Source organism: Furfurilactobacillus milii (assembly GCF_009864005.1).
In the GTDB taxonomy this organism is placed as follows: Bacteria; Bacillota; Bacilli; order Lactobacillales; family Lactobacillaceae; genus Furfurilactobacillus; species Furfurilactobacillus rossiae_B.
Window position 1 is genome coordinate 173,014 of record NZ_WEZQ01000001.1, and the last position, 57,671, is coordinate 230,684.

Annotated in this window: 56 protein-coding genes (2 of these 56 only partly in view); 30 read left to right on the top strand and 26 right to left on the bottom strand. The window is 41.8% G+C overall.

Going from position 1 to position 57,671, the window contains the following annotated elements; genetic code table 11:
- From tcpF to GB993_RS00750, 6 genes are all read right to left on the bottom strand, one after another.
- Positions 1-357, bottom strand: the start of a protein-coding gene (tcpF, locus tag GB993_RS00725) for a conjugal transfer ATPase TcpF (RefSeq protein WP_161002671.1). It extends 2,097 nt beyond the left edge of the window; 357 of the gene's 2,454 nt are visible here — the first part of the coding sequence; the start codon lies at positions 355-357; its stop codon lies off the left edge, out of view.
- Positions 341-733 (bottom strand): conjugal transfer protein, encoded by a 393-nt coding sequence (locus GB993_RS00730; RefSeq protein WP_161002672.1) that lies wholly within the window; start codon positions 731-733, stop codon positions 341-343. The genes tcpF and GB993_RS00730 overlap by 17 nt, the downstream gene beginning before the upstream one ends.
- Before the next feature lie 65 nt (positions 734-798).
- Entirely contained in the window at positions 799-1,293 is a 495-nt protein-coding gene (locus GB993_RS00735) for an antirestriction protein ArdA (RefSeq protein ID WP_161002673.1), read from the bottom strand.
- Between the two features lie 3 nt (positions 1,294-1,296).
- A complete protein-coding gene (locus GB993_RS00740; RefSeq protein ID WP_161002674.1) occupies positions 1,297-1,518 on the bottom strand; it encodes a hypothetical protein in 222 nt (73 codons plus the stop codon).
- Positions 1,519-1,809: 291 nt separating this feature from the next.
- A complete protein-coding gene (locus tag GB993_RS00745; protein WP_161002675.1) occupies positions 1,810-2,139 on the bottom strand; it encodes a hypothetical protein in 330 nt (109 codons plus the stop codon).
- Positions 2,126-3,301, bottom strand: a complete 1,176-nt coding sequence (locus tag GB993_RS00750; protein ID WP_161002676.1) for an XRE family transcriptional regulator — start codon at positions 3,299-3,301, stop codon at positions 2,126-2,128. Before GB993_RS00750 ends, GB993_RS00745 begins: the two co-directional genes overlap by 14 nt.
- 259 nt (positions 3,302-3,560) lie before the next feature.
- Between GB993_RS00750 and GB993_RS00755 the strand changes: the two genes are divergently transcribed.
- Both GB993_RS00755 and GB993_RS00760 read left to right on the top strand, forming a co-directional pair.
- On the top strand, positions 3,561-4,766 hold the full coding sequence (locus tag GB993_RS00755) for a toll/interleukin-1 receptor domain-containing protein (protein ID WP_161002677.1): 1,206 nt from the start codon (positions 3,561-3,563) through the stop codon (positions 4,764-4,766).
- A gap of 308 nt (positions 4,767-5,074) precedes the next feature.
- Complete coding sequence (locus GB993_RS00760; protein WP_161002678.1) at positions 5,075-6,016, top strand: hypothetical protein; 942 nt, start codon at positions 5,075-5,077, stop codon at positions 6,014-6,016.
- Here the strand turns inward: GB993_RS00760 and GB993_RS00765 are convergent.
- From GB993_RS00765 to GB993_RS00810, 10 genes are all read right to left on the bottom strand, one after another.
- A complete protein-coding gene (locus GB993_RS00765; protein WP_161002679.1) occupies positions 5,991-7,346 on the bottom strand; it encodes an FtsK/SpoIIIE domain-containing protein in 1,356 nt (451 codons plus the stop codon). The genes GB993_RS00760 and GB993_RS00765 overlap by 26 nt on opposite strands.
- Positions 7,339-7,599, bottom strand: coding sequence for a hypothetical protein (locus tag GB993_RS00770; protein WP_161002680.1), 261 nt, complete (start codon positions 7,597-7,599; stop codon positions 7,339-7,341). Before GB993_RS00770 ends, GB993_RS00765 begins: the two co-directional genes overlap by 8 nt.
- Positions 7,600-7,630: 31 nt before the next feature.
- Positions 7,631-7,891 (bottom strand): hypothetical protein, encoded by a 261-nt coding sequence (locus GB993_RS00775; protein ID WP_161002681.1) that lies wholly within the window; start codon positions 7,889-7,891, stop codon positions 7,631-7,633.
- A gap of 34 nt (positions 7,892-7,925) precedes the next feature.
- On the bottom strand, positions 7,926-8,186 hold the full coding sequence (locus tag GB993_RS00780) for a hypothetical protein (RefSeq protein WP_161002682.1): 261 nt from the start codon (positions 8,184-8,186) through the stop codon (positions 7,926-7,928).
- A gap of 71 nt (positions 8,187-8,257) precedes the next feature.
- The gene (locus tag GB993_RS00785; protein WP_161002683.1) at positions 8,258-8,626 is read right to left on the bottom strand and encodes a YdcP family protein; all 369 of its coding nucleotides are present in this window, start codon (positions 8,624-8,626) and stop codon (positions 8,258-8,260) included.
- A gap of 12 nt (positions 8,627-8,638) precedes the next feature.
- Positions 8,639-8,956: a DUF961 family protein gene (locus tag GB993_RS00790; protein WP_161002684.1), complete on the bottom strand. Its 318-nt coding sequence runs from the start codon at positions 8,954-8,956 to the stop codon at positions 8,639-8,641.
- 103 nt (positions 8,957-9,059) lie between these two features.
- Entirely contained in the window at positions 9,060-13,052 is a 3,993-nt protein-coding gene (locus GB993_RS00795) for a SpaA isopeptide-forming pilin-related protein (protein WP_161002685.1), read from the bottom strand.
- Between the two features lie 193 nt (positions 13,053-13,245).
- Positions 13,246-17,316 carry an InlB B-repeat-containing protein gene (locus tag GB993_RS00800; RefSeq protein ID WP_284142822.1) on the bottom strand — a complete coding sequence of 1,357 codons (4,071 nt, stop codon included), beginning with the start codon at positions 17,314-17,316 and terminating at the stop codon, positions 13,246-13,248.
- Positions 17,317-17,653: 337 nt separating this feature from the next.
- Entirely contained in the window at positions 17,654-18,928 is a 1,275-nt protein-coding gene (locus tag GB993_RS00805) for a dicarboxylate/amino acid:cation symporter (RefSeq protein ID WP_161002687.1), read from the bottom strand.
- Positions 18,929-19,216: 288 nt separating this feature from the next.
- A complete protein-coding gene (locus GB993_RS00810; protein WP_161002688.1) occupies positions 19,217-20,989 on the bottom strand; it encodes an oleate hydratase in 1,773 nt (590 codons plus the stop codon).
- Between the two features lie 122 nt (positions 20,990-21,111).
- Here GB993_RS00810 and GB993_RS00815 point away from each other — a divergent pair, with 122 nt between their 5' ends.
- Complete coding sequence (locus GB993_RS00815; RefSeq protein ID WP_161002689.1) at positions 21,112-21,636, top strand: TetR/AcrR family transcriptional regulator; 525 nt, start codon at positions 21,112-21,114, stop codon at positions 21,634-21,636.
- 201 nt (positions 21,637-21,837) lie between these two features.
- Here the strand turns inward: GB993_RS00815 and GB993_RS00820 are convergent, their stop codons facing one another.
- From GB993_RS00820 to GB993_RS00830, 3 genes are read right to left on the bottom strand one after another with little or no spacing between them, the layout of a single operon-like run.
- Positions 21,838-22,935, bottom strand: a complete 1,098-nt coding sequence (locus GB993_RS00820) for a PTS sugar transporter subunit IIC (RefSeq protein ID WP_238331556.1) — start codon at positions 22,933-22,935, stop codon at positions 21,838-21,840.
- Positions 22,936-22,966: 31 nt separating this feature from the next.
- Positions 22,967-23,962, bottom strand: coding sequence for an NAD(P)-dependent oxidoreductase (locus tag GB993_RS00825; protein ID WP_161002690.1), 996 nt, complete (start codon positions 23,960-23,962; stop codon positions 22,967-22,969).
- Between the two features lie 29 nt (positions 23,963-23,991).
- Positions 23,992-25,179 (bottom strand): aminotransferase class I/II-fold pyridoxal phosphate-dependent enzyme, encoded by a 1,188-nt coding sequence (locus GB993_RS00830; protein WP_161002691.1) that lies wholly within the window; start codon positions 25,177-25,179, stop codon positions 23,992-23,994.
- Between the two features lie 558 nt (positions 25,180-25,737).
- On the opposite strand from GB993_RS00830, the gene GB993_RS00835 reads away from it, so the two are divergent.
- The 8 genes from GB993_RS00835 (at position 25,738) to GB993_RS00870 (ending at position 35,084) form a co-directional block, all read left to right on the top strand.
- Entirely contained in the window at positions 25,738-26,565 is an 828-nt protein-coding gene (locus GB993_RS00835) for an ABC transporter permease subunit (RefSeq protein WP_161002692.1), read from the top strand.
- Positions 26,562-27,374 (top strand): ABC transporter permease, encoded by an 813-nt coding sequence (locus GB993_RS00840; RefSeq protein ID WP_161002693.1) that lies wholly within the window; start codon positions 26,562-26,564, stop codon positions 27,372-27,374. Before GB993_RS00835 ends, GB993_RS00840 begins: the two co-directional genes overlap by 4 nt.
- 3 nt (positions 27,375-27,377) lie before the next feature.
- Entirely contained in the window at positions 27,378-28,421 is a 1,044-nt protein-coding gene (locus GB993_RS00845) for an ABC transporter ATP-binding protein (RefSeq protein ID WP_161002694.1), read from the top strand.
- Between the two features lie 9 nt (positions 28,422-28,430).
- The gene (locus GB993_RS00850) at positions 28,431-29,489 is read left to right on the top strand and encodes an ABC transporter substrate-binding protein (protein ID WP_161002695.1); all 1,059 of its coding nucleotides are present in this window, start codon (positions 28,431-28,433) and stop codon (positions 29,487-29,489) included.
- 14 nt (positions 29,490-29,503) lie between these two features.
- The gene (locus GB993_RS00855; RefSeq protein WP_161002696.1) at positions 29,504-31,204 is read left to right on the top strand and encodes an adenine deaminase C-terminal domain-containing protein; all 1,701 of its coding nucleotides are present in this window, start codon (positions 29,504-29,506) and stop codon (positions 31,202-31,204) included.
- Between the two features lie 528 nt (positions 31,205-31,732).
- The gene (locus GB993_RS00860; protein WP_161002697.1) at positions 31,733-32,965 is read left to right on the top strand and encodes an FAD-dependent oxidoreductase; all 1,233 of its coding nucleotides are present in this window, start codon (positions 31,733-31,735) and stop codon (positions 32,963-32,965) included.
- Positions 32,965-34,242 carry an NAD-dependent dihydropyrimidine dehydrogenase subunit PreA gene (preA, locus tag GB993_RS00865; RefSeq protein WP_017262461.1) on the top strand — a complete coding sequence of 426 codons (1,278 nt, stop codon included), beginning with the start codon at positions 32,965-32,967 and terminating at the stop codon, positions 34,240-34,242. Before GB993_RS00860 ends, preA begins: the two co-directional genes overlap by 1 nt.
- A gap of 278 nt (positions 34,243-34,520) precedes the next feature.
- Positions 34,521-35,084 (top strand): DUF1097 domain-containing protein, encoded by a 564-nt coding sequence (locus GB993_RS00870; RefSeq protein ID WP_161002698.1) that lies wholly within the window; start codon positions 34,521-34,523, stop codon positions 35,082-35,084.
- 108 nt (positions 35,085-35,192) lie between these two features.
- Here GB993_RS00870 and GB993_RS00875 read toward each other — a convergent pair whose 3' ends face one another.
- Genes GB993_RS00875 through GB993_RS00885 form a run of 3 tightly spaced genes read right to left on the bottom strand, consistent with a single transcriptional unit; the run spans position 35,193 to position 37,607 of the window.
- Complete coding sequence (locus GB993_RS00875; protein ID WP_161002699.1) at positions 35,193-35,357, bottom strand: FeoB-associated Cys-rich membrane protein; 165 nt, start codon at positions 35,355-35,357, stop codon at positions 35,193-35,195.
- A gap of 35 nt (positions 35,358-35,392) precedes the next feature.
- Positions 35,393-37,384, bottom strand: coding sequence for a ferrous iron transport protein B (gene feoB, locus GB993_RS00880; RefSeq protein WP_161002700.1), 1,992 nt, complete (start codon positions 37,382-37,384; stop codon positions 35,393-35,395).
- Between the two features lie 4 nt (positions 37,385-37,388).
- The gene (locus tag GB993_RS00885) at positions 37,389-37,607 is read right to left on the bottom strand and encodes a FeoA family protein (RefSeq protein WP_161002701.1); all 219 of its coding nucleotides are present in this window, start codon (positions 37,605-37,607) and stop codon (positions 37,389-37,391) included.
- A 172-nt stretch (positions 37,608-37,779) separates the two neighbouring features.
- Here GB993_RS00885 and sufC point away from each other — a divergent pair, with 172 nt between their 5' ends.
- From sufC to GB993_RS00930, 9 genes are all read left to right on the top strand, one after another.
- The gene (sufC, locus tag GB993_RS00890; RefSeq protein WP_161002702.1) at positions 37,780-38,574 is read left to right on the top strand and encodes a Fe-S cluster assembly ATPase SufC; all 795 of its coding nucleotides are present in this window, start codon (positions 37,780-37,782) and stop codon (positions 38,572-38,574) included.
- A 12-nt stretch (positions 38,575-38,586) separates the two neighbouring features.
- Positions 38,587-39,885 carry a Fe-S cluster assembly protein SufD gene (gene sufD / locus GB993_RS00895; protein ID WP_161002703.1) on the top strand — a complete coding sequence of 433 codons (1,299 nt, stop codon included), beginning with the start codon at positions 38,587-38,589 and terminating at the stop codon, positions 39,883-39,885.
- Positions 39,875-41,122: a cysteine desulfurase gene (locus GB993_RS00900; protein WP_161002704.1), complete on the top strand. Its 1,248-nt coding sequence runs from the start codon at positions 39,875-39,877 to the stop codon at positions 41,120-41,122. The genes sufD and GB993_RS00900 overlap by 11 nt, the downstream gene beginning before the upstream one ends.
- Positions 41,100-41,567, top strand: coding sequence for a Fe-S cluster assembly sulfur transfer protein SufU (gene sufU / locus GB993_RS00905; RefSeq protein ID WP_161002705.1), 468 nt, complete (start codon positions 41,100-41,102; stop codon positions 41,565-41,567). Before GB993_RS00900 ends, sufU begins: the two co-directional genes overlap by 23 nt.
- Positions 41,567-42,973 (top strand): Fe-S cluster assembly protein SufB, encoded by a 1,407-nt coding sequence (gene sufB / locus GB993_RS00910; RefSeq protein WP_161002706.1) that lies wholly within the window; start codon positions 41,567-41,569, stop codon positions 42,971-42,973. The genes sufU and sufB overlap by 1 nt, the downstream gene beginning before the upstream one ends.
- Positions 42,974-43,018: 45 nt before the next feature.
- A complete protein-coding gene (locus GB993_RS00915; protein ID WP_161002053.1) occupies positions 43,019-43,345 on the top strand; it encodes a metal-sulfur cluster assembly factor in 327 nt (108 codons plus the stop codon).
- A 61-nt stretch (positions 43,346-43,406) separates the two neighbouring features.
- Positions 43,407-44,288, top strand: coding sequence for a helix-turn-helix domain-containing protein (locus GB993_RS00920; RefSeq protein ID WP_161002707.1), 882 nt, complete (start codon positions 43,407-43,409; stop codon positions 44,286-44,288).
- A 404-nt stretch (positions 44,289-44,692) separates the two neighbouring features.
- Complete coding sequence (locus tag GB993_RS00925) at positions 44,693-45,745, top strand: ATP-binding protein (RefSeq protein WP_161002708.1); 1,053 nt, start codon at positions 44,693-44,695, stop codon at positions 45,743-45,745.
- A complete protein-coding gene (locus tag GB993_RS00930; RefSeq protein ID WP_161002709.1) occupies positions 45,738-46,391 on the top strand; it encodes a response regulator in 654 nt (217 codons plus the stop codon). Before GB993_RS00925 ends, GB993_RS00930 begins: the two co-directional genes overlap by 8 nt.
- Before the next feature lie 135 nt (positions 46,392-46,526).
- On the opposite strand, the gene GB993_RS00935 is transcribed toward GB993_RS00930, so the two are convergent.
- Genes GB993_RS00935 through GB993_RS13165 form a run of 3 tightly spaced genes read right to left on the bottom strand, consistent with a single transcriptional unit; the run spans position 46,527 to position 48,026 of the window.
- Positions 46,527-47,087, bottom strand: a complete 561-nt coding sequence (locus tag GB993_RS00935) for a hypothetical protein (protein WP_161002710.1) — start codon at positions 47,085-47,087, stop codon at positions 46,527-46,529.
- Between the two features lie 52 nt (positions 47,088-47,139).
- Positions 47,140-47,586 (bottom strand): DUF3021 domain-containing protein, encoded by a 447-nt coding sequence (locus GB993_RS00940; RefSeq protein WP_161002711.1) that lies wholly within the window; start codon positions 47,584-47,586, stop codon positions 47,140-47,142.
- Entirely contained in the window at positions 47,583-48,026 is a 444-nt protein-coding gene (locus tag GB993_RS13165; RefSeq protein ID WP_161002712.1) for a LytTR family transcriptional regulator DNA-binding domain-containing protein, read from the bottom strand. The genes GB993_RS00940 and GB993_RS13165 overlap by 4 nt, the downstream gene beginning before the upstream one ends.
- Before the next feature lie 190 nt (positions 48,027-48,216).
- Here GB993_RS13165 and GB993_RS00950 point away from each other — a divergent pair, with 190 nt between their 5' ends.
- Positions 48,217-48,507 carry a hypothetical protein gene (locus GB993_RS00950; protein WP_161002713.1) on the top strand — a complete coding sequence of 97 codons (291 nt, stop codon included), beginning with the start codon at positions 48,217-48,219 and terminating at the stop codon, positions 48,505-48,507.
- Positions 48,508-49,101: 594 nt separating this feature from the next.
- Positions 49,102-49,383 (top strand): hypothetical protein, encoded by a 282-nt coding sequence (locus GB993_RS00955; RefSeq protein WP_238331557.1) that lies wholly within the window; start codon positions 49,102-49,104, stop codon positions 49,381-49,383.
- Between the two features lie 217 nt (positions 49,384-49,600).
- Here GB993_RS00955 and GB993_RS00960 read toward each other — a convergent pair whose 3' ends face one another.
- Positions 49,601-50,356, bottom strand: coding sequence for a DeoR/GlpR family DNA-binding transcription regulator (locus GB993_RS00960; protein ID WP_161002714.1), 756 nt, complete (start codon positions 50,354-50,356; stop codon positions 49,601-49,603).
- Positions 50,357-50,585: 229 nt separating this feature from the next.
- On the opposite strand from GB993_RS00960, the gene ulaG reads away from it, so the two are divergent.
- From ulaG to GB993_RS01000, 8 genes are all read left to right on the top strand, one after another.
- On the top strand, positions 50,586-51,659 hold the full coding sequence (gene ulaG / locus GB993_RS00965; RefSeq protein ID WP_161002715.1) for an L-ascorbate 6-phosphate lactonase: 1,074 nt from the start codon (positions 50,586-50,588) through the stop codon (positions 51,657-51,659).
- 47 nt (positions 51,660-51,706) lie between these two features.
- Positions 51,707-52,165: a PTS sugar transporter subunit IIA gene (locus GB993_RS00970; protein ID WP_161002716.1), complete on the top strand. Its 459-nt coding sequence runs from the start codon at positions 51,707-51,709 to the stop codon at positions 52,163-52,165.
- A 32-nt stretch (positions 52,166-52,197) separates the two neighbouring features.
- A complete protein-coding gene (ulaA, locus tag GB993_RS00975) occupies positions 52,198-53,688 on the top strand; it encodes a PTS ascorbate transporter subunit IIC (protein ID WP_161002717.1) in 1,491 nt (496 codons plus the stop codon).
- A 43-nt stretch (positions 53,689-53,731) separates the two neighbouring features.
- Positions 53,732-54,034 carry a PTS sugar transporter subunit IIB gene (locus GB993_RS00980; RefSeq protein WP_161002718.1) on the top strand — a complete coding sequence of 101 codons (303 nt, stop codon included), beginning with the start codon at positions 53,732-53,734 and terminating at the stop codon, positions 54,032-54,034.
- A 28-nt stretch (positions 54,035-54,062) separates the two neighbouring features.
- Positions 54,063-54,701, top strand: a complete 639-nt coding sequence (locus tag GB993_RS00985) for a 3-dehydro-L-gulonate-6-phosphate decarboxylase (RefSeq protein ID WP_161002719.1) — start codon at positions 54,063-54,065, stop codon at positions 54,699-54,701.
- Positions 54,702-54,903: 202 nt separating this feature from the next.
- Positions 54,904-55,776, top strand: coding sequence for an L-ribulose-5-phosphate 3-epimerase (locus tag GB993_RS00990; protein ID WP_161002720.1), 873 nt, complete (start codon positions 54,904-54,906; stop codon positions 55,774-55,776).
- A gap of 44 nt (positions 55,777-55,820) precedes the next feature.
- Positions 55,821-56,558 carry an L-ribulose-5-phosphate 4-epimerase gene (locus GB993_RS00995; RefSeq protein WP_161002721.1) on the top strand — a complete coding sequence of 246 codons (738 nt, stop codon included), beginning with the start codon at positions 55,821-55,823 and terminating at the stop codon, positions 56,556-56,558.
- Positions 56,559-56,953: 395 nt separating this feature from the next.
- Positions 56,954-57,671, top strand: the 5' portion of a protein-coding gene (locus GB993_RS01000; RefSeq protein WP_161002722.1) for a zinc ribbon domain-containing protein. 119 nt of this gene lie beyond the right edge of the window; 718 of the gene's 837 nt are visible here — the first part of the coding sequence; the start codon lies at positions 56,954-56,956; its stop codon lies off the right edge, out of view.

The window sequence follows — 57,671 nt, forward strand, 5'->3', positions numbered from 1 at the left end:
CAGCAGTTTGAAACCCACAAAGAAGCGATAATCAACTTGGTTCTCACCAATCAGTTCAGTTAACGCTTCGACTTGTCCGTCAATGTGTTGGACGGCCGTTTCTTTTAAGCTGCCTTTGACCAATTGTTTTGACCGCTCCATCGTTTCTTTGATGCTGGCCTCGGTAGCCAGTTGCAGAAAATGCAGCTTGCCGTCGCGGTTTTGCGCCACTAGTTGACGAAAGTTTTCGTGCACCTGTTGTTTTTGATCCGGTGACAAAAACGAGTAATTGTATGGAACGAGTTCATAGTAGGCGAAACATTCGTTGTCTTGATTAAAGACAAGGTTGTTTTCGATATATTTAATTGGAAATTTCATTTTTAACACTCCAAACGTAAGTAACTTTTACAGGGGATAGTTCTTGGGTTAACTTCACATGTCGATTGGCAAACGTTGTTTTTGCGGCAATTACGTATTGAATTACTGATCGACAGAAGCCAATTGGTTTCTTGCCATCAAATGTTTTTTGACTCATAAACCACGTGATTGCTGCGGGGATACCTAAAAACTTCAGGAATACACCATCGATCAAGCTGAGTGGCGGAATGTTGGCAAAAATCATGACGAAAAATAGTGACAAGATAAACCATGTCATTTGGGTAAAGGTCACAGGAAACGGCAGGTTTAAATCATTGATGGCGTAGAGCACCTTTTCAACAGACCAGATTGACGTATAACTACGAACTTTTTTCATGGGTTGTACCTCCTTTCATTTGGGTAAAGAAAAGCCAGCCCTTTGACAGACTGACTCTCATGAATCTAACCGGAATATTCAACTAAACCGGCAGTGGTTTCGAGATAGTTGCCATCGATTAACATGACTTCGCCAAGTCGTTGAAAATCGATATAAAACTTCAAATTGTCACTTACATCGCCAAAAACACCTTCGTCTACAATACGACGGGCCAAGTCAGTAACATCACCTTGATACATGTGTAGTTCATCCAGATTTTCAGCAAGATCTTCAATACTAGTAAACCAGGCTTCTACCAGATCATTAATGATCGGATAAAATGGTGTTTCTGAAATGGTCGTCGCCGCATGGTAAATCCGATTCAAGCGTTCTAAACTTTCATATTCCGAGATCTTGATTGGCAATTCGTAATCGTGAATGGCGTATTCTTCGTGAGTTGCATCCAACTTTAGTGTTTCACGCACTTGGTCATAATCTAGCGGCAGCGTGAACCACGCTCCGGTAGGTTCATTTTCGTTGTATCGCCCCAAGTTGACGAGATAGACTTTGAGTTCATCCATCAGTTAGGCTCCGACTACTCGGTTGAATAAGCTGAGTAAGACATCCTTAACGCCGCCGGTGTTAAAGACTAGTCCAACCGCAACTGCTGCGATAATTAAGAAACCAATCAACTTTGAAAACTCCCGTTTGAAACCTAAATAAATCCCGATAACAGCAATTGCCATTAACACCAAACTCTGGGCGTTACTCGTAAACCAAGTAAATAAATTTTGTCCGAAATTCATAAATGATCACTCCTTTAGTGGTGGCGAGGAAAAGAAAAAGCATCTAAGTAATCGCAATAATGACCAACTCGGTTGACCAATTGCGACATCGTTAGATGCTCGGCATAAACAACGTATTTAGTTGTGTGGTGCGGTAAAAAGGTAGCCTTATAAAACTGATATTCATAGTAACTGTGGCTAATGATCACCCCCTCAATGTAGAGTGTGGTTCGAGGACCTAAATCACGGTAATAACAAAGACGCTCAATACCGCAGTTGAAATACTTCGTGGCTAAATAGCTAGTCAAACGGCTACTCATTTTGGTTACCAAATAGTCGACTAGTCAGTAGTGGCAAGCCACGTTCATGCGCCGCTTGTGAGATGAGGGATTGCAAAGGATCACGCCGTGGCGCTGGGCGAGCGTTAACGTTCCATAAATTTGCCGTCCAGTATTTTTGAATCCACTCATCAATAATTTCAGTCGGGGTGCCAAATCGCTGCATATGTGCGAGATAGTTGTACTGTGGATCTTCAATCACACCGACTACATAAATGCCGTGAACGCGATAGACATTGCAGACATAATCACTTTCAAAAACGAGACAATTGGTTAAGGGTTCGAAGTTATCAACGATCGCCATATTTTTCTCTCCCAACGGTATACTGTTCAATCAATTGTTCATGGCGTTCTTCTAACTCAATGTTGTTAATCATGTTGAGCGTGTCGGAATTATGATGAAACGCATCAATCTCAAACAACACTTTCAACATTGGCGCGACTTGTTTGCGAATCCAGTTACGTGTCAGGTTTAAGTCGAAGGGCTCAGGCGCTATCGTTAGTCGTAATGGCAGCCGATTTTGTCCACAAAAATAGGCCCATCTTGGATTGATAGGCCAGTCTTCACGTTCCATATTTGGTTTTTGATCAACAAAGCGGACATAGCGGGTAATAATGCCAAACGCCGTTTGTTCAACATTCCTAAAACTCAGCAAGTCTTCGACAGCTTTTTCTGCCCGCGCATTCTTCAAACGAATTTCAAACCGGTTCTTAACTGGGACATCTTCAACCGCAATGCCTTTCTTTTGGGCCTGTTCATACGCTTTTTCGTAAACACAAAAGTAAATTTCACTTCGCATTGAACCAAGGTACAGGGTAGCGCCATGAGAACCTTGAACTTCTTCACGAACCCCGCCGGAACGAATGCCCTGGTAGTTACGAAGTACGGAGATACATTCATTTCGTTCACACTTTTTAATCAGTTCAGGAATGGAAAGCAAACCCACAGTGTCATTAATTGCTAAGTCTAGACGCTTAAACGTGACATTATAAGCTAAACATTGCTGGAAAAAGTCATACCAGGTTCGATCTTGCTTTAGCAGCAAGCCTTCCATTTCACGGCAGCCTTGACCCTTTAGTTCGACTAACGTGCCAAGATTTTCATGCGGTAGGGACACCATGACGACGATATTGCTGAAAACATATTGGGCAGAGTAACCGTTAAACGCCCAATCTTCAAAGGCCATGAACTCGCGTTGAATACCTAAGACTTCATCAATGACGAGTTGGTAATCAGCAGTTGGAAAACGCAATCGTACATAGTCGAACTGTAAAAACAGTTCATTTTCACTCGACCAATTATCAAGTGTCTCGTCAATCAGTTCTTGCAGGGCTGGACTCGCATTGCGAGTCCCACGTTCAATCCGGCTTAGATGCTCACGCGTAATGCTAAGCCGAACGGCTAAATCTTTTTGTGTAACTTGTTTTGCCAAGCGGCGTTGGCTGATGGTTTCAAACCAGCGCATTTTCTACCTCCAAAATAAAAGGTCACGGCCAAATTTGCTTGGTCACGACCAGTTGATAGCTGCTCAAGCCTTGGTATTTCTACGTTACTCGAGCAGTCAGTGTTCTATTTGTACCCCCCTGTTAGTATACGGGGGTTAAAGGTCGGCTAACGCCGACCACACGCTACGCTTACGCCTTTCGCTCCGCACGGCGCCACGTAGCGTGTTGTTCAATAGTGAACTATAATTTAGTTAAATAATTTAGAAGGAACTGATAAGTATGACAAAACCTAACGACCTTCCTGAAAACAGTGTTTTTATTTCTTATAGCAGTGACCCCGTTGAAGATGCTACTAAAGTTGCCGCAATAGTTAAAAAATTAACCAATGCAGGATTCTTTTGTATTTTTGATCAAAAGGATTTGCATATTGGCAATTATTTAGACTTTTTTATGCATCAAGGCCTGAGGACAGGTAAAAAAGTACTAGTTTTTACTAATAATACCTACGTGCAAAAAGCTAATCAAATGAAAGGCGGTGTATCAAAAGAAACGCGTATTATAGCCGATTTTATAGCAGATAACCCTGACCAAACGCGCGTGCTATTTTATTCTTTCGGACACGAACCTAATACTAAAAAACCATTATTACCTGATTATGCAAAAGGAATTTTTGCAAGAGATATTGGTAATCTTTCTTCTGATGATGCTGCAGAACTTATAATTAAAGACTTGTTACCAACCAGAGAAATAAAGAGTGTTATTAAAAAATCAGCACCGCAAATTGACATTGAAAGACAGTTAGCTAGGGATCTTTGGAAAGAAGTTAAAGATAGGCTATTTGATTTACACGATGCAAATAGTGTTTTTACAAATGAATTTTTACATCAAATACTAAATAACTCCTCCCTAAAATTTCTCATTAACCGAATGATCATCGACAAAAAGAGCACCACCACACAAGATTGGGCTATGGCTCTCAAACTGGAAGAAACCGATAGTCATAAATCAACTTTTAGTTTTAGTGTAGATAACTATAATTTAGCGTTAATAACAATTTCCTTGTGTCAATTCATTAATGCGCATCTAGATTCAGTAACTCCACAAATTAAAATTGACGATCCCTCTGTGTTGTCTTCATGGCTATCGACAACATTTAGTAATCCTTTTGTACTTCGGAAAAAGTGGCTATTACAATATTCAAATACATCTTCAGCAGAATATACATTACAAGTTTTCACACCAAACCAAGATGGTGTCGACGACTGGGCGTCTGATAAATATACCGTTACTATTCCTGTTAAGGCTTTCGCACCAATAGAGGTCGGACTGTTCAGATTTAGTTACGACTATCGTCTACTCATTCCCAATATGTCATATAAAGGTTTGTGGGCAGTATTAGAAAATGATTTTGGCGTCCAAATGGACTTTAACGGCCAAATTTTAGGTGATCCCAATTTTAAAGGCCATGTGGTTTGGCAAGCGTAGTTGGTCACGAATTCCATCACATGGGCATTTTGCATCGGTACCTTTTCACGCAAATATCAATAGAAGAATATGAATGATAAAGAGATAAATCTACTAAAATAAGTAACTCAAGCAAAAGGCTATGATATTTTAGAAACAAATTAGTCAATTCCGTGATTTAACTCATTCTGCTTAATTAAGATATCAACGATTTTTGATTTTCTTTTTTTGTGAGACCATTTATCCATAGTTAGGAATTTACATTTCATAACTAAATTGTGAAAAGCACAATGGTTATTCGATCAAATACAAATATGGAGATGATATTTATGGAAACTAATTATGCAGTTTTGTCGATTGGTAAAAGAAAGGGCGATACAGTTTCTATTAAAGACGCCGTGGACATTGTTCTACAAGGCTATGATGCACATAATTTTGTTTGTGGACGAGATCGGCAAGATAGAACTGGAAAATGTCAGCTAGCACTAACGCTATGTGCAGTGGGTAGCACTCATTGTCATGCATATTTTCGACAGTCTCACGCAAATGATGAGCATACTTGTAATATTAAATCAGACTCACATAGTGACGAAACTACTGATAAAAATGCTGCTATACAATATGAATCGGGACAGGCTGTCCTTGATTTTCCCGTCGATGGTCACGATAACGACATAAAGGTACAGAAAAAAACAAACAGTACAGAGAAAAAATCTACACCAAGAACCAAGACATCAGGTGCTTCTGGGAAACGTCGGACAGTAATAACTCATACGCCTATCAGTGTTCTTGAAAGTATTGTAGCTAACAGATACACTCGTCAACCACTTAAAAATAGTGATAAACAAATTTATTTAGACGAATTATTCTATCCAATTGAAAAAATTAAGTCTGATGTTCATATTAAATATCCATTTTTGAAAGTCGTCTGGTTTGGTACTGCTGTTCTTAATGCTTATGATGAGAGAGATGAGGCTAATAATCCTTACGTTTTATATAGAATAGTTTTCCCTTATCAAAGTATTGATGGGAAGCCAATTTCAATTTTTTTCAACGAAATTCAAATTGAAACTTTGCTACCCGATTATAAAAACTTGATTTCCAAATTTGTTAAGAATGGACATTCGATTACACATCTTTTACGTGTCTACACCACGGAAGAGACAACTACTAGCAATGATGGTCATTACGAAAATATCATAGTTGATCCACAACAAGAATGGAAAACTTTGAAAGAACACATTCTCATTCTAGATTATCTTCACCATTAATTTCTGAAAGAAAATCAAAGCTTTTCGGTACCAATGGTGTGTAAAATTCACTAATGACACTGCCACCAGTATCAACGTAACCACGGCCTTTGATGGGTTTGTTGAAGTAATCCTTGTTCTGTTCACCAAACATCATTGCGTAGCCCATTTCAGACATGCGGCCTAAAGCTACTCGGAACATGAATTGGTCACGAATTCCATCACCAAGATACTTTGCGTCTGGACGTTGACACGCCAATATCAAGAAGAAACCAGATTGTCGTCCTAACATGACAATCTGTTTTAGTTTATTCATCACCTGAATGGCATCGCGTCCCAGCATGTCCATAAAAGCGACGTATTCATCGAAGATTAAAAAGTGGGCTGGTAGGCCCAGATAAGCATAGTTTTCACCAGTTTTATAACCATCCATCTGCTTCATTTGGTCATTTCGCGCCATCATTTCCGCATAGAAGGCATCTAGCGCTGCTAGCATGTCTTCTTTTTTTGAATGGACATCTGGTAAAACCGTGGCTAAATCCGCTAAGTCAGCGTTCTTAGGGTCAAGAATTGTAAGCTTGGCGTTGGTTTTAACTAAGGCGTTAATCAACGTCAAAATGAAGTACGTTTTACCGCCACCAGTCCCACCCGCAATCAACATATGTGGCAGTGAATCGTACTTCCAATACACATCGTCCATGAGGCGCATAGCGCCATTTTCACACGTCACCTGATCAATCGTAATCCGGTTGGCTAAAGTGTCGTACAGCAGCACGTATTCAACAAACGAGTCATGCAACATCTTATCAACGAGTTCACAGTACAGGCCGCTTTCTAACTTGCTTTCAAGCGTTAGTAACTGATCCTGATAACTCGACATAACCACTTCGACATTGATGTGAATGAGCCCGTGACTTCTCCGATAATACACACGGGGAAAATAGCGGACTTTTTCCTTAGTCTTGCCCTTGGATAAATCCTTGAAGAAGCCGCCACTCTCAACTTTTTGTGTTTCGTACCAGTTGTTATCGAAAAACATGCGGGCAATCTTTTGAATGTGTTGTAACTGTTTATATGAATCCGCAAACCAATACGTCCAGGCCACAAAACCAGCAGTCATGACTATGATAGTTGTTATAATGCTGACAATAATCGGCGTCAATGTCCATGGCAGACTTTGAATAAACGGCCAAGAGGCCGTCTGGTAGTTAATCCGAGATAAATTAGGCCAATACCCAATCACCAACATGGTTAAAAACAGGATTAATGCTATGGCCGTCATAGTTCGAAAAATAATATACCGGTCATTGAGTCTGATCCGACGACCACGATAAATGAATAGACTACGCATTGCCAACACCACAGTAGTAAATCTCGAGCCCATACTCGGTTTGAAATCCAGTAAACGCAAATCGCTTATTCATACCATCGTAAATGTCTTTACCCTGAACGATGATTTCATGGTGCTTGTTTTTGCTTTCTAGAAGAGACTGAACAATGCCTTCTAGCAGTGCGTAACAATCTTGCCAAGAATCCGGCCTAACGTGTTTCAAATAATCGTCGATAAATGTTTCCTGCTTGTTGATGCGTGCTGTAAAGTTCATTAGCCACCTCTGTGTTGTTAAATTTATTTGCTTATTCGTCGTTTACACTGATGTATCGAATATCTAAACCATCTTCCCAGTGATAATCCACAAAGATAAAAATTTTCCCGATACCGTCCTTGCAACATTCACCTTTAACTATGATTTCGTGGTAATTATCAGGATTGTTTTTAAAGAAGCTAATAACTTCTTCGAGGATCTCATAACTATCCCGTTGGAAAGTTAGCAGGACATTGTTCAAATAGTCATCAATAAAACCAACGTAGTTATCGACAGTAGCGCCAATTTCCATAAGTTACCTTCGTATGATTACTCTTTTTCGATTTTTATTCATCAGTCATGCCAATATAGAAAACTTGAATGCCTTCATCGCCCTGATAGCCGACAAATGTAAAGAATTTAGCGATTCCGTCAACCGTGCAGTCATTCAAAATCCGAATTTGTTGGAAACTATCAGGATTTTCTAAAATATAAGCACCAAGTTCAGATATAAGTTCCTCAGTGTTGTGCTGATATTGTGCTTTTACATTCTTGACGTAGTCTTCAACAAAATCTTCGTAGTGAACTACGTTTAACGCAATATCCATATAGTCAGCTCCTTGTTTAGTTTTCTGATTTGTGGTGAACCGTGTCTGGTCCACGAATAGGGGAGTAGGCATTAGGCTTTATCATTTAACGGTTTGCCTTTCTGAGCACTTGATGCGCTCTTTGCAACTAAATCGTCAGCTTTCATATACCAGGTCGCGGTGGCGGTCCGATATTCAATGTTGGCGACCGTATCTAAGACTGGGTTCACCAACTCAACAACTTGGTTGTAATCAAAGTTCTTTTCACCGGCACTGGCCGGAATTGAAACCTGCACCATCATGCCTTGACCGAGGCTCTTTAAATCAAAAGTCCGTTCTTTAATGTCGGTCGTTAATGCACCATCTTCGTCAACATTGAAGCGTTCACGACGCATCGCTGAAAATTTCAAGGTGCCAAAAGTGGCTTCTGGATCAATCTGAATGCCTTCTGGTAATCTCATTTGTAGTTCCTCCTAGAGTTTGACAACGTCGTCCGCATAGCAGTTGTAACGGGTAAAGGCTTGTTCGCCAATTCGATACCCAATCGCAACAACCCGTGGGTTTACAAGTTTCACTCGATCTTCAATTTTCAACGTTTGTTTCTTATCACCTGCGGTCGCTGGAATCGTGACTTCAATTTCATCAGCACGTTGTTTGTCAGAAAAGAGATTGTAGGTACGACTCACGACTTTAGTGTTAGTACCACGTTCATGTTCCACTGACTTCTCGCTAGCAAATTCTAAGTTGCCAAAAGTTTCGCGAACCTTGGGTACGACATATTTTAAATCCATAATTTTTCCTCACTTTTTGACGTAAAAAAGCCGTTAATGAGAAATTGAGACCCACTAACGGCTTTGACGTACGTATTTAATTTTATTTTTAACGCGCAATTTGTTATTTCTTTTTCTTACCAGCGAAGTATAGGTAAAGTGAACTACCGGCAACTAGCACGACCATCCCAATGATTGCTAAAACAACTGAACTAGCTTCACCAGTCTGTGGTAAGGATTGAATCATCTTCTGCACCGGCTTTGGTAATGCTTTTACGATTGGTGACGTTACCTTTGGTTGTTCTGGTTTTGGTGCTTGTGGTTGTTGTGGCTTAGGTGCTGCCGGGACTTTTGGTTGTTCTGGTGTCTTTGGTGTTTCTGGCTGCTTTGGAGCAGGTTTAGTTGGGGTTGGTTTCTTATGGTCAACCATTTTTGCCTTAACGATTTCACCGTCAGTCTTAATTTCGAACTTCACAGGTTCTGGGTTAATCTCATAACCTTTCGGAGCGTCGTATTCAATAAATTCATATTGACCGACTGGTAAATCGCCAAATTTAACCACACCGTGAGCGTCAGTTTTACCTTCAAAGACCACTTCGTGCTTGTCGTTGATCAGTTTTACCTTGGTGTCTGGCAATAATTCACCCGTTGAAACGTCACTCTTGGTTAATTCAACTGAACCTTTAGCCAAGTAGTTCTTGAGTTCAAAGAGTGGCAATGAACCATCCTTGCCAGCCTGATCATTTAGCTTTTGACCGTCAGCATCGAAAACTGTCACACCGTTTTTCGTTGAAACTAACTTAACAAGTTTCGTTGATAACACGTGGTGACTGTCAGCCGTATGAGTTTCTTTCAGATAGAAGGTCCCAACTGGTAACTGCTTGATGCTGCCAAGCGAATCTTCATTGATGGTAATTGAACGAAGCACCTTTTGCTTGTCATCTAACAGGTCAAAGGTAGCACCCTTGGCGTTATCGTCCATGCTGTATTGATAACCTTTTTTCTCAATTAACTTAGCCGCTTCATTCAATTTACGGAACGTAATTTGGTTAAAATGCAACTTGTTAAGGATTGGGGCTCCCGTTTTACTGTTAATTTCAAAACTCTTCGTGTCGTTGTTGTCACTAGCCTTGAAATCGAAAGCGTAAGTTTCGTTATCGTTATCAAATAGTGCCCCAGCATCAAGTTCTTTAACGTAATAACTGCCTTCTGGTAATTGCATGTCAGCAAAAGCGGCCTTGCCATCTTTAACCGTCGCGGTTGCTAAGAGAGCGTTAGCTGGAACATCCATGTTCTTGTCATTGAAGGCATCTTTAGTAAATAAACCGAAGACTTGACCGTTGGCTGCAACTGTGCGTAGTGCAGGTGCGTTATGTTCCCAACGTTCAACCTGTTCTTCTTGTTTATGGATATTCACATTGATCTTTTGGAACTCGTTGTTAACTTCTAAACTCGTTGAAGTCACTTGTACCAGTTGACCAGCGTACTTCAATTCAAAGTTCAATGGATCTTTATTCACAATAAAACCATTTGGTGCAATTTTTTCAATGGCACTGTACTTACCAAGATAAAGTTCAGGCGTTTTAATATGCCCGTTCTTATCAGTGGTTGCGGAGGCAACGACGCTGCCTTTCTTCGCACGAAGTGTGCCATCATGAGTCTTGATATCTTCACGAGCCACAAAGTTAAATTTAGCACCAGCTAAAGGCTGTTTGTCGTACTTAAATTGGTATTGTGGACCAAACTTAGTATTGTGTTTCTCAACGCCAACTGGCTTTTGACCAGTCTTATCCAACATCACAATCCCTTTTTGCGACTTATCAACAAACTTAATGTCGATTGTCTTATCAACGTGCTTACCATCAACGGTAAACGGCATTTTTTCTTTAGATAGAACGTAACCCTCGGGTGCCTGAACTTCTTCTAGTTCATATTTACCGTATGGTAAAGCCTCCGTTGTTAACAAGTAGCCATTATGATTTGTATAGAACGTATCCGTATAGCCATCATGATTTGGCTTAGGCATTGTGACATAACGTTTTGTCTGCAATGACTTAATCTTAAAAGCAGCGTCAGCACGTGGAATTGTATGCCCAGTTTCAACATCAGCTTTGACCACGCGTAACTTTTCTTCTAAGACCTTGTTTTCAACCGTGTAATGGTGGCTTTCGTTTTGTTCGTGAACCGTCACTTGGAAGGACTTGCTTCCTTGATAGCCTTCAGGAGTACCAGTTTCATCAACTGTATAAGTGTCATAAGGTAGGTCGTTAAAGCGTAAATAACCTTCATCGTTAGTAACGCCACTCGCCACGATCTTGTGAGTTGTGTTGCTAGTCACTTTGAATTCGACCCCTTTGAGCACTTTCATTTCATTGGACTTACCAGTCAACTTGTTTGATAAAGCGGTATGCCAATCATAGTTACCGAACTTAATCAGATCAAAACCACCCGTAATGACGTGTTCTTTGACATTCATGACGTTCATAGTTGAATGTTCAGTTTGATTAGGAATCTTAATCTGGAAATGATGTTTTTCAGTGTCTTTTAAATAGCCAACTGGTGCCTTTGTTTCAATCCAGTAGTAGTCATCCAGTGGCAATTCTGCCATGATCGTACCGCCATTTTTAACAACTTTGGTGTCCATTAATTTATCGTCAGAAGTCCGGCGAATTTCGTAAACAGCACCATTCACGGTGGCAGCACCACGGCCTTGAGAACCATCTTGACTGTCGGCTTTGTTTAAAAAGACCATTCCATTTTGTTCATCGTCGACAGCTTTAATCGCCGCGCTGGTAACTTCGACATTTTGATCATCAGTGTTCAAGGTAAAGTTAAGATGTGTCTTGCTAAGTTCATAACCAGCAGGCGCTTTTTCTTCTTGTGCATAGTAAGAACCAAGTGGTAAGTTCTTGAATTCAGCATGACCACCAGCATCAGTCGTCATCGTACCCATTTTCTTACCATCAGCAGAGAAGACACCATAGATCGCACCGTTTAATGAGTAATATTTGTTATACATATTGGTGCCATATTCACGACCAATTTTAGATAGTGTCACGTTACCTAGCTGACGTTTATCGCCAAATTCGGCGGTGATTGTCTTGCCAGATTCAACCGTGACCGTCTTCTTTTCGTGACGGTTGTGATAACCGTGTGGTGCTTGAACTTCTTCAATCGTCACTGGCGTACCGGCTTTATATTCACCAAGGTCAGCATCACCATTACCATCAGTTTTTACCGTTTGTTTGTTGTGTTCTGGTGTCGTGACATCAAAACTAACACCGGGTAATGGTTGTTTAGTCTGTTCATCAATCTTATGAATACGGACACGACCCAGTGGGTGAACGCGGACATGCACGTTGAATTCACCACCATTTGATAGTTTGAAATCAACCAACTTTTGTTGGGCGCCTTTGGTGTACATAAATGATTCACCAATGTCATTACCATGGGCGATGGCGTATTTCAAATTGCCATCTTGCTTAGAATCTTTAGTTGCGGTCAATGTCAGGCTATTACCGTTCTTTTGAACTTGTAAGCCAGTTGAATCTTCAACTAATGAACCATACTTACTAAGCACGCCGTTGGCGTCATTCAAGACCAATTTGTCGCCGACATTTAAGTCGATGGTTTGACCATTAAAAGATGGCTTACGGTCATGATCATTAACCTTTTGCATGACGGCCGCTTTGAATGAATAGAAGTCGGTATTGGTTTTGACTAATTCGTCACCCAAGGCTTCCCAAATCATCATTTGAGTTAGCGCATAGTTGTGCTTAGTGGGATTAACGCGATAGCCGTAATAGGCAATCTTCGTCAGCAATTCTTTCTTTTCAGATGAATAAGCCTGTGGTTGATAACCAGAACCGGCCATATCCAACGGAATCCCATGTTCAATACAGAAAGCAATACGATTACCATCAATTTGTTTCTGGTAAATCCCGTATTCAGTATCAAGGGACATGCCAAGCAAGTGAAATTTCCAAGTGTTTTGTAATGGATAATGGTTCACGTTTTCCATTGAGGCAGCCAGCGCAGTCATGGGAGCCATAAACAGGGAAATTATGACGGTCAACAGCGTAAAAATAGCTGCTGACCGTTGATGATTAATTTTCAATGTTGTTTCCTCCGATTTTTAAGCAAAAAAGTAGCCGATCTAAGTTAATAGACCGGCTACTTTCAGCAGTTGAAGTTGGTGGATAATGCGCCATATAGTGGCACAGTTTTGGCACACCTGACACAGATTTTATGAACTTTTGACAAATTACGTGTATTGGGAATGCTGGTATAACAGCATTCGTGTTAATAAATTAATTATGCGTTGTTTCACGTGAAACGGTGTAACTTAATTGATCATTGTTTACAAGACCAGATACCGGGTTGCCGCCAATTGCACTCCCTGTTGCTGAAAATGTTGGATCATCATTTCCATATACTTTCGTGGTGTTGTTTGCTGTGATCAGAATTGGTCGTGGTGTAATCGTAAATGTCGCAGAATCACCAGGCACCAAGATGTAATTTGGATTAGGATTTTCTGCAGCAGATACAGATATTGTGTAAGTGCCAACGCTATCTTTGCCATCGGCGCTTGAGGTTCGTTTGACCTGATAAATATTGTCATCACCAATTACGATGCCAATGTTAGGGTCACCGTTCAGTGCCTCAGGTGTATTAACGTTGAAGATATCACTAGGGTCAGGTTGACCATAAACTTTTGAACCCGGTTTCGGTGTAACGCGCACCTTTTTAGGCATAATAGTGAAAATGCCAGTTGGAAGTTCACTCAGATTAACATTACTAAAGTCGTACGTTGGGTTTGCTTGTCTGAGGGCATCCAAGCCTAACTGATTTAGTGACAACACATAAGTCCCAACATCTTTACCTGCTGTGCGGGTGAAGTCTGCTGATGTTAAGGAACCACTATTCATCAGTGTGGTTGTAGTACCACTGACGTCGTTTAAAGTCACAGTATATTGAGTATCAAGTTGATTATCATCGGTCGTTTTACCGTCGTAGACTTTCGAACCACTGAGGGTAACTTTGAGCCAATGTCCATATAATGTGACGTTATTAGCGCCAGTGGCAATGTCATTAAGGCTTGGCGTAGTCGTCGCAGTTGTTGTTTCAGAAGTGCTCCAGCCGAGTAATGGCAAGTTGAAAACATTGAGTGAACTTTGTGTTAAGGCACGAACGGTGCTGTTCTTTTCGGCCGAAATAACTTGGTTAGGAATACTTTGATTGTCTGGATCGTTTGGTACAAAGGTGACGCTGATGGTTGATTCTTTGGTTGCGTACCGTTCGGTGAAGGTTAACGTTTGATCGGCAGAGGCAGCACTGACATTAACTAAGTTATGGTCGATTTTGACGAAGTCGCCAGGTAGGTAGTTGTGCTTTTTGCCATCTTGATCCGTGTATGACCATCCGAGAAAGACCTCGTCAGAGTTTGCAGACCAATTAGCTGGTTCATCTGCCAAACGGATGGTAGTCCCTAAGCCATATTTACTGTTGTCAGAAACTGGAGATTTATGGTCGCTACCGACTTGATAAGCAATATTGAAATGCACAGCGTCATAGGACCCGAAAACGTTGTAATCACGGGTAATTAAAAGTCCATTTTTAAGAGCAACAGCAGAGCTACCAACCATGTAGTTCCAGTTTAAAAAGCGACCACGGTCAGGATCAATTGTGCTTGCGTTATAGGTTGCTGGCGTCTTTGCTTCGTCATTTTGGGCGTAAGCTTGTGCCAAACCAGTTAGCTCTTTACCATTAACCATGTCATTGTAATCGGCGTAGTAGTGGATGTGATAAGTTGACTCAGTCCATTTGGCGAATAACGTGACATTACGAGCGGGCATTGTTGAAAATTCTGGTTGCCCATTTTGGGTAAACGGTTGTGTCCCATTGGCATCAACATACCAGCCATCGAAGACATAGCCAGCGCGTGAAGGTGTTGGGAAGTTGGCAGAGGAGATGTTGGAGCCAAATACGTAATCTCTTGAAGTAGGCGATGCAATAGGTGTCTGCTCATCAAAAGAAAGTGTGTAGCGTTGACGATCATAGTACATATTGAAAACTTCGATGCCCTTACTGTTACGAATGCCATCAACAGATACTTCTTCAGCAACAACTCCCGGAATCTGTTTGTAGCTAAGCGTAGATTTAGTTCCATTTGTCGGCTTAGAAATAATAAAATTATCTTCATAATCTGATAGCAGATTGTAGAATTTATTATTAAGAAAAACGTTAGTTGACGTTTGATGCTGAACGAGTGACTCTAAATAATAATGCGTTTCAGATTGATTGTAGCTGCCTGTGGTTAAAAAATTAGGAGTCATGGTAACGATGGCACCATCTCCGGACGTTGCTTTAGTCAGCATGTCTTGAGTTAATGCAACACGCTTAGTTACCCATAATACATTGTCAGCTCCCCCGCTCCAGCCGGAAAAACGGGTATTGTAATAATGATTGTCATCAATAAAATATTTTCCAGATCCGGTTATGATGGGCCAAATTGAGGAGAGATTTTGTCCATACTTTATGGCAATCGAGTACGTTCCATCGGAATTTTTATCGGCTTGCTGAACTGATAAATTATCGGTGTATATATAATAGTCAGGCCGATATGAATTATTCAAAGTGTAATAATCATCGCCAAAATCAAAGTTAAACGTATAAGAGTTCAAGGCATAGTAAACATTGATATTGGTTTGACCGTTACCAAGGATCTGAACGTTTTGGTCAATATGGGCAAACTTATTGGCCGAGCTAACTGGGTAAAAAGTTGCAAAATTAATGGCGGCCGTTGGATCACTCTTTGCTTTTAATTGATTGAAATGTTCGTTTCGTTCGTAGTCAGTTAAGGTGACCTTTGAGTCCGTCAGTGCCGTAGCATCAGCTTGTACTTTGCCAATGACATCGTACGTTGTTTTGTCGTCAGGGGTGGCATATGGCTGCCCATTTTGGTCGAGCTTTTCAATCCAGTACACAATGTTGTAATGAACTTCTTGCGGATCCCAGACGCCGTATAAGTCGGTATCGTTATTGATGATCGTTGAAAAGTCGAAGGCATTGCCAGCTTGAGTGTAGTTTGAACTGTTAACCCCGGTGCTCTTAGTTGTCCAACCGATGAATTTGTAGCCGGGACGGCTGACAGTTGGTTGCTTAGCTAAATATCCGGTTGGGACTAACTGTGGATCAACGGGTGCACCATCTGTATGAAAAGTTACGGTGTGAACATCAGCGAAATAACCATTCAATTCAAAATCATGGGTAACTTTGTCGACACCGAACACATATGCGTCCGGTGCTTCTTTTTTCGCAAGATGGATTTTATTTGCATCAGTATTTGCATCGTACCAGTAGACAAAACGTTGTCCGTTGCTGGCAACTGGGACTTTTGTTGGTGCTGAAATAGTCGTGTTTTCCGCTGCTGTTTCGGTTGCATCAGTGCCTTCAGTATCCGTTCCGTTATTTCTTGGATAGTTGAATTTGACATTAAATAATCGCGTAAACTTGGGGACAATCGTGGCATTGTTAAATACGGGTTGCGAAAAGTCGAATTTAGTTCCACTGATGCCATCAGAAGTTTTGTAGAACCAGCCGTCAAACTGTTCAGTACCGCCACGACCATCATTTGGAACATTCATGATGGGGTCCGCCATATCGTCAGCGGTGCCACCTTTAGTGATGGTGTCCTGTTTCGTTGAGCCGTCTACATTTTGAAAAGTGACAGTGACATTGTTAGCAGTTTCGTCCGAGGATTTGGGATCTTCACTGACAAACTCCAAGTTCATTGCTCGGCTAGTTGTTTGTGAAGCGTTCGCAGCCGACGATGGCTGTTGTGTTGGGGCTGAAGAGGGCATACTTTCAGCACTGGGCGTGTCAACTGCAGATTCGCTTGTTGCCTTGGCCGTGGTGACATCCGCAGAAGTACTGTGAGCCACCGCTGAGCTATTTGCTTGAGTGCCTGCAGAAGCGGCCTGACTATTAAGCGTGATTTCATTAACTGCTTGAGTCTTACTTAACTGATTATTTTCAGTACTGGTGTTTGCGAGTGAATGATTAGCTACGTTTAAGTCGTTTGATTGTGAACTAATAGACGCCGCACTATTTTGTGAATTTTCACTCGTAGACGACGTTGCTTGTGAGGCGATATCTGAAGAGGATGTCGCACTTTTTCTAGTGTTTGAAACGACTTCAGTAATTTGCTGATTATTATTTGGTGCTGATGTGGTGTCTGCACTGGCTTGACTCATGCCGGTAAGGTTAGCAGTAGCAAACGATAGCATCGTCACACCGGCAACTAACCAGCCATGTTTTGATTTGAACATTTTGAAATGAACTTTATGAGTTACTTGAGGATTAAAGTTGTGACGATGCATAGAAATCTGTACCTGTACCTTTCTAACGCATAATTAAGAAAAAATGCGTATAAACGACATGATGTTGCTAGTTTCGAAACTAATAACAGGTATTATACACGATAAATTTAGTCAAGAAACAATTTAGTACGTAAGTATTAACACGAAAAATTATTTTTAGATAGTAAAACGTTCTCAACTTGAACTTTAACCGCTTACATCGCTACTTTAAAGGGAATGTCACCAATCTTATGAAGCATTAAAAATGGTTAAAAAAACACAACAAAAAACGTTAGATTATGCGCTTTTAGTCAGCACGTAACCTAACGTTTTTAACATCTATAATGCATTTTCAGCGTTAATTCGAAATTTTAGCCATATAGTCGATATGCTTTTCGCTGTCGAATTCCTTTTCAGACTTACTAATTACAACAGTTGCCAAAGAATTTCCGACCACGTTTACGGCTGTACGACCCATGTCGACAATTCGGTCAATTCCTGCAATGAATGTTAGCCCAGCCACGGGGACACCAATGGTTGAGATTGTCGCCAGTAGCACGACGAATGAAGCTCCAGGCACACCCGCCATTCCCTTGCTAGTTATCATTAGAACCACTAACAGGGTGATTTGTTGGCCAATCGACAAGTTGATATGGTAGGCCTGAGCGAGAAATAATGCCGCTAAGGATTGGTAGATGGCAGAACCGTCTAAGTTAAAGGTATAACCGGTTGGGACAACAAAAGCGACAATGCCCTTGCTGACACCATAGTGTTCGAGCTTGTCCATTGTCTTCGGAAGGGCCGATTCGGAACTAGCCGTGGTGAAGGCAAGGATAATCTCGTTTTTAATCACTTTGAGCAACTCGAACAAGTTGATCCCGAATCCCTTAGCAACTAGCCCCATCACAACAATGACAAAGAATATCATGGTCAGATAAGTGACTAAGATGAACAATCCGAGCGGAGCCAACGCAGTTAATCCCATTTGTGCGACGGTGGCACCAATTAGGGCACAAACGCCGATTGGTGCGAGATGCATAATCCAGTTTGTAACTTTAAACATAACGGCGGCCACGGCATTGAGAAAATCGACGATGATCTTGCCAGGTTCGCCGATTGCAGCCGTGCCTAATCCAAAAAATACGGAGAAGAAAATTACCGGCATCATGTTGCCTTCACTTAAAGCCGCAAAGAAATTAGTGGGGATAATGTTAAGTACAGTCGCCCAAATACCGCCTTCAGAAGCGTGTTTTGCGGTTTTGACGTACTGGGAGATATCCGTTTTAGGTAGGTCATGAATGTTGATAAGACTGCCAGTTCGAGTAATGTTACCAATAATTAGACCTAAAATGATTGCTAAAGTTGTCATGCTGGCGAAGTAAAGTAATGTCTTACCACCAATACGACCAAGTTTGCGAATATCACCCATATTGGCGATGCCGACTGTAAGACAGGAAATCACAATTGGCAGAACAATCATTTGAATTAGACCAATAAACATTGCTCCAATATTAGTAAATGCGGTAATGGCTGGTTTTGAATGATAAAAAAGTGCGCCAAGGACAATTCCTAGAACTAACCCAATGCCAATTTGCCAACCTAAACTAATTCGGAATGTGCGGTGTTGCTGCATAAGAAAACCTCCGATTATAAATGTGAAAAAGAAAACTAATCTTTATACATACTATCACGAATAATCGGCGGGATTCAGGCTTGAAAAGTTCGGAAATATATGTATTGTATTTCGATTCTGTGAAACCCGAACTTTCATCATCGAGCAGTGAGATCATCTTTAAAAATACGAACATTCATTGTGGAATTTAGCATTTATACACTAATAAACGAAAAAGGTAGATTAAAAAAGATGACTCGTTTCACGTGAAACGAGTCATCTGGTTAAAATTTTGTTATTGATAAGAGCTTACAGTAATTTAGCATCTTTCATTAATTCTTCAATATAGGTGCCCTTAACCTTTTTGACAGCTTCCTTGGCGATTACCTTTTGACTCCATGGCAAGTCCATTTCTGCTAATGCTTTCTTGTCGTTTAGATAATACAAAGCATTCATGAGTACACGGGCATCGAATGCAGAGCCAAATACCTCTGGAACACCACGATCGACATTTAGCAATGTGTAAACGGCCTCCATGGCGGTTCTTACGGAATATTCAGTAGTAAAGACAGTGTCACGAGGCGTTTCAGCATAATTGCCGATAAAGGCAAGGTTTTTGGAATGCTTATGCACAACAAGTGGACGGTCACCCAGTGCACGTGGCATGAAGTAAGTGGTGATGTAAGGCATGTGTGTTGGCACGGTATTGCAAGAGTTTGTGGCGATGTCCACGATTTGGTCATCAGGAACACCCATGTGGTAAAGCCATTCCTCACACAGCTCGATCCCGTTACAGTCTTCCATGTTCTTGTCGACGTAGTTTCCCGGTTTGCCTGAAATCAAACCGTAGATCCAAACGATTAATTCGTTGTCCTTTTGTTTTTTAAAGTGTGGTTGACGACTGATTGAATACCCCAGAATCCAGTTGGAATCTTTGATGGTGACTGGTCCGCTTGTCACAATGGAACCACTGTGAGGATCCTTTTGGCTAACATGTTCAATAAACGGAACGATTTTATCATCTTTAAAGGTTAGCGTAGCAGACATTGTCCAGTTTGCCGCGGGAATGTTTTCACAGAACTTTTCTGGATGACCGAAATCAGGATCTTGGGCAGCCAAGTTTTTCCATAATTGCCAGCTAGCACCGAGCTCATGTTCCTTTGGCGCAGGGTGCGTGTTATCACCATAGGTTGTGCTCTCAGTGATGGATCCGTTGGTTACAAAAACAAGGTCATTTTCAGTCAATTGCTGATTTTGTGGTTTGCCATCAACTGTCATTTCAATCTTTGTCGCAACCTTATCGTTGCCGACGCGGTTAACTAAAATGTTGTTCACAACGGTATTGTATTGGAAGTGAACGCCATGATTTGTTAAATAGCTAACTAGTGGCAAAATCAGTGATTCGTATTGGTTGTACTTCGTGAATCGCAATGAGGAAAGTGTGGATAAGGAGTCGACATGATGAACGAAGCGGAGTACATACCGACGCATTTCTAGCGCACTGGCCCACTTTTCAAACGCAAACATCGTTGACCAATAGAGCCAGAAGTTGGAATTAAAGAAGTCATCACTAAAGACTTCATCAATTCGTTTATCCTGCAGTTTTTCTTCAGGAGTGAGCGCAAGGTCAATCAATTCTTTAATTGCTTTTTGAGAAAGGGTGAGTTGACCGTCATTTGCTAAACGGTGTCCACGGTTCTCGATGACACGAGCCTTTGAGTAACTGGGATCTTCTTTATTTAGCCAGTAAAATTCATCAAGTACCGAAGCGTCTTTAGTCTCTAAAGAAGGAATAGAACGGAATAAGTCCCACAATGTTTCAAAGTGAGGCTCCATTTCACGGCCACCACGAATGATGTAGCCACGTTGTTCATTCCAAATACCATCCATACTGCCACCAGGGAGGGCCAACTCCTCTAATACGTGAATATGGTCGCCAGGCATTTGACCATCACGAACTAAGAACGATGCTGCTGCCAGTGCGGCTAGTCCGGAACCAACGATATAAGCCGATTTTTGGTCAACGTTGGCAGGCTTCTTTGGACGTGCAAATGCTTCGTAATTTCCGTTTGAATAGTACATAAATGCCACCCTTTCTTAAAATGAAATAATCAGTTATCGATATAATAATCGTTACATTTGTAACTATCTTTAGTATAATGACAGCGGTTACATTTTTCAATATAGAAAGTTAAGTGGTGTTAATGAATAAAAAAAGTTTACGTACACAACAACAGGTAGAAACCGCATTATTTGAACTGATGAGTCAGCACCAGTATAACGATTTATCGATCACCCAGATTACTGATGCGGCGGGCGTTTCACGGGCAGCGTTCTATCGTAACTACACGAGTAAAGATATGATTTTAGATAGTTTTATTCAACGAGAATATGCGCAATTTATGCAGGATGTCACGGATCATAAACATGAAAATTTGGCGGATTTATTGACTGTTTATTTAACTTACTTTGTCCAGCATCCAATGATCATGAAGAATTTGTTGCATGCTGGATTAGATGGCCCAATTTTAAACAAACAGACGGCCTATTTTACCAAGTTTGTCCATGATTATTACGGTGAAAATTATCTAAAGGACTACGAGCTTGCTTATTATTCAGGCGGAACATTTATGGTGTTACATTGGTGGGTCAAACATAACTACGCAATGCCAGTCACAAAGGTTGTTAAAATTTTAACGGATCGTTTCATGGTCAAAGAGATGCATTAGGGTAGTGAATAGGCGAAATCATATTATGAAGAGGTTGTGACATAAGTTTATTGGGGACGAATAATATGAGCAATATCGCACCCCAAAGTCCTGAGAATTCCGCTTAACGTAAAGCTGATCCATTCCCAAAGTTCTGTAATAGGTCAGCTTTACGTTAATACTCGTTCTCAAATCGGTCTTGTGTCACAGTTCAAGTCATTATCAGAGTGGTAATTTCAGGTAATCCGGTTTGACCAAATGCAATCGATTTACGAAGATCACTTTTAAGACTAAGGCCAAGATAGTTGGCAGAATAATGAATGCCAGTAGCACGCGAAGGCCGACATTTGTGCCAGCGGTAGTTTGCAATGCAGTCAAGGATCCAATTAATCCGGAGAGCCCAAAGCCAGCGGAAAACGCAGTTCCACCGACGCCCAGTATAGCCGCAAAGGCCCCCATGATACCAGAACCCAGCAGGATTGGAATGAACATCACCGGATGCGCTAGCATATTAGCCATCTGAATTTTTGGTGAACCCACAAAATGAGCAATTGTGCCACCAAACGAATTTACGGACGCCCCCATGGCTGCTAAAGCGAAGCTGGTTACGATAATGCCAGCGTTAGCTGCCCCAGAACCGATGCCGGTCAAACTAATGGCCGTTGCAATGCCAACGGACGATAGAGGAGACACAATGAGAAGTGCAAAAATCATGCCCAACATGGCACCCATCATTATTGGCGTCAGTGTTGTGGCCGTGGCAACCACCTGCCCGATGGCTGTTTGAATGCCAATCATAGCAGGCAAGGTGAGCAGGCCAATTGAGCCACAGATAAGGACGACTAAAGTTGGTTCCAGGATTAAGCGTAGTTGCCCCAAACGTTTATGAATGACAAAAATAAAACTTGCTGTAACGGTTAGTACAAGCAAAACGTTAAGAATAGCACCAGTACCAGCTATTGCCAGGCCAGTTTTTGTGGGCTTAAGGACGCCGGCAGATACAAATGTGGCAAAGCCAAGTGCAGCAGTATCAAGAACATCAAATTTAAAGGCGTGGCCAACAGCGAGGGCTGCAATGATGGGCAACAGGCTTTGAATGACAGTGACCATCATTAACAGGTTACGGGTCAGGCCGTTTGTTCCAAACAATGGGATGATTTGGGAGGTTAATGCTGCCGGAATAAGGGCAATGATGATTCCCAGACTAGTGCCGTTTAAAATGGCGAGAATAAATGGTTTGAATTGGGCCACTTCACGTTTGATGGTGGTCATTAGTCCGGTTGCTGATAGTGCAGGGGATGTTTCTTCAGGTATTTTCATCGGCAGGCTCCTTAGTTAATGGTTGGGTTGATTATTCGACGCTGTGTTCCGTTGGTCGACCAGCAAGAATGTCCTGAACATCGTTCAATGAGATATCAACCATGTTTTGGACTGCAATATTAGTGAAAAAGGCGATGTGCGGCGTGATGATCACGTTATTCATGGCGTGCAGCTTGGCAATGTTAGGTTGTGAGCCGAGCCCATCTTGTCGATGATCGGCATTAAAGATCTTTTCCTCACCGGTTACTGTATCGAGCATGGCAAACGCAAGTTGGTGGTTTTCAAGAGGGGTTATTAAGTCATTCGTATTGATGACTGGACCGCGACTAGCATTTACAATGCCTGCTGTTGGTTTCATAAGGGAAAAATCGTTTGCGGCGATCAATCCTTCCGAAGTTGGATTCAGGTCGACGTGCAAACTGACGACATCGGATTTTGCCAATAGGGTTTGTTTATCAACGTAGGTCACGAGCGGCTTTAACGCTTCACGTTCAACCACATCATAAGCTAAAATAGTTGCACCAAGAGCGTGCAGTAGTTTAGCTAAAGTACCGCCAATTCGTCCAGCGCCAATAATGCCGATGGTAGCTGAGTGAATTTCTTTAGCCTGTAAATTAGCCCAAGAGTAGTTATTTTCGCGGACCTGAGCATCAACCAATGGCGCTTTCCGTAATACACGGAAAATTTGCATGAGGGCGTGTTCGGCAACACTGCGTGGTGAGTAAGCAGGAACGTTGGTAACGAGTAATCCGGCCTTATGGGCCGCTGCCACGTTAATCATGTCAACACCGGCTGTTCGGGACGTCAGTTGTTTAAGCCCCATGTCAGCTAATTGTTGGTAGACGCGATCATCGTCAATGCGATTGCGTTGTTGGATAACAATCCCGTCAAAACCGTTAGCCTGGTCAACAGTTGACGCAGATAAGGCATCCGTCGTTGTGAGAATTTCGAGGTGTTCACGTTTCGCGTGATCCTTGATAGCTGCCATTTCATCTGGTCGGACTGAATACATAATGATTTTTGTCATGTGAGTGACCTCCGTTTAATCCTTAGGGTTTAGTGAGTTTTCATGTAAGTTGTGAGGCGGGCCATAGCCGTTTTTAGGTTTGCCATTGAGGCAGCGTAACTAAGGCGTAGGTAGCCTTCGCCGCCGGGTCCAAACGCTGCTCCTGGAATGACAGCCACTTGACTGGTTTGAGCTAACGAAAGGCAAAAATCATAATCAGTCATGTGCAAACGTTCGGGAATTTTCGCGAAGATATAGAATGCGCCTGCCGGTTTAGGGATAATGAAGCCGAGTTTTGTCATGGTGTTATAGACGAAATCACGGCGCTGTTTGTATTCCGCCTTCATGTTCTCGGTGTCATGACGGCCCTGTTCTGTTCCCAATGCTTCAGCAGCTGCTGCCATAGCCGGATTAGAGGCTGACGTTACCGTAAAGGCATGCATTAAATTGATTCTGCTAATTAAAGCTGCCGGGCCTGCGAGAATACCAACACGGTATCCTGTCATGGCATGTGATTTTGACACACCGTTTAAGACTAATGTTTGTTCCGGCAGGTAGTGTGCAAATGAAACGTGAGGTTGACCATATGTCAATTCAGAATAAATTTCATCGGAAATCACAATGATGTTGGTGTCACGAAGCACATCCGCTAAGGCTTCGATTTGATTGGCAGTATAGGTGACGCCCGTTGGGTTAGACGGAAAGTTTAGCATGATAGCCTTGATGTCATCACCATATTCATTGATAGCGGCTTGTAGTTGCTGGGGTGTGAGGACAAATTGGTTAGGTTCTGTGTTGATGGGGACGACTTCGGCACCGTTGAGTTTAATAATTGGCTCGTATAAGGGAAAGGTTGGCCCTGGAAGCAACACTTTATCGCCGGGATTTGTGACGGCCCGGAGTGTGTCAGAAATAGCCTCAGTTGCGCCAACGGTAGCGACAATTTCTGTTTGCGGATCATACTGAATCCCATAACGATCTGCTAAAAAATGTGCAGCAGCTTCGCGTAACTTTGCGGTCCCAGGAACTGGCGCGTAATGGGAATCATTGTCCTCAATGCTCTTAATGGCCGCCTGTTTGACGTGCTCAGGGACATTAAAGTCCGGTTCGCCTAACGTTAGTTTGATGATGTTGGGGATGTCGCTAACTTCGTGGTCAAAGCTGTGGATCATATCTGGCTTGATAGCTAGTAGCTGGGTGTTTAAACGTTGTGCAAGATCTCGTTGTTGTGTTTGCATATAAAATATCCTTTCTAAACTTTGGCTCGATGGCAGTGATAATTGAATTGAAAACAAGAAAAGCCCCCAGCGTGTCGTTAAACACCTGGGGGCTTAAATCATCAATAAACAACTGATGACCATACACGCAGATGTTTTATCCATCCGCATGGCCACGTTAAATAATGGCTAATTGGATGAATTTCCAAAAAACCAAAAATAAAACGCATATGTAGTTTTGACAGTTGTTGTTGTCATCATTAGTAAGCTTCCTTGAATTAAAGATTGATTAGAATACTAATTTATTTTTCATGACGTGTCAATGAAAAGTTTAATAATTGTTGCTCAAACGGCTGGCAGGTTAGCAAACATATTTGTAAAACCAATTAAATATTTTTATTAAAAACGACCAGATCAGATGATGCTCTATTAAATCGAGTGTGAGTTAGCGGAATTCCAGTACAATAAATTTTTTATGACTGGGCATAAAACACGTTCAATGGATCGTTTTCGTTCTAACATTGTTCGTTTACTGATGATAAGATGACTTCATCAATTTTTTGAGGAAGGTTTTACATCGTGAAGGATAGACGAATCATTGTGGCACTGTTACTGCCGAGTTTGGTTGGAATTATGTTGTTTTTGATTTTTCCAGTTGTTCAGTTGGTGTTACCAGTGATTTTCGGAGTAAAAAGTAATGAAACATATTTTTCATTTTTAAAGGCTACATACAACCAGCAAATTATTTTCAGAACGATTGGCATTGCATTTGTAACCACTTTAGGCTTGCTAGTTTTAGCATTCCCATTTGCGTTTTGGATTGCTCACCAAAGAATGAAAGTTCGTAAATTACTGTCGCTTGTTATTTTGTTTCCAATGCTCACTAATGCGGTCGTTAGAAACTTCGCTTGGATTCTAATCCTTGGACGTAACGGGCTAGTCAATACATTGTTAATGGATCTGCATATTGTCCACCAACCAGTTCGCATTTTATATACGAATACAGCTATTGTGATTGGACTCATTTATTTGTTTTTCCCTGTCATGGTGACGATGCTGATTGACCCAATCGTATCACTGGATCAATCAATTGATGAGGCGGCCGCAATGTCAGGTGCAGGTCCTTTAACACGGTTTTTCAAAATCACCTTGCCGCAGTTAACGACCAGCCTACTGACTGGCAGTATCTTAGTTTTTGCCGGCGCAATGACAGCCTATACGACGCCACAATTACTAGGCGGTAACAGTAGTTTAGTTTTGTCGACGTTGTTATATCAGCAATCCATGACACTGGGGGATTGGCGGGCCGCAAGTATTGTGGCATTGACACTGATATTGATTGCCTTAGCAAGTCTATCAATAACAAAAGTCATTACTAAGCGGATTTCGGGAGGTAACGAAGTTTGAGACAGAAAAAACACTGGTTATTGACGTTATATGGTTACTTGATGTTGCTACTACTGTTGCTTCCGTTAGTTTTAGTTGTTGTCACTTCATTTGGTTCACAGGCAGCTATTACTTTTCCGATAAAGGGTTTCACTTTGAAATGGTACGCCAACATATTGTCACAACCTGACTTTGTGACAGGTTTCAAAACAAGTTTTGCAGTCGCTGTTACTGCCAGTTTCTTAGCAATTGTGGTTGGAACGCCAGCGGTTTATGCATTAACGCGCCGTGGTATTCCTCATGCTAACTGGTTTCAGACAATTTTTCTGTCCCCGACCTTGATTCCAGAGATAGTTATCGGCTTTGCACTATTTCAAAGTTTAGTTATTGGAATCAAGCTGCCGCTAATGCCAGTTCTTATCACAGGGCACTTTTTACTCAGCGTGCCATATGTAATTAGAATGCTAACGGCTAGGTTATTGCTGTTTGATCAGACTATAGAAGAAGCCAGCTGGTTAAGCGGAGCATCGAAAATAAAAACTTTTTTCAGAATAGTGATTCCGAATATTTCAGGCACGCTCCTCGCTATTTTCATCATGTGCTTTATTAATTCATTCAATAACATTCCCATTACGCTATTTTTGAACGGCCCATCGTTAACAATGCTACCAACTGCTATTTTGAATTATTTGCAAAATAACTATGATCCAACCGTTTCAGCAGTGTCAGTAATTTTAATGTTGTTGACAGGTCTCATGATGTGGCTGATGGAGCGGACGAATGGCTTAACACGTGTTAACGAACATCTGAATCAGAAAGGACAGAAATAAATAATGCAGGCAATGCAAGTTAAGCACTTATCAATGTCGTATGAGGATGGTAAAAAAGTGCTGACAGATATCAATTTTTCAGTTAATGCGGGCGAACTAGTTTCGATTCTTGGCCCAAGCGGATGTGGGAAAACGACTACATTAAGAATCATTGCAGGACTGCAGCGTCAGACAAGTGGGAATGTTGCGATTGATGAGCAGTCAATTGACTCGGTCCCCGTTTTCAAACGTAATATGAGCATGGTCTTCCAAAACTACGCTTTATTTCCTCATTTGAGTGTGTTTGAAAACGTCGCATTCGGTTTAAAGCAACGCGGTATTGGCAAAACAGCTATTCGCAAACGTGTTGCCGAGATATTGTCTCTAACAGAGCTAACGGATTTAGCTAATCATCGCCCACACGCACTTTCCGGTGGTCAGCAACAACGTGTTTCACTAGCGAGAGCCTTAGTTGTTAACCCGACGTTACTGTTACTGGATGAACCACTTAGCAATTTAGACAGGGCATTGCGTCTGTCCCTACGAGAAGAAATTCGCCGACTACAGCAAAAATTAGGAATAACTGCACTTTTCGTTACGCATGACCAAGAAGAAAGCTTTGCAATTTCTGACCGTGTCATTGTGATGAATGGTGGTCATATTGAGCAAATTGCGTCGGCACAAACCGTCTATGCTCACCCAGCGACAAAGTTTGTAGCAAAGTTCATCGGATTTGAAAATTTCTTCAACGTAACACGGCAGGTGAATTCAGATGAGTATTTAAGCGGTGAAATGCACCTTTACATGGCCGAGAAGACAACTAAACCAGCGGTTTGTCTTTGCATTCGACCTGAGAACATTCGTCTCGATACCAGTATGGATACTCAACAGAACAGTCTTAACGGCATTATTTGCGACAAAACATATCTTGGCCGCGCATATCGCTATGTTGTAGCGACAGACCATTTAGGCCAAATCAAGGTGGATTCAGAAGGGGCTACGCATCAATTAGGAGACGCAGTACGACTGACATTACCGTCCGACAAACTCATTGCATTGGCAGAATAGGAGAATTTGATGACACACCATAAGGAATTATTGAAAAGAATAACCATTTCGTTGTTACTCGGTGGATTGACGGTTGGCTTTTTGGATGCAACGGCGAAAGCAGATGAGTCGATGACCGTTTCAACGTTTGGATTGGCCACAAAGCAGATGAATAGCGACGTGTTGGCGCCGTTTGCGAAGGAAAATCATGTAACGATGCGCACCCAATTCGGTGACAGTAACGCCAGAATGACACAATTAGAACACAATCCCAACAGTGGCGTAGATGTGGTTGAATTATCACAAAATAACGCGTTGTCAGGGAACCAAAAACACTTATTTAAGAAATTGGATTTCAGTAAGCTAAAGAATTTCAAACGGCTTACACCTGCTCAACAAAAATTGGCAAAAGAAACCAACAGTGTGCCGTACACGTTGAACAGTGTTGGTATCATGTATAATCCTAAAAAAATTTCGATTAACTCATGGAAACAACTATGGTCATCAAAACTGAAAGATAAACTGGCCATTCCGGATATTACGACGACATTTGGACCCGCGATGATTTATCTTGCTGGCGAGCATGCTGGTACGGCTGTTGAAAAAGATAATGGTCAAGCAGCATTCAAGGCGTTGTCACAGTTGAAACCTAATGTGACTAAAACATATTCACAATCCTCTGACATTGCTAATATGTTTAAAACGGGAGAAATTGATGCGGCAGTTGTCGGTGATTACGCTGTCAATATGGTTCAAAAGGCAAACCCACAATTAAAATATGTCGTGCCGGCGTCGGGAACATTAGCTAACTATGATACGGTTTCAATTTTGAAGAGTAGTCATAATACCGAAAAAGATTATCGGTACATTGATGCCCGTTTAAGTGCAACGGTTCAAAAAAAGGTTGCCAGTCCGCAGTCATTAAATAACGCGCCGGTTAATAAGGCTGTTCAATTAAGCAGTAAAGACGCAGAAAATAAAACGGTTGGCACAGTTGCTAAGCGGGCTGAAAGCCTCAACTTTGCGTATGTTAATCGTCATTTGGCCCAATGGATTACACGTTGGAATCAATTGATGAATAAACAATAAAGTTAGGAGACATTATGACAAACGTTGATTTGCTGATTAAAAATGCCCGAGTATACAACAGTTATACAAAGACCTTTAACAATGTTGATGTCACCGTTAAAGATGGCAACTTTTATTGGATTGGCGCGAATTTACCTGATATTCTAGCGGAGCGGACGATTGATCTAAAAGGCTTTTCAATCATTCCGGGATTGGTTGACGCTCATATGCATATTGAGAGCTCAATGGCTACTCCCACAAACTTTGGTCGTGCTGCCGTTAAGTTTGGCACGACAACAGTAATTGCAGATGCCCACGAAATTGCCAACGTTGCTGGCATTAATGGCCTGCCAGAATTCATGCGCCAACCCTCATGCATTTCAGTTTTTTATGCCATTCCTTCTTCAGTGCCATCCACAACGCCGGCAATGGAAACAACTGGTGGCATTATTGGACAGGACGAGGTTGCCACATTATTAAACGATCCTAAAATTATCTGCTTGGGCGAGGCCATGAACTTTAAAGGGATTACATCACAGCCTCAGTCTCTGATCCGGAAAATTATTAAGGACTGTCGCAATATCAGACCGACAATGCCTTTGGAAGGCCATGCGCCCAAAGTGAGTGGCAAGGATTTGGCTGATTTTATTAATAGTGGCATTACATCCGATCATACTTTCCAGACGCCTTCATCCTTAATTGAAAAGATAACTAACGGCATGTTCATTGAAATTCAACAAAAGTCATTATCTGCAGAGATAGTGAAAACAATTATTGAACATCAATTTTATGAACATGTTGCACTGGTAACGGATGACGTGATGGCTGACGATTTGCGCAGTGGACACCTTAACAGGCTGGTTGAGCAAACAATTAAATTTGGTATGGCGCCAGAAGAGGCAATTTATTTGGCCACTTATACACCAGCTCGTCGGATGGGACTTTGGGATCGTGGCGCCATTGCGCCAGGTCGGATAGCAGACTTTGTTGTTCTTAGTGACGTAGATAACTTTGTTATTGAGGATGTATTTTTGCATGGCAACGCAGTGGCGGATATTGCTGCTCCTGATACAAATGAAGGATCGTCATTTGACTCGACGATTACAGATTCCGTTCACGTGCCAGTATTAACAGAATCAGATTTGTTAATCAAAACAGCTATGCAACGTGACGAGGTGGCGGTTAACACGGTCCAAATTAGTGCTACTGGCACTTTTACTAAGCGTGGCCAAGTTTCATTGCCAGTCGTTAATGGGCAAGTGCTATGGCAAGAACATAATTTATCTCTGTTGATGGTTCAAAATCGTTATTCGGGTCATGGTGAACTGGCATTTGGCTTTGTCGAAAATGGCGTTAAAGGACATGGTGCTATAGGGGCAACATGGGCTCATGATCATCACAACTTGATGATTATGGGGACGGATATTTCTTCAATGTTGGCGGTTCATCAACAACTTGTCGATGACCACGGTGGCTATGTTGTTGCGGAAAACGGTCTAATTACTGCCAACACACCGTTACCGATTGGTGGCATTATAAGCAGTGAACCAATAGACGAATTGGGAGAGAAATTGGCTACCGTCCGTCAAGCAATGCGACAGCTGGGATATCAAAACAGTAATGAAATTATGTCATTTTCAACGCTATCGTTGTTGGTTTCACCAGCGATTAAAATTTCAGATAAAGGATTGTTCGATGTTAAAACACAACAACCTATCCCAATGTTTGTAAAATAATACCGTCAGCAACTCACTTAAAGTAATTGGCGAGATGATCTAATGGTTTAATATATGAATTAGGTCACAGAGACAACTGGGCGAATTGGCTAGTTGTCTCTGTGACCTTTTTGTATTTTCGAGTAATGCCATTTTCAATGCTAGATAATGTAGCTCTCTTATACGCATGAAAATAAAACTAATATTTTATTCCAAAAATATATAAAAATAGTAGGTAAAAAGAGATATTAGCCGATTAAATTTCGTTTAATCCAATCGTGATTTTGTCGATGAACACGAACAAAGCTAGTAACAGCAGTGTTTATAAAGCAACTGATAACAGTTAATGGTTACTAATGCGTGTTAGGAAACCTGCTAAACCTTACTTTTCTTATATACGTAAGCGTATAAAAAGAAGGCTCTAACCGTGATGAATCCTTAGTTTATACTGGGATTTTTGCTGGTTATTAGTGCCGATGCTAACCTCAAAGACGTAAACACATGAACCATGTGAACGTTTAAATAACAAATAAGCGAGGGTTACATCTTATGAGTACAAAATACGAAAAGGAAGCACCTAGTTACACAATGACAACGGTGATGGAAGAAGCTGCGCGGTGCTTACTTTGTCACGATGCGCCATGTTCTAAAGCATGTCCTGCCGGAACTGATCCAGCACGTTTCATCCGTAGTGTTCGTTTCAGAAATCTGAAGGGTGCTGCGGAAACGATTCGTGAAAATAACGCTATGGGTGCGATTTGTGCTCGCGTTTGTCCAACTGAAAAGTATTGTGAACTTGCTTGTTCGCGAACTGGGATTGACTGCCCAATTGATATTGGTGGCATTCAACGCTTCGTGACTGACTACGAAGAACAAGAAAAAATGGACATTCTTCGCAAAGGTGATTCAAATGGATTGAGCATTGCTATCGTCGGCAGTGGCCCTGCTGGGTTACAAACGGCGGCAACGCTACTTCAAAAAGGTTATGCAGTCGACATTTATGAAAAGAATGAGAAGGCCGGCGGTTACCTTCGTTATGGTATTCCTGAATATCGTTTACCAGATGAAATTGTCGATGTTGAAATCAACCGGATCGTCAATCTGGGCGCAGAAATCAAGTACAGCGTCACTATTGGTAAAGATGTCACGATGGCTGATTTAAAGGCTGATCACGACGCTGTTGTTGTTGCCGTAGGTGCTAGTGAAGCGAAGATGTTACCAATGTTTGAAGGCAATCCATACGTTGAAACTGCCGTTGATTTCTTAGCACGTGTTAAGGAAGCCAAGGGTGACATAGACAACATTCCTGCCAGTGCAGTTGTTGTCGGTGGTGGGGACGTTGCGATGGATGTTGCGACGACTTTAAAGCGGTTGGATGTTAAGAACGTCACTGACCTCGTTTATGAAGAATTTGATGAATTCAAGGCTTCTAAGAAAGAACTTGATGCAACTCAGAAGGCTGGTGTCACCATTGTTGATGGTTACGTTCCAACTGACGTGGATGGTAATACCGTCACCTTTAAGCATCGTCATTTAGACAGTGAAATGACCATTAAGACCGACTTGATTATTCTAGCCGTTGGTCAACAAGTTAACACAGACAACCTTGGTGTAGATACCGATCATGGCGAAGTTCAGCATTCCGGTTACAAGACTGATGACGAAAAAGTGTTCTTTACTGGTGATATTGCCCAAGGTGACAAGACCGTCGTTTGGGCCGTTCGTAAAGGTAAAGAAGTTGCTGAAGAAATTGATCAGGCATTATTAGGGGGTAACAAATAATGATTAGCAAAGATCTGTCAGTGGAATTTTTAGGGGTTCATTTTGAGAACCCATTCCTCCTGTCTTCTTCACCTGTCGACAACTGTTATGAAATGTGTGCTAAGGCTTTTGACGAAGGCTGGGGCGGGGTTGTTTTCAAAACAATTGGTCCGAAACACTTTAAAATCAATGAAGTCTCACCGCGGTTTGATGAACTGACAAAAGAAGGAACGCCCTTCGTTGGATTCAAAAACATGGAACAAATCGCTGAGCATTCGTTGGAGGAAAACCTTCACGATTTACGTCATTTGAAGGATGACTACCCGAACAAGGTCGTCATTGCCTCCATCATGGGGACAAACGAAGAGGACTGGGAAACACTGGCTCAGCTGGTAACTGAAGCTGGGGCGGACATGATCGAAATGAATCTGTCGTGTCCTCAAATGACCTCTCACGAAATGGGTTCCGATGTTGGGACTAACCCTGAACTGGTTAAAAAGTACTGTGCAGCGGTTAAACGTGGCTCAGATCTGCCAATGATGGCTAAAATGACGCCTAATATCACGGACATGGTTCCTGCTGCCAAGGCCAGCATGGCCGGTGGTGCTGACGGGATTGCCACGATTAACACGGTTAAATCTGTGGCCAACATTGATTTGGATCGCAAAGTTGGTTTGCCAATTGTGAATGGTAAGTCTTCAATCTCCGGATTTTCAGGGAAGGCTGTTAAACCAATTGCACTTCGTTTCCTACAACAATTGAGAACGGCCGCTGGTTTGGAACAATTACCAATCTCTGGAATTGGTGGGATTGAAACCTGGCAAGATGCGGCTGAATTCATCCTGATGGGCGCAACAACCTTACAAGTGACCACTTCGGTTATGCAATATGGCTATCGAATCGTTGAAGATATGAAGAACGGTTTGATGCATTACATGGAAGATCAGCACGTTGAACATCTAAGTGAATTGATTGGTGTTGCCAATAAAAACATTGTCCCTGCCGAAGATTTGGATCGTGATTACAAAGTTTATCCGAAGATTGATTGGGATAAATGTATTGGTTGTGGTCGTTGTTATATTTCTTGTTTCGATGGTGCTCACCAGGCGATTACTTGGGATATTAAGACACGTCGTCCATCCATTGACACTAGCAAATGTGTCGGTTGTCACCTATGTAACTTAGTTTGTCCTGTTGGTGCGATTACGACCGGTGAAGTGGTTATGAAACCAGGCACTAAAGGCAATCCAGAAGATGTTCAAATTGAATCTTCACGTTTGACACACCCAGTTCAGTAAATCTGGTAAAATTTAATAGTTTCATTTTATAGGAAACTGGAACATAACGTCTCAACTCAATTTCTAATGAAACGGCAGCAAGCAATTTTCCTCAATCGCAAAAGGTCATGCAGATGAAAAATTGCCGCAAACGCGGGACATAACACTGACTTTTGCTCATCTAACGCGAATAAGGCATTCATGGGAAAAACGACCATAAACGCCTTATTCGCATTACCTGAGAAAGCCAAAACGTGTTATGTCCCGCTCTCTTTATTGACTACGAATGGAGAATTCATATGAAAATCAGTAGGAAAGTATGGTTTGATGCCATTGGAGTGGGATTCTTTACGCTAGTGTACAGCTTGATCATGAGCTATGGTTCATTGTGGATGGGTGCAGCCGCATTCGTCGCAGTTTCGTATTTCTTTGGCGCAGGGTTTCCAAAAGACAAGATTTGGAATATTTTGGCAAGCTTCGTCTGTGGCATTGTTTGGGGGCTGCTGGCCTTTAGCTTGCTTCAAATAAGCTGGATTGCATCGATTTGGCCAACCGCGATTATGTTTGGCCTGCTAACCTTTGCCGTCTTGTTCCTACAGGGCACTATCATGAAGTTTACAATGGTGCCGGCTTGGCTAATCACGTGGGGAACATTTATGTTGATTGTTTCAAACGTCACGATTAAAAGTTGGCCGCTGTTTGTGGTTGAATTGTTCGCTTTTATGGCGCTAGGAATTTTTGTAATCGGTTATGCTTCTGATTACTTCAATCAGTTAATGTTTCGCTGGTTTCCAGAGCGAAAACAGGATGCACGTCCATCAATCGAGGCGGATAGATTAACTAAAGAAAAAGAAGTTAAATAATTAAAAAATACGATTCTGATTTTGCTCTTTGAGCAAATCAGGATCGTATTTGTTTTGGATGGAAGTCATATACAGTTTCGTTTCTACCGCTTTCAGTTAGCATAATTGCTAATTACGTGGCCCACGGTGCTGCATCAATTTTCTTGCCGGACAAGCATATTCGCAACTCTCACAGGGCGGTTTGGTTGTTGACTGTCGCATGGTGTGAACGGCGATGATCACCGCAATGAGGATGATAGTGACGAAAATCAGCACATTGATCAAAACGGACATAACCTAACCTCCCATAAGAACTGTTTCAAACATTGTCAGAATAAAGAGCCAACTTGAAAAATAATTAGCGCCAATCCGTAGGCCAAAACAGTACTTGAAATTAACGAATAGATGGCCCATTTAACGGAACCTGTTTCGGTTTTAATAGCACCGAGCGTCGCAAAACATGGGGCGTAAATCAGAATGAAAACTAACAGACTGTATGCAGATAACGGCGTAAACAGTGTGCTGAATGTCGTCACTAAGCTGGTTTGCCCACTTAAGTGAAATAGGACAATCATACTGGAGCTAATGACTTCTTTAGCGAGCACCCCAGTCATCAATGCACTGATTGTTTGCCAATTAGTAATGCCAAGTGGTGCAAAGGCCGGTTGCAACCAATGACCAATAATTGCTGAAAAACTGGCGTCAATGTTAATAACGTATCCGTGTGGACCAATGTTAGACAAAAGCCAAACGAGCACTGTGCCGGCAAAAATAACGGTTCCTGTTTTCTTGACGAAACCTTTGCCTTTTTCCCAAGCACCTGCAATGACGAGGTCTAATCGAGGACGATGATAATTTGGCAAGGTTACAACAAAGTTGCTCGCGTCTTTTAATTTAAAGACCAGTTGATAAAATTTAGCCATGGCTAACGCAATCACAATACCGAGAAAATATAGGGATAAAACGATTACAGCTTGGTGTTGATTGAAGAAGGCGGTAACAAACAGACTGTAGATTGGCAGTCGAGCGGAACAACTCATAAATGGTGCGATTAAGGTCGTCACGAGACGTTCACGGGGCTGTTCGATCGTTCGCGTGGCCATGATGCCGGTTACGTTGCAACCAAAGCCAATGATCAGCGGGATGAATGCCTTGCCGTTTAAGCCAATGAGCTGCATTAATCTATCAGTGACTAGGGCGGCACGACTCATATAACCTGAATCTTCCAACACTGTAATGCAGGCAAACAGGACAAAAATTTGGGGAATAAACGTCAGCACGCCGCCGATACCAGCAATGATACCGTCAACAATCAGTGATCTTAAAAAGGGTAAGGCGCCTACAACAGTTAGCCAATGATTTGCAGCCTCAGAGAGTGGTCCGGACAGGAACGCGTTTAAATAATCGCTCAATGGTGTTCCAATCCAGTCAAACGAGAGTTTAAACATGAACCAGAAGATCCCGATGAAAATAGGCAATCCTAAGATTGGGTGTGTAACCCAGCGATCAATTTTTGCAGTAACGATATTTTGAGGCCGGTTTTCAGTAAAACTTGTAGCCGCGGCGAGCGTGTCTTCAATGAAAGTAAGTCGTACGTGAAAGATTTGGTCTGCATAATGATGCTCGCGGTACGTTTGGCGCCCCTTTGATAACGTGTCTAAACGATGTTCATCAACATATTTAACCACTGCATCGTTGTCGCTCATGAATTGAATAGTTAACCAACGAGCAAAATTTTGTGAGAGTCGATGTTTTTTAACCAATTGTGTTGTGGCGTCGCGAATATCTGCTGAAATGGTTTTAGGATAATCCAATTCCAGCGGATCAGTCGCGGTTACTGCAGTTTGTTCAGATAAACAGGCACGAACCTCATCGACACCACTGTTTTGTCGAGCAGCAGTCGCGCGTACGGGGCAACCCAAACGTTGTGACAAAATATCTAGATCATAGTGAACGCCGCTTTGTGAAAGTTCGTCCATCATGTTCAGGACCAATATTAGTGGTTTACCGAGTTCTAACAACTCGATAGATAACAGAAGGTTTCGTTTGAGCTGACACGCGTTGGCGATGTTCAAAATGGCGTCAGCCGGGTTGTTGTCTAGCAGATAGTCTACGGTGACGGCTTCATCCTTTGTTATTGGGGTTAGCGAGCAGATACCGGGCAGGTCGATAATGTTAATGTTTGATTTTGGAATATTCCCTAATGTCTGGTCAACAGTGACGCCCGCCCAATTGCCAACGTTGGCATATTGGTTGGTCAAACGATTGAAAAATGTCGATTTGCCAGTGTTCGGATTACCTAATAGTGCAACAGTTGTCATGACACTAGCGCCTCGTTAAGGTTTGCAACACAGCGTCACGAACACCGATACGTTGGCCATCGAATTCAATGATTACCGGACCGTGAAATGGATAACGGCGCACGACGGTTAGGACAGCACCTGGTTCGATTCCTAGACGATGAAGTTGACTAGAGATTCGTTTTTCAAGGTGATCCATGCAATGAACGGTTAACTGCTCATTGACCGAGACCTGTATTTCCATAAGATAACGCCCTTTCTGTGTTGATAATGGTTAAAGATTATCACGAAAGGGTTTTCATAAATATTAGGGAGATGCCTAATATACCGACAGGAATATTCCAGAATATACTTGTTTTAGATATTTGAGATCACGAAATTAATCACAAGAACACAACCGATGGAGGTCAAAGAGAATGTCAACACTCGAAGTTAAGGATTTGCATGTTGAAGTACAAGACGGTGAAAGTGGCGCCGTTAAGGAAATTTTGAAGGGTGTTAATCTCTCCATGAGTACGGGTGAAATTCATGCCATCATGGGACCAAACGGAACGGGGAAGTCGACCTTGTCTGAAACCATCATGGGGCAGTCTGCCTACCACGTGACACAAGGTGATATTTTATTGGATGGCAACAGTATCCTTGATATGCCAGTTGATGAACGTGCCCGTCGAGGCTTGTTCTTGGCAATGCAATATCCAGCTGAAATACCTGGCGTTACCAACGCTGAATTTCTAAGGGCTGCTATTAATGCCCGCCGTCCAAAGGATGACCAAATTTCAGTGATGAGTTTTTTAAAGGAATTAGATAAGAATCTTGACCTCCTTGATATGAATGAAGCAATGCCGGAGCGATACTTAAACGAAGGTTTCTCCGGTGGTGAAAAGAAACGGAACGAAATCCTGCAATTATTAATGATCAAGCCAGCGTTTGCGCTGTTAGATGAAATTGATTCAGGATTGGATATCGATGCCTTGCAGGTGGTTGCTAAGGGTGTGAACTCCATGCGTGGCGACAATTTTGGCGCCTTAATCATTACGCATTATCAACGTTTGCTAAACTACATTAAACCTGATGTTGTTCACGTAATGATGGGTGGACGCATTGTCAAAACCGGCGGTGCAGACCTGGCCCTGAAACTTGAAGATGAAGGTTATGCCGGTCTCCGTGATGAGTTTGGCCTGGATGTTGACCTTGTGGATGAAAACTAGGAGGCAGTGATCATGAGTCAAGAAACAATGCCACTGGTTGCAGACACGGTGACGAAGCATGATGAACCGGCATGGATGATAGACAAACGACGCGCAGCAATGGACCAGATGCCAACGCTGAAGATGCCACGGGTTCAGCGATTTGATTACAGGTATTGGCAAATGATGCCGTCTACGGAAATACATTGGCAGTCATCGTCAGCCAGTTTGGCTCAATCCGATTTAGATACAACTACCGCAAAAGCGGATGATCAACAAATTAGTATCGTTCAGGTTGGTCAAACAACCACACAAGTTAAGTTGCCAGCAGAGCTCGGTCAACAAGGTGTCCTAGTGATGGATTTATTCGACGCCATGCGTGAATATCCTGAGTTGGTCAAACCGCATTTAATGACTAATGTTATTAAAACGAATGAAACAAAGTTGACGAGTTACCATATGGCAATGTTAACAAGTGGCATCTTCGTGTATGTACCGCGCGGGGTTGCGGTGAACCAACCAATTGAAGCACATATCATTCAGGACAGCACGAAGACTGACCACCCGCTGATCTCGCACGTTTTAATTGTTGCTGAAGCGGGTAGTGAGTTTGCTTTCACCCAACATTTATCAACGGTTGGTGAGGCGGCAAACATAGCAAATTGTTTTGTTGAAATTGATGCTGCCGAAGACAGTCGGGTTCGTTTTTCTTCCCTAGATGCGTTTGGCCCTAAAACGGTGACTTACTTTGAACGTCGTGGATTGGCTGCCAATCATGCAAATATTGACTGGGCGGTGGGGCTGCTCAACGATGGCAACACCATTGGTAACATTGATACGAATTTATTAGGCGAAGGCGCAGAAACTGACTCGAAAATGATTGCCATAACAGATGGTACAGCGCGGATGGGCATCAATAATGGTGTCACCAACCGCGGCAAACATTCGGTTGGTAATATCCTGCAACGCGGGGTTCTTTTAGGACGATCACAGTTGGTTTTTAACGGTATCGGTGACATTATTCACGGTGCTTCAGGAGCTAAGGCTGAGCAAGAAAACCGGCTTTTGATGATGTCAAACGAAGCGCGCGGGAATGCTAATCCAATTCTGCTCATTGATGAAAATGATGTATTGGCGGGTCACGCTGCTAGTGTAGGTCAGGTTGATCAACAGCAACTGTATTACTTGATGAGTCGAGGAATCGACAGACAACAAGCACAGCGACTGGTCATTCGCGGCTTTCTCGGGGTTGTTCTGAGTGCAATTCCAGCCAAGACGGTTCGGCAGGAACTAATTACGACGATTGAAAGGAAGCTGACTGATGAAAACTGATATAAGTGATCTACGTGGCGACTTTCCAATTCTTGATCAGCTGGTTAATGATGAACCATTAACGTACTTAGACAATGCGGCAACGGCCCAGAAGCCTAATCAAGTTGTGGCCGCTTTGACGCACTTTTATCAAACAGACAATGCCAACGTACATCGTGGCGTTCATACGCTGGCAGAACGTGCAACAGCCGCATATGAAGATGCTCGTCATAAAGTGACTCACTTTATCAAAGCTGCTGAGCCTGCTGAAGTAATTTTCACGAAAGGTGCCACGGACAGTCTTAATTTGGTCGCTAGTACTTATGGCGAAGCCAACATTGAGGCTGGCGATGAAATCGTAATTAGCATTATGGAACATCACAGCAACCTCATTCCGTGGCAACAATTGGCTTTGCGCAAACATGCGACGTTAAAGTACATTGAGCTGACGCCAACTGGTGAATTGGACATGGGAGACGCTGAGACCAAGATTACGGATAAAACTAAAATTGTTGCAGTGGCTCACGCCAGTAATGTAATGGGAACGGTCAATCCCATTGCTGCGCTGACTAAAATGGCACATCAACATGGGGCCATTATGGTTTGTGACGGTGCCCAAGCAGTGCCACATATGCCTGTTGACGTTCAGGCGCTCAACGTTGATTTTTACGCTTTCTCTGGTCACAAAATGATGGCACCAACCGGAATCGGTGTTTTGTACGGCAAACGGGATTTGTTGGCCGCAATGCCACCGTATCAGTTTGGCGGTGAGATGATTAATTTTGTTCACAGGTACGAAAGCACCTGGAATGAATTGCCATGGAAGTTTGAAGCTGGCACTCAAAATATCGCTGGCGCCGTGGGATTAGGTGCTGCCATCGATTATTTGGAAAACTTGGGGATGAGCAATGTGCAGGCACATGAGCAGCAATTAGTTAATAGTTTGCTGCCACAGCTGACTGCTGATCATCAGATTGAGGTTTACGGTCCACATGATCCTGCGAGACATACTGGTGTTATTGCGTTCAATATTAAGGGACTACATCCACATGATGTTGCCACAGCACTGGACATGGAAGGCGTTGCCGTCCGCGCTGGTCATCATTGTGCCCAGCCACTGATGGAAACGCTCGGTTTAGTGGCAACGGTCCGCACCAGCCTGTATATCTACAATACCCAAGATGATGTGGATCGCTTAATTCACGCACTGAATGAAACAAAGGAGTTCTTTAGTCATGAGCTTATCAAAGCTGAATAGTTTATATCGGGAAGTCATTTTGGACCACGCCGACCATCCACATCACAAACATGCACTGACCGATGCGACGACAACGATGACTGTGAAAAACCCAACCTGTGGCGATGTTATTAATTTAGATATTGATTTAAATGAAGACGATGTCATTACTAATATTGGCTTTACTGGAGAGGGCTGCACGATTAGCCAATCCTCGGCTAGTATGATGAGCGATGCGGTTCTTGGCAAAACTAAGGATGAAGCGCTTAAAATGGCGAAGACGTTTTCTGATATGGTTATGGGCAAACAGCATGATCAAGCAGATTTAGACGAATTGGATGATGCAGCAATTTTATCAAGTATTGTCAGTTTTCCAGCTCGAATTAAGTGTGCAACGCTGTCTTGGTGGGCGTTACAGCGGGCACTATTGAGCAGTCAACAAGAAGAAAGTGACGGTGAGGCGTAATGTCAGAAACGACTGCAGTACCAGTTAAAGATGAAGACTACGAGTTCGGCTTTCATGATGATATTAAGCCGGCCTACTCCACCGGGCGCGGGTTAACTGAGGCAACAGTCCGCGAAATTTCGGCGGCTAAACACGAACCACAATGGATGCTCGATTACCGTTTGAAGGCGTACAAAATTTATCAATCATTGCCGATGCCAACATATGGGCCAGATTTGTCGGGATTGGATTTGGCCAACATGCACTACTACCAAAAAATGACGGATAAAAAGTATCGTGATTGGGATGACGTACCGGCAGATTTGAAGAAAACATTTGACCGACTTGGTGTGCCAGAAGCTGAACGAAATTACTTAGCCGGTTCGTCAGCACAGTATGAGTCTGAAGTGGTCTACCACAATATGCGTGATGACTTTGCCAAACTAGGTATTATCTTTACGGATACGGACACTGCTCTTCGGGAATATCCAGATTTATTCAAAAAGTGGTTTGGTAAACTGGTTTCGCCCTCGGACAATAAATTTGCGGCGTTGAATGCCGCAGTTTGGTCCGGTGGTTCTTTCATTTACGTGCCAAAGGGCGTGCAAACGAGTACGCCAATTCAATCCTATTTCCGGTTGAATTCGGAGAACTCCGGGCAGTTTGAGCGAACCTTAATTATCGTCGAAGAGGGCGCCAAGGTTGATTACGTTGAAGGTTGTACGGCGCCGAACTACTCTTCGGACAGTTTGCATGCGGCAGTGGTTGAGGTGAATGTCCAAAAGGACGCCTATTGTCGCTACACAACGATTCAGAACTGGTCGGACAACGTTTACAGTCTTGAGACGAAACGTGCAGCTGCCGCTGAAAATGCCACGATGGAATGGGTTGACGGCAACCTCGGTTCAAAAGTGACAATGAAATATCCGAGTGTGTACCTGAACGGTGAAGGTGCTCGGGGTACCATGTTGTCCATTGCGGTCGCCAGCAATCACATCTTGCAGGATTCTGGCGCCAGAATGATCCACAATGCGAAAAACACTTCTAGTTCAATCGTCTCAAAGTCTATTTCAAAGACAGGTGGCGCGACGAACTATCGAGGAACTGTGCGGTTTGGCAAACATTCAGACGGTTCTCTGGCGCATGTGGAATGTGACACCATCATCATGGACGATCAGTCAAAATCAGATACAATTCCGTACAACGAGATCAATAATGCCAACGTTTCAATGGAACATGAAGCAAAGGTTTCTAAAATCTCTGAAGAGCAATTGTACTATCTGATGAGCCGTGGTATTTCCGAAGAAAAAGCTACCGAAATGATTGTCATGGGGTTCGTTGAACCCTTTACTAAAGAGTTACCGATGGAATATGCCGTGGAATTAAACCGTTTGATCAGCTTCGAAATGGAAGGCTCGATTGGTTAAATTGCATTGAGTTCAATTATTGAAACGAAAAGATGAGGACAGCGAATGTTAAGAGAAGCAGCGGCATTATCAAAAACGGAAACAGCGGTTATGACGGCACTCGCTGACGTGATCGACCCTGAATTAGGAATCGACATGGTGAATTTAGGTCTCATTTACAACGTGACGGTCGTTGACGGTCATTGTGACATAGCCATGACGCTGACCACTATGGGTTGTCCACTGGGGAACATGTTAGATGATGCCATCACGGAAGCGGCGCTGTCAGTTGACGGTGTTACTGACTGTGATATTCATCTCGTGTGGGAGCCAGCATGGAACATGGGGATGATGACTCGTTATGCCAAAGTGGCATTGGGCATTCATGAATAAAATGGTGTAACGCCCATCCAAAATGAAGTTCCGTATTAAACGATGACAGAAAGGTACCAAAATGGAGACACAAGTGTTTGTTCAGCGGCGCAAAGCCCTTAAAATTTCACAAGTTAAGTTATGCCAGGGAATTTGCACACAGGCCACTTTAAGTAAGTTTGAAAGTAATCGCCGTGTGCCGGCCTTGTCGATCTTGAGCAAACTGTGTGTTCGTTTGGGTATGACGGTAGACGACTTATATCAAGGGGAGTCGACCGCCGTTGAGTTACAAACAAAGTTAGATGAAATTGAGCGCGAATTGATGGTTGAAAACTATCAGGGTGTACTCAAACGCCTCGCCAAAATTGATGACAAACAGATTGATGCGCTGAATAGTAAGATGCAGTTGTGTTATTTGCGCGGTATTGTAAACGCCTTGATTAATCGACAGCCAGATGACATTCTCTTTGATTTCGCACGGATTCTGAATGATTTGGATGAAAAGCATCAAACAATCTTCACGCAGTTGGCCTTTTTGGGATCGGGGATCATGTATGATCGCCATCAGCAGGAAAAGCAGGCATCATTTTACTTTGACAAGGTTTATCAATACATCCGTCTCAATCAACACACAGTGCTGGGGGATGAAAATCAATACTATCTTCGGGTGTTGACGCTCATTTTCTTTACGGCGGAATTTTATGCCGCTCAGCAAAACTATCGGCGTAGTAATTGGCTGATTGAGGCAGGTTTGAAAATTTGCTGTGATGAACGGGTGACATATTACTTGTCGCGTATTAAGTTTCTGGCCGCACAAAATGCAATTAACTTGCGGCATGATGCCACGGAAATTCAGCAATTGTTAGACGAGACCTTGGCCTTTGCCCGAATTAACCGCAATGAGGTTGTTCAGGTGAAGTTGGCCGCCTTAAAATGCCAATTTAAACAACAATGCAGTAATTAACAGAACAGGCAGCAAATAAAAACGGCGATGATAAGCTCTGGTTTGGAGTAGATCATCGCTGTTTTTGTTAGTCATGTATCTATTTAGAGAAACGATACATAAAGCGTGTCATCTGTGATTGCTAGAGTTTTTTAAACTGTGTGCAACTCAATGAAAAGTGTAGTTTAATTATCAGTAAGCGTTTACAAATAGTCTGTATATGTTAAGCTATTTTATATCAATGTGACCGTATAAAGATGGTCGTGCTCGGGGATTATAGTTCATTTCTTGTGAAGCAATGAACTATTCTAATCAAAAGGTTTAGATGTTATCGGAGTTCAGCCCTCTCCTCTTGAGCGATTTTAGTTAGTGTGCGAATCAGCATGGTAACAGTCGTTTAGTGTGTGTTTGAAGGGGGTTATTTTGTGTTTGATAAAGATCAATTGATTCATAATTACTTTGAACAAGCACCTGAGGCAATTTTGATCTTTCAAGACGACGAATTAGTTGCCAGTAATGCCTTGGCACAGACTTTGGAAAATAAGTTAAACTTTTCGCCTCAGTACTTGATTGAAATTGTTCAAGCAACGTTAAGTCGTCATCATGATCGCGACCGCTGTCAACGCTGCCGCGTGATGGATTCAATGACAGACTTTTCAATGCCAGTCTTGTCTCAGTGCACCGACAGCCAACTCACAAATTATGCGATGACTTACACGGTGCTTGATGCGGCGTCTAACACGTTTGCGTTGACACTTAAAAATTGTGGCGCCATTGATCGTGTGAACATGCTGGCTGACCGGCGCAAGCAGAATTGTGCGATCAATGACGCTCAGGAACAAGCGCGCAAAACGATTTCTGCAGATCTCCATGACAGCATTGCACAAGGTGTCTATGCTGCTATAATGGGCGTGCGTAAACTGAACGAACCTTGCTGCTGTGAATGTGCTAATGTGATGCGCAAACGGACAGGAATCATTGAAGCCCAATTACGTGATACATTGCGTGAAGTAAAGGACATGGCAATCAATGTTCGGCCATCGGTATTGGATGCCTTTGGGCTAGTTGAAGCGTTAAAAACATTGGCGGAACGCATTGAAACAGCGACCGGTGTTACGATTACCGTAGTCGGCAATGCAACTACCGATAACTTAACCGCAGCGGTTCAAAATACGTTATATCGAATTGCTCAAGAAGCCATTAATAATGTGTTGAAACACGCTGAGGCGACCGAAGTTCTCCTTTTATTTGTGGAGCATCAACATTATGTATCACTGCAAATTGTTGATAATGGTGTTGGTTTTGAAGTGGCCGACCACCAAGCATTCAACGGTCATTCATTAGGTTTACATGATATGGCAGATCGAATTAAAGCGTTAAACGGTGTTTTTGAAATTGACTCAAAACTTGACGTTGGCACCACAATTACCGTCAAGTTTCCGATTAAGGTGATGGAAGGAAGTCTTCCAGATGCTTAGTGTATTAGTAGCAGACGATCATGCGGTTGTTCGCTCTGGTCTGACTTATTTAATCAATAAACAGCCCGGGTTAAGGGTGGTTGACGAGGCCGCGACTGGAACTGAAGCATCTTTGCGCGTAGAAGAAGGTGGCATTGACATTTTGGTCATGGATCTCAGCATGCCGCCCGGTGAAAATGGCCTGGTGACAACGAAACGTTTGCATGACGCTTTTCCCAAGACTAAAATTCTGATTTTATCGATGCACGATGAACGAACTTATATTAATCAGGCCATCAAAAATGGTGCGATGGGATACGTGCTTAAAAGCTCACCCGACACAGAGGTTATTCACGGATTGACAGTTATTGCGAGTGGGAAAAAATATCTCGATAGTAATATCAAAATGACGGCATCAGATATCGATAAGATTAACCCGGATGCCACTGATGTAGAACTTGGCAGCTATCAAGCATTGTCAAAACGTGAACGAGAGGTTCTGCCGCTGATTGCTCTTGGCTATTCGAATAAGGAAATTGCTAATAAACTGTTCATTTCGACAAAAACTGTCGAGGCACACAAGGCAAATATTATGCGCAAACTGGATATCCATGTTCATGTCGACATAGTACGTTATGCGATTAAGCATCATTTGATTGAATTCTAAATGATGGGGTTGACTGATGGAAGTGCACTAGTAATTGAAAAGTTTAAAAATGTTACACGTGAAACCGAAATACCGTTTAGTCATCTAAAAAGGCTTGAAAAATTGACCTAGTTTGGTCGAGTTCTCAAGCCCTTTTTAATCATTGTTATGACTTGCAATTCGTTCTTCACGTCTGCGTTGACGGCGTTGCTCACGTTCTGCGTGCCGGTTTTCATGTAGTGTTACAGTGTTAGCCATTGCTTCTGGATATTGTCTTTTAGCGCGTTCCCAAACTAATCCGCGTTGAACCAATAATGTGATGCCAAGATACAACAAGATGGTTGCATTACTACCGTGCCAAGCTCTGCCGGCTAAAGAATGGATGAATAAACCAACTATCCATAAGACAATCGTCACCCAGCTGCCTTGTCTCATGACTGTGCCAGTTTTATCAATCCACAGGCGGTATGAAAGTGTTCGTAGATAACCAAAAAAGACAGCACTGATTAATGATCCTAAGACGAATAGTTCTGCACCTGCTGTAACAATCAAATGATTGTGTGTAATGGCATCAGCAACTGAAGCAGCGCCAAACAAAATCAGGAAAAGATACAACGTTAGGTTGAGCTGAATTCGATGAGGTGATAATTGACGTTTGAGTACGGCATATAGTACAAAAAGTGCCAAGACGATATTAGTGAAATCGATATTTTGCATGTTAGCTCCAATTAATTTTATTCAGGCGGGAGGATTATAGTGATTGCAGATTTCAATCATGTAATTTTGCGTTAAAGGCGCGGACTTCGTGACGGGCTGTAGTCATGGAAGTCAACCAAATGATGAAGTAAACGATGACGAAGATGAGGGAAAAAAACGAAAGCCAGAAGAAGTTTAAAGGGAACCAACCACAAAGAATAGCCAGCGGGGTGAAACCAACATAAGTAATTAGAAAGTGGACTATTGTTTGTTTAGTAATGCTCCATCGGTCTACTTCAAACGCCAAGCTAGAAATTGCAAATACACATCCGATCAAGGCCCAAAGTAATGCGGATACAGCGGTTGCTGAGGTAGATGAGGAAAAATGTGACATGAAGGTTGGCGCGGAAGGCGCGTAGTTTTTACTCTGATAAATAAATGCAAAGGTTAGGCTGATTAGGAAACCAGTTGTAATACCAATGGTTATTCCTCGAAGAAGATAGCTGAGTAATCTTTTCATGAGAGCAGCTCCTTTCTAATTTCACGCGTGTATCTTCGTGAAGTGTACGTTTGTTGACCGTCTCGTAAAATGATTTGGTACATCCCGGTTGGTGTTAGAGCAAATTCCTTGATCCAGGCTATGCGAATGATTTCACTACTTGAAGTACGAATAAATAAATTATGCGGTAGCGTACCAGCGAGCTCATAAATACGTTGGTGTAGTTCGTACTCACCATCAGGCGTCTGGCAAATAACACGTTTGCCACTTGTTTGAATGCGATTTATCTCTAAAACGGAGATCATTTTACGTTTGGTGTCGCGGTAGCCAGTTAGATTTAGCGAATTAGACAATTGTTGGATCTCATCACTTAATTGGACAAGCTGTGGCGTTTTCTCGGCGGCGTGAATGGTGATGAATGGTTCTAAAATTGTTGAAATGATTTCAAAATTTATTTTCACCGTAAGCACTCCCTTCTGTTGAATTAACCATACGCAGAAATTGCGTCACTGTCATGTCTTTACTGACAAACGGTCAGTTTGACAGGATAAATGGTCATTAATTTTATGTTAACCGTTTGGATTTTCAAGCAAAATCAAAGAAAGATTAGCAGCATGTCTGTTAGACTGGACAACAGGAAGGGTGAATAGAATGACTCCACAAAAATTGTTGCGGCACGTTAATCGCATCACCGATTCGGGAAAGAAAAAGCTACTTGTTGTGATTAATCCATTGCGCGTGTATGAATTTGGTTTAAGCACACAACCATATGTTGAGGACAACATCGAGTGGTTCACTGGGGATATGCGGCGCGTTGTTAAAGTTTTATCAGATCATGATATTCCGTCAGATTTTTTGGAACAGCGTGATGGTAAAATTGACGAACCGCACCAGGTGTACAGTTATCAACTGGATGAAATTAAGCGACGACAGATGAAGTAAACTAGGAACTGTAGTGCGCGAATGTTTTTAGAAAATCGATAAGTGTAAAACGCAGAATTCCGATTTATTTCAAAATCAGAATTCTGCGTTTTCTTTTTAGCGACTTGTTGTGAATGAAAAAAGTATAGTAGTTGCGAAAGTGAAATCATCACGACCGCAATAAGAGCCATAGATTCGATACAAATTTGATTACGGTTCCCAAAAAGCGGAGTAATTTCAATAGTCAAGAAGGGCCTAAGCTGGTACGCCTCAACTGAAGGAAGTGCGTTAAGATGCAAGTGGTATTTGACAAGGCGAGGCGGGTTGCAAGTCTTTTTTCAAGAAGTTCAGAGGCCAGCAACATCAGATACAAACTGAAATTTTAGATGCCATTGATGAACAGATCAATCTCGGTATGAGCAAAACTAAAATTGCCGCTCATGAGCGAATTAACGGGCATTCCATTCATGAGTTTCGTTTAAATCTGGGTACGATTGGTTCGGTTCAGGTGGCCTTTTATGTTAACAACTAATTAGCAACCGTGCTATTCATATCGACCGATTTACAAAAACGAACATTCACTGATGAATTGGAACGATTTTTGAAGGAGCGAGGATGATGCGTTTAATTCCAGTTAAACAGGCTGAAAACATCCTGGAACAGGTGTGCAAACCTGGCAAAAATGTCGCAATTGTGTTGTTAACGCGTAAAAAAGATCACTCATTAAAGATTGAACGGTCGAAACATCTACTGACTGTGACCGAACAGGGATATCGAAATGAAACGAAACGCGTCCCACTTGATAATCATGAAGACAAGGTGATATTACGACAGGCCTTTAAACGTGAATTTCCTAGAAGTCATGAGGTATACATAAATAGTCATTGGCACGATTAAAAAATCTTTTACACATTCTGATTGATTGTGTAAAAGATTTTTTAGAGACGCTCTTTAAAATTTGCGAGCCTTTAGCTAGGAGAATCGGAAGAAAGGGCGACATTTTAAAGTGAAAACATTTTATAAATGCTTTATCAAAAAGGTTTTGATATTTTAAAACTAAGACCAGTAGTGCTTTTTAAATGAGTTACTAACCGAAGCTATTGGTATATATACATCAGGGCACTTGAATAACTTCAATGCCTTTTTTTTTGAATTGATAAAGAATTTTGTCTGGAACGAATGTGTCGGTTATAAGAAGGTCAATGTCAGTTATGTTGGCAATCGTAAAATTTGAAAAAACACCGAATTTTGTGTGATCTGCAAGTAACATGAGTTTACGTGAATTTTTCACGATGTTTCGATTTACTGTCGCTTCTTCTATTGACGGTGTTGAAATTCCTTGATCGAGGCTGATGCCGGCACAACCGATAATCCCCCAATCAGATCTCATACTCAGAAAAGTGTGGTTGGCAATATCGCCACTCATAATGCCAAACTTTGATGCGTTTCCACCGGATAAAATTAGGGTTCCGTTAACATCATCAGTTAAATGTTTGACCGCACCTCCATTATTAGTAACAACAAAAGTCTTTTTTTGTAGAACTTGCGGCACGCTATACATGGCGGTTGTGCTTGAGTTAACAAAGACGATGTCGTTGTCGTGAATTAGCTTTGCGGCTTCCAAACCTAAATGGGATTTAATTTTTTCTCTTTCGTTAGGACCAACAACTTCTCGAGAAGTCAGACGAATGATTCCCATCTTTTGACTGACTTCACTCCTGGTGGATAAAACATTGCAATCACGCCGGACAGTCATTTCCGAAACACCGAGATTCTGGCTCAGTTCTGTTATTGACATCGTATTGTGCTTCTTAAGAAGCTGAAGAATTTCTTTACGGCGTTCTGTTATGTTTTTGTAAGAATTCCGCATGATTACAATCTCCCAATTATTTTATTAACTTTCATAATGTTATTTTAACAAATAAAAGTCTACTTTTAACTAATATCAGGCTGTAATTTTACATAAAGCACCTAAAAAAAGTTTAAAATCAACACATTTATTGAAAATTATCATATGGGACTATTGAATTAACATTTCAAAGAAGCAATAATGAAAGCGCAAACAAGATGATAACAACAATGTTTAGGAGGATTTAATTATGGCATCACCAGAAAATATTAAGGATGTTACACCAGAAATTTTTGCAAAAAATAACTTTCCGGAATGGGGACACTATCTTAATGAGGAAATCGCCAATTATGATGTACCGGCTGATAGCTTTCGTTTGTGGTGGACTGGCTGTATGGGATTTTGGCTAAAGAGTCATGAAGGAACAAATATTATTGTTGATGTATGGAATGGCACCGGTAAACATAGTCATGGCGATGGCAAAATGCGTAAGGGACACCAAATGATGCGTATGGCAGGTGTTGAGGCACAACAACCTAATTTGCGTAATCGCCCGTATGTTATTGATCCGTTTTCCTTTAAAGATATTGATGCCCTTTGTGTAACTCACACACACCATGATCATTTAGATATCTATACAGCGGCTTGTGTAAATAAAAACTGCCCCAAAGCCAAATTCATCGGACCACAAGGTGTTGTGGATGAATGGATTCAATGGGGAATTCCAAAGGAAAAAACAATCGTCGTTAAGCCTGGTGATGAAATTAGTGTTGGTGCAGTTAAAGTGAAAGCACTTGAGTCATTTGATCGAACAGAGCTTGTCACCGAAGATGATCCAAATGTTGTTCTTAAAGGCACAATGCCACGCAATATGTCAGAAGTTTCCGTTAATTATTTGTTTAAAACCTCTGGAGGAAATTTGTATGATGCTGGTGATTCGCATTTTTCCAACACCTTTGTGAAGCATGGTAATGAAAATAAAATCGATGTGGCATTATGTGCATACGGGGAAAACCCTCGTGGAATTACAGATAAGTTAGATGATTCGCAAGTTCTACGAATGTCAGAGGATTTACGAACCAATGTTGTTATTCCAATGCACTGGGATATCTGGAGCAATTTCTTCACAGATCCTAAGGACATTATTGCCTTATGGGAGCGTAAGAAGTATCGCCTACATTATGACTTTAAACCCTTTATTCTTCAAGTTGGCGGCGGATTTAGTTATCCACAAAATAAAGATGATTTCGAATACATGTATGATCGTGGTTTTCATGATGCATTCAAACACGATCCAGATCTACCATTCCCAGAACTGCTTTAGTCAATAATCTGATTCGATACTGTTGGTTGGGAAGGAAGGATTGACTGATGTTACGCTACTTTCTAGAAAATGATTTAGTTAATATTACGAATAAGCATCCAAACAATTGGGAGGATGCGATTCGTGTTAGCGGAGAAGTTTTAAAAAACAACGGACTTATTAATGACGTATATATCGAACAAGTTATTTCAGATGTTAAGCAGTATGGACCGTACATTGTGATTGTACCAGGTGTCGCTATGCCACATTCTTCTGCTCAGAACAAGGGTGTACTTGGTACTGGAATTGGTTTAACTATTATGCCAGATAAAATTTCTTTTGAAGAGGGTAATCCAGATAAAGAAGCTAAGCTTTTCTTCATGTTAGCGGCTAAAGATTCAGATACTCATGTGAAAAACATAGCAAGCTTGTCAGACATGTTGATGGAAGATGAGATGATTGACGACTTAATGACTGTTAAATCAATGGATGACTATAAAAATGTTATGAAGAAACATAATATGTAAGCACCTCAAATGAAAAAATGGGTGAGTAAACTATGAATGCTGTATTGAATGTTTTAATGGCCATTTGGGAGTATTTTGCGACCAATATTCTGGAACAGCCTGCGTTTATGATTGGGTTTATCGTACTGATTGGATATGTTCTAGAAAAGAAAAAATGGTATGAAGTGTTGTCAGGCTTCCTAAAGGCTACAATTGGCTACTTTATACTATCGGCAGGTTCAGCAGGGTTAGTCAATTCGTTCAGGCCGATTTTAGTAGGACTGAAAGCGCGTTTTCACTTGGCCGCTATGGTCACTGATCCCTATTTTGGGCAAAACGCTGTCACTGTCGGCATTATGAAACAGTTTGGTAGGTCTTTTGCCGACACCATGTTACTGCTGCTTTTAGCGTATATCATCAACATTTTGCTCGTTCGTTTCCAAAAGATTACTAAAATGAGAGCTGTCTTTACTACTGGGAATGTGCAAGTACAACAGGCTGCAACTGCCTTTTGGATCTTTCTGTTCTGTTTTCCCCACTTGGGTCGTTTGCCGATTCTGGCTATTATGAGTGTCGTTTTGGGGTTGTATTGGGCTGTCGGATCCAACTTAACTGTTGGAATCACACAGGAGTTGACTGACGGTGCTGGTTTTGGTATTGCGCATCAACAAATGTTTGGTATTTTTATTTTTGCTAAATGGGCTGAATGGATGGAAAAGCGTGCCAAGAGAAAAGGGAAAAAGGAAACTAAACGACTAGAAGACATTGAATTGCCAGGATGGTTGTCCATCTTCAATGACAACATGGTGTCAACTGCTGTACTAATGATCTTTTTCTTCGGGATAATTCTAATTATTCTTGGGACTCCTTATCTAACGAAGGCCGGATTTATGAAACCTGGTCAAAGTTTCATCTTTTATATTTTGCAAACGTCAATGATGTTTGCCGTCTACCTAGCAATATTGCAATTGGGTGTACGAACTTTCGTTAATGAATTGACTGAATCGTTTACAGGAATTTCTGATCGTTGGTTACCTGGTTCTGTTCCTGGTATCGATGTTGCGGCTACTTTAGGATTTGGTTCCCCTAATGCAGCAACTATTGGTTTTATGTTTGGAGCTTTGGGGCAATTCTTAATGATTATTCTTTTAATCGTCTTCCATTCACCGACAATTGTTATCGCTGGTTTTATCCCACTATTCTTTGATAATGCTGCAATTGGCGTCTTTGCCAATAATCGCGGCGGCTACAAGTACGCAATGATTGCACCGTTTATATGTGGGTTAATTCAAGTTTCAGGATCAGCGTTTATCGCAACTTGGATTGGTATGGCACAGTACGGAGGCTATATTGGAATGTTTGATTGGGCAACAGTATGGCCACTGGCGACCGTAATTATGAAGTATCTTGGGTACATTGGAATTGCTGTTGTTATTATTATTTTTCTTGCTATTCCACAGTTGGAGTACCGTAGCGATCCCAAAGGTTATTTCTTAATTGTTAAAGATTATGATGCATGGAAAAGAATGCATAACAAAGCATAGATTGCGTAATTTTTATTTAATGAATTTATAGGAGGAACTACTTATGAAAGTTTTGTCTGCGTGTGCGAATGGTTCTGGTACGAGCCTAATGTTGTTGAGAACGGCAACGAAAGCCTTAAAAGAGATGGGATATGAGGTTACACAGGCTGACCATACGTCCGTTTCGGAGGCTAAGGGAACAGCCAGAAACTACGATGTCGTGTTCACATCATTACCATTTATAAAGATGTTCAAAGAAGTTGAAGATCGTGGTGGCACTGTTATTGGCATTAAAAATGTAATGTCCAAACAGGAAGTTGAGGACGCAGTTAAAGACTCCACTTTGGCAGAGAAGTTTAGTAAATGATGATTGTTGCTAGCAAGGAGAAAAGAAAATGAATAAACCGATGTTGCAAGTAGCACTTGATACAGATACGACAGCTCAGGCATTAACTGTTGCACGGAAAGTAGCCGATGTTGTCGATGTTGTTGAAGCGGGAACCTTGTTGATTTATCAAGAAGGCATGAGTGCCGTAAGTGATCTTCGGGCCATTGCACCAGATAAAATTATTTTAGCTGATGCCAAAGTAGCTGATGCTGGTGGTCATGTCGGAAAAGTTGCAAAAAATGCAGGTGCAGATTGGATGACCTGTATTAATGCAGCAACTGTGCAGACGATGGCACAGGCGCAAAATGAAATTGAGGTTCAAGTGGAGTTATACGAAGGCTGGGATGATAAAAAGCGAGCACAGGCGTGGTTGGATAATGACATTGATCAGGTTGTTTATCATCAAAGTCGTGATGCTAAGGCTGCCGGTCAGGTGTGGGGAGAAAAAGATTTGGCTTCAGTAAAATCTCTGATTGATATGGGCTTTAAAGTCTCTGTGACTGGTGGTGTAGAACCGGAAGTCTTAAAGCTGTTTAAGGGAGTGCCGGTCTATACATTTATTGCTGGTCGTGCAATTCATGGAGCAGATGATCCACATGCAGCTGCACTGGAATTTAAAAAGGAAATTGATCGCATTTGGGCTTAACATAATGGCTAAATCTTAAATGCAGGATTACGCTAGGCAAATCAGTCTGTGTTTGTGTGCTAGATATTCCTAGGGTAGACACAAAAGACGTAATCTCATGTAAAAATATGGGACTACGTCTTTATTTTACAAATAAACGTTAATTCTAAAGAAAATTATCATAAAAAACATAACGGTTATGCATGAAAGAGAGGCATAAAACGTGACAACTAATGCTTTAGGAATTTATGAAAAAGCATTGCCCCAGAATATGTCGTGGGAAGACAAGTTCAAATTGGTTCACAATTTAGGTTATAACTTTTTGGAGTTTTCAATTGATGAAAGCAACGAACGGTTATCACGGTTAGATTGGTCAAAACAAGAACGGGCCGAGTTTCGACAGGCAATGTGGGCAACAAATAGTCGGATCAACACGTTGATGTTATCTGGTCATCGACGATATCCATTGGGATCAAGAGATCCCAATGTTCGAAGAAAGTCATTGGAAATCATGCAAAAAGCAATCGATTTGGCGGTGGATTTGGGAATAAGCAATATTCAATTAGCCGGCTATGATGTTTTTTATGAGCCTAAAACGCCACAGTCACATGAATTTTTTCTGGAGAACCTTCAGAAATGTGTAGATATGGCGGCTAAGAAGCTTGTAATGCTATCAATTGAGACAATGGATGATCCATTCTTAAATTCTATGCAGAAAATTGCACACGTCAAAACTCAGATAAAGAGTCCGTGGTTGCAAGGTTATCCAGACCTAGGCAATATTTCTGCTTGGCCGGAAAATGATGTAGTTTACGATTTAGAGAACAATATTGAAGATATTGCGGCGGTTCATTTAAAGGATGCCAAGAGAGTAACGCCAACATTTAAGGGCCAATTTAAGGAAGTGCCATTTGGTGATGGTGATGTGGATTTTGAAGGGTGTTTAAAGACACTAAAACGATTGGACTACTCTGGCAGTTTTACGGTAGAAATGTGGACAGAGTCAGCAAGCGACCCAATTAGAGAAGTCCGTAATGCAAAAGCGTTTTTTGATGCACTGTTTGCAAAAGTTGGCATCGAGCAGGAAAAGATTTAAGCAAGCAACCAAGAGTTAAAAGGGTAATTAAAGGGGAATGCAAAATGTTAGAAAAGTTAAAACAGCAAGTCTACGATGCTAACATGCAATTGCCAAAACTAGGATTAGTTACGTTTACATGGGGTAATGTGTCGGGCATCGATCGAGATAAGGGGCTGTTTGTGATTAAGCCATCTGGAGTTGATTATGAGAAATTAACACCCGAGGATATGGTGGTTGTGAATTTAAAGGGTGAAGTTGTTGAAGGTAAGTTAAATCCGTCAAGTGATACACCTACCCATACGGTTCTGTATAATGCTTTTCCAAATATTGGTGGCATCGTGCATACTCATTCACCGTGGGCGGTTTCGTTTGCTGCAGCTAAAATGGATATTCCGACGCTTAACACAACTGCGGCAGATACTTTTTATGATGATGTTCCGGCAGCGGATGCGTTAACGAAAGATGAAATTGAAGCAGATTATGAGGGCAATACAGGGAACGCAATCGTCCGAACTTTCAAAGAACGCGGTTTAGATTATGAAGCGGTGCCAGCCGCACTAGTTAGTCAACACGGGCCATTTTCATGGGGTCCGACGCCAGAGAAGGCTGTTTATAATGCAAAAGTACTTGAAGTTATTGCAGAAGAAGACTATCACACGTTACAACTAACTCGGAGCAACACAGAATTGCCACAGTATCTACTGGATAAGCATTATTACCGCAAACATGGAAGCAATGCTTATTATGGACAGAATAGTGTGCATTCTGGAGATCACGCAAAACGAGAACAAGCATTGTAAGCAGTTGACATTGAGTTTGTTTGGAAAAATGAAATATTAGTGTATGCGAAATTTTTGCAGTTATTGTGGACAATTACGTTTGAGTCCTTGAAAGACTAATTTAATTTTAGTGAAATTTTGATGCCGACTGCGTATTACAAATAATCGACGTCGCAAATAGATCCTCAACAAATCGGTTTTTGACCGAGATGTTGGGGATTTTTTTCGAAATCGGAAAATGAATTATTTATATTCAACGTAAAAAGGATATACTAGTGTAGCATATATAAAGTGCATTTCATTCTGTTATAAAATGCAAATGTAGTGCTCATTATATGAAACTAACCTAAAAGTTGCAATCTCGATTTTAAGGCGAGTTTCGATAAATATTATTTATTAAAAAGGGGGGACGGACAATGAAGTATTGTCCAAATTGTGGAGCCGAAATAGCTCCTGATGATAAATTTTGTACCAAGTGTGGTTTCGTTTTGCCAGTTGAGGGGCAAACGAGTGGGACTGCTAAACAAGTGAGACCAGCACAACCAAGCCAACCTCAATCCGCATCTACATCTACGCCAGCACAACCTAACCAAACTGTTACGGCCGTTCAAGGCTATGCAACGAATTATTTTCAATGGTTATGGGATGCGTTGAAGAAACCATTTAATAATGACGAGAGTGCGGGACAGTATTTTGGATTAATCAATTTTGCAATTATTATTTTGCTTAACGCATTTTCATTCAACACCGTTATTCAGCGAGTTGAACAAATGGGTTCTTCAATGCTAGGAGCCTTTGGTGCTAGCACTCAAAGCGGCGTCAAGTCGTCATTTTTGATGCAATTCATCTTTGTTGGCTTGGTAATTTATGCCATTTTTGTTGGTGTGAGTTATTGCTTTAGCCACTATGCTACGCACAATCTTGATCAAACATTCTTAGGCTACACGAATAGACTTGCTCACTACACAAGTAGCATTTTAGTTTTAGCTGTTGTTCAATTTCTCGATTCGTTTGCTGTTAATTCAACGAATGGCGTGGGCTTTTACACTATTCTAGTCGTCTTACAACTTTTCATCTTGTTGAGTGGCTGTCTGTTGTCCGTTGCCCCACAACAAGGTGTAACAGGTAGTTTCG

Bases quoted from the DNA above. Each gene is read 5' to 3' on its own strand.
- GB993_RS00930 (WP_161002709.1), top strand. From the start codon at position 45,738: ATGCTTAGTGTATTAGTAGCAGACGATCATGCGGTTGTTCGCTCTGGT.
- GB993_RS00915 (WP_161002053.1), top strand. From the start codon at position 43,019: ATGTTAAGAGAAGCAGCGGCATTATCAAAAACGGAAACAGCGGTTATG.
- GB993_RS00985 (WP_161002719.1), top strand. From the start codon at position 54,063: ATGAATAAACCGATGTTGCAAGTAGCACTTGATACAGATACGACAGCT.
- preA (WP_017262461.1), top strand. From the start codon at position 32,965: ATGATTAGCAAAGATCTGTCAGTGGAATTTTTAGGGGTTCATTTTGAG.
- feoB (WP_161002700.1), bottom strand. From the start codon at position 37,384: ATGACAACTGTTGCACTATTAGGTAATCCGAACACTGGCAAATCGACA.
- GB993_RS00730 (WP_161002672.1), bottom strand. From the start codon at position 733: ATGAAAAAAGTTCGTAGTTATACGTCAATCTGGTCTGTTGAAAAGGTG.
- GB993_RS00955 (WP_238331557.1), top strand. From the start codon at position 49,102: ATGATGCGTTTAATTCCAGTTAAACAGGCTGAAAACATCCTGGAACAG.
- GB993_RS00855 (WP_161002696.1), top strand. From the start codon at position 29,504: ATGACAAACGTTGATTTGCTGATTAAAAATGCCCGAGTATACAACAGT.
- GB993_RS00780 (WP_161002682.1), bottom strand. From the start codon at position 8,186: ATGGATATTGCGTTAAACGTAGTTCACTACGAAGATTTTGTTGAAGAC.
- GB993_RS00825 (WP_161002690.1), bottom strand. From the start codon at position 23,962: ATGACAAAAATCATTATGTATTCAGTCCGACCAGATGAAATGGCAGCT.
- GB993_RS00875 (WP_161002699.1), bottom strand. From the start codon at position 35,357: ATGTCCGTTTTGATCAATGTGCTGATTTTCGTCACTATCATCCTCATT.
- GB993_RS00935 (WP_161002710.1), bottom strand. From the start codon at position 47,087: ATGCAAAATATCGATTTCACTAATATCGTCTTGGCACTTTTTGTACTA.
- GB993_RS00775 (WP_161002681.1), bottom strand. From the start codon at position 7,891: ATGGAAATTGGCGCTACTGTCGATAACTACGTTGGTTTTATTGATGAC.
- GB993_RS00950 (WP_161002713.1), top strand. From the start codon at position 48,217: ATGACTCCACAAAAATTGTTGCGGCACGTTAATCGCATCACCGATTCG.
- GB993_RS00870 (WP_161002698.1), top strand. From the start codon at position 34,521: ATGAAAATCAGTAGGAAAGTATGGTTTGATGCCATTGGAGTGGGATTC.
- GB993_RS00800 (WP_284142822.1), bottom strand. From the start codon at position 17,316: ATGCATCGTCACAACTTTAATCCTCAAGTAACTCATAAAGTTCATTTC.
- GB993_RS00785 (WP_161002683.1), bottom strand. From the start codon at position 8,626: ATGAGATTACCAGAAGGCATTCAGATTGATCCAGAAGCCACTTTTGGC.
- GB993_RS00850 (WP_161002695.1), top strand. From the start codon at position 28,431: ATGACACACCATAAGGAATTATTGAAAAGAATAACCATTTCGTTGTTA.
- GB993_RS00805 (WP_161002687.1), bottom strand. From the start codon at position 18,928: ATGCAGCAACACCGCACATTCCGAATTAGTTTAGGTTGGCAAATTGGC.
- GB993_RS00995 (WP_161002721.1), top strand. From the start codon at position 55,821: ATGTTAGAAAAGTTAAAACAGCAAGTCTACGATGCTAACATGCAATTG.
- GB993_RS00735 (WP_161002673.1), bottom strand. From the start codon at position 1,293: ATGGATGAACTCAAAGTCTATCTCGTCAACTTGGGGCGATACAACGAA.
- GB993_RS00940 (WP_161002711.1), bottom strand. From the start codon at position 47,586: ATGAAAAGATTACTCAGCTATCTTCTTCGAGGAATAACCATTGGTATT.
- GB993_RS00755 (WP_161002677.1), top strand. From the start codon at position 3,561: ATGACAAAACCTAACGACCTTCCTGAAAACAGTGTTTTTATTTCTTAT.
- GB993_RS00970 (WP_161002716.1), top strand. From the start codon at position 51,707: ATGTTACGCTACTTTCTAGAAAATGATTTAGTTAATATTACGAATAAG.
- sufD (WP_161002703.1), top strand. From the start codon at position 38,587: ATGAGTCAAGAAACAATGCCACTGGTTGCAGACACGGTGACGAAGCAT.
- GB993_RS00745 (WP_161002675.1), bottom strand. From the start codon at position 2,139: ATGGCGATCGTTGATAACTTCGAACCCTTAACCAATTGTCTCGTTTTT.
- GB993_RS00830 (WP_161002691.1), bottom strand. From the start codon at position 25,179: ATGCAAACACAACAACGAGATCTTGCACAACGTTTAAACACCCAGCTA.
- GB993_RS00845 (WP_161002694.1), top strand. From the start codon at position 27,378: ATGCAGGCAATGCAAGTTAAGCACTTATCAATGTCGTATGAGGATGGT.
- sufC (WP_161002702.1), top strand. From the start codon at position 37,780: ATGTCAACACTCGAAGTTAAGGATTTGCATGTTGAAGTACAAGACGGT.
- GB993_RS00815 (WP_161002689.1), top strand. From the start codon at position 21,112: ATGAATAAAAAAAGTTTACGTACACAACAACAGGTAGAAACCGCATTA.
- GB993_RS00885 (WP_161002701.1), bottom strand. From the start codon at position 37,607: ATGGAAATACAGGTCTCGGTCAATGAGCAGTTAACCGTTCATTGCATG.
- GB993_RS00960 (WP_161002714.1), bottom strand. From the start codon at position 50,356: ATGCGGAATTCTTACAAAAACATAACAGAACGCCGTAAAGAAATTCTT.
- GB993_RS00790 (WP_161002684.1), bottom strand. From the start codon at position 8,956: ATGGATTTAAAATATGTCGTACCCAAGGTTCGCGAAACTTTTGGCAAC.
- GB993_RS00760 (WP_161002678.1), top strand. From the start codon at position 5,075: ATGGAAACTAATTATGCAGTTTTGTCGATTGGTAAAAGAAAGGGCGAT.
- ulaG (WP_161002715.1), top strand. From the start codon at position 50,586: ATGGCATCACCAGAAAATATTAAGGATGTTACACCAGAAATTTTTGCA.
- GB993_RS00920 (WP_161002707.1), top strand. From the start codon at position 43,407: ATGGAGACACAAGTGTTTGTTCAGCGGCGCAAAGCCCTTAAAATTTCA.
- GB993_RS00765 (WP_161002679.1), bottom strand. From the start codon at position 7,346: ATGCGTAGTCTATTCATTTATCGTGGTCGTCGGATCAGACTCAATGAC.
- GB993_RS00750 (WP_161002676.1), bottom strand. From the start codon at position 3,301: ATGCGCTGGTTTGAAACCATCAGCCAACGCCGCTTGGCAAAACAAGTT.
- GB993_RS00820 (WP_238331556.1), bottom strand. From the start codon at position 22,935: ATGAAAATACCTGAAGAAACATCCCCTGCACTATCAGCAACCGGACTA.
- GB993_RS00770 (WP_161002680.1), bottom strand. From the start codon at position 7,599: ATGAACTTTACAGCACGCATCAACAAGCAGGAAACATTTATCGACGAT.
- GB993_RS00740 (WP_161002674.1), bottom strand. From the start codon at position 1,518: ATGAATTTCGGACAAAATTTATTTACTTGGTTTACGAGTAACGCCCAG.
- GB993_RS00810 (WP_161002688.1), bottom strand. From the start codon at position 20,989: ATGTACTATTCAAACGGAAATTACGAAGCATTTGCACGTCCAAAGAAG.
- sufU (WP_161002705.1), top strand. From the start codon at position 41,100: ATGAGCTTATCAAAGCTGAATAGTTTATATCGGGAAGTCATTTTGGAC.
- GB993_RS00980 (WP_161002718.1), top strand. From the start codon at position 53,732: ATGAAAGTTTTGTCTGCGTGTGCGAATGGTTCTGGTACGAGCCTAATG.
- GB993_RS00900 (WP_161002704.1), top strand. From the start codon at position 39,875: ATGAAAACTGATATAAGTGATCTACGTGGCGACTTTCCAATTCTTGAT.
- sufB (WP_161002706.1), top strand. From the start codon at position 41,567: ATGTCAGAAACGACTGCAGTACCAGTTAAAGATGAAGACTACGAGTTC.
- ulaA (WP_161002717.1), top strand. From the start codon at position 52,198: ATGAATGCTGTATTGAATGTTTTAATGGCCATTTGGGAGTATTTTGCG.
- GB993_RS00860 (WP_161002697.1), top strand. From the start codon at position 31,733: ATGAGTACAAAATACGAAAAGGAAGCACCTAGTTACACAATGACAACG.